The 55640-nt window shown below is 57.2% G+C and carries 62 protein-coding genes and 1 tRNA gene (2 of these 63 only partly in view); 26 read left to right on the top strand and 37 right to left on the bottom strand.

What is annotated here, in order from left to right; all coding sequences use genetic code 11:
* The 3 genes from putA to dcd form a co-directional block, all read left to right on the top strand.
* Positions 1-771, top strand: the 3' portion of a protein-coding gene (gene putA / locus GRI35_RS03425; RefSeq protein WP_160612883.1) for a bifunctional proline dehydrogenase/L-glutamate gamma-semialdehyde dehydrogenase PutA. It extends 2373 nt beyond the left edge of the window; the window shows 771 of its 3144 coding nt (coding positions 2374-3144); its start codon lies beyond the left edge, outside the window; it ends in the stop codon at positions 769-771.
* 144 nt (positions 772-915) lie between these two features.
* Complete coding sequence (locus GRI35_RS03420) at positions 916-1461, top strand: hypothetical protein (RefSeq protein ID WP_235900121.1); 546 nt, start codon at positions 916-918, stop codon at positions 1459-1461.
* A 193-nt stretch (positions 1462-1654) separates the two neighbouring features.
* A complete protein-coding gene (gene dcd / locus GRI35_RS03415) occupies positions 1655-2209 on the top strand; it encodes a dCTP deaminase (protein ID WP_160612882.1) in 555 nt (184 codons plus the stop codon).
* Between the two features lie 40 nt (positions 2210-2249).
* Here the strand turns inward: dcd and GRI35_RS03410 are convergent, their stop codons facing one another.
* On the bottom strand, positions 2250-2582 hold the full coding sequence (locus GRI35_RS03410; RefSeq protein WP_160612881.1) for a hypothetical protein: 333 nt from the start codon (positions 2580-2582) through the stop codon (positions 2250-2252).
* A gap of 521 nt (positions 2583-3103) precedes the next feature.
* On the opposite strand from GRI35_RS03410, the gene GRI35_RS03405 reads away from it, so the two are divergent.
* On the top strand, positions 3104-4282 hold the full coding sequence (locus GRI35_RS03405; protein ID WP_160612880.1) for a saccharopine dehydrogenase family protein: 1179 nt from the start codon (positions 3104-3106) through the stop codon (positions 4280-4282).
* Between the two features lie 74 nt (positions 4283-4356).
* Here GRI35_RS03405 and GRI35_RS03400 read toward each other — a convergent pair whose 3' ends face one another.
* The 5 genes from GRI35_RS03400 to hutI all read right to left on the bottom strand — a co-directional run bounded on the left by GRI35_RS03400 (position 4357) and on the right by hutI (position 11899).
* The gene (locus tag GRI35_RS03400; RefSeq protein ID WP_160612879.1) at positions 4357-6540 is read right to left on the bottom strand and encodes a TonB-dependent receptor; all 2184 of its coding nucleotides are present in this window, start codon (positions 6538-6540) and stop codon (positions 4357-4359) included.
* Between the two features lie 139 nt (positions 6541-6679).
* Entirely contained in the window at positions 6680-8350 is a 1671-nt protein-coding gene (gene hutU / locus GRI35_RS03395; protein ID WP_160612878.1) for a urocanate hydratase, read from the bottom strand.
* Positions 8347-9153 (bottom strand): N-formylglutamate deformylase, encoded by an 807-nt coding sequence (gene hutG / locus GRI35_RS03390; protein ID WP_160612877.1) that lies wholly within the window; start codon positions 9151-9153, stop codon positions 8347-8349. The genes hutU and hutG overlap by 4 nt, the downstream gene beginning before the upstream one ends.
* A 2-nt stretch (positions 9154-9155) precedes the next feature.
* The gene (gene hutH, locus GRI35_RS03385) at positions 9156-10688 is read right to left on the bottom strand and encodes a histidine ammonia-lyase (RefSeq protein WP_160612876.1); all 1533 of its coding nucleotides are present in this window, start codon (positions 10686-10688) and stop codon (positions 9156-9158) included.
* The gene (hutI, locus tag GRI35_RS03380; protein ID WP_160612875.1) at positions 10685-11899 is read right to left on the bottom strand and encodes an imidazolonepropionase; all 1215 of its coding nucleotides are present in this window, start codon (positions 11897-11899) and stop codon (positions 10685-10687) included. Before hutI ends, hutH begins: the two co-directional genes overlap by 4 nt.
* Positions 11900-11964: 65 nt before the next feature.
* On the opposite strand from hutI, the gene GRI35_RS03375 reads away from it, so the two are divergent.
* A complete protein-coding gene (locus GRI35_RS03375) occupies positions 11965-13335 on the top strand; it encodes a formimidoylglutamate deiminase (RefSeq protein WP_160612874.1) in 1371 nt (456 codons plus the stop codon).
* A 10-nt stretch (positions 13336-13345) separates the two neighbouring features.
* Positions 13346-14038, top strand: coding sequence for a UTRA domain-containing protein (locus tag GRI35_RS03370; protein WP_160612873.1), 693 nt, complete (start codon positions 13346-13348; stop codon positions 14036-14038).
* A 41-nt stretch (positions 14039-14079) separates the two neighbouring features.
* Here the strand turns inward: GRI35_RS03370 and GRI35_RS03365 are convergent.
* Positions 14080-14154, bottom strand: a tRNA-Gly gene (locus GRI35_RS03365).
* Between the two features lie 241 nt (positions 14155-14395).
* Here GRI35_RS03365 and GRI35_RS03360 point away from each other — a divergent pair.
* The 4 genes from GRI35_RS03360 to GRI35_RS03345 all read left to right on the top strand — a co-directional run bounded on the left by GRI35_RS03360 (position 14396) and on the right by GRI35_RS03345 (position 17055).
* Positions 14396-15301 carry a tetratricopeptide repeat protein gene (locus tag GRI35_RS03360; RefSeq protein WP_160614729.1) on the top strand — a complete coding sequence of 302 codons (906 nt, stop codon included), beginning with the start codon at positions 14396-14398 and terminating at the stop codon, positions 15299-15301.
* 2 nt (positions 15302-15303) lie between these two features.
* Positions 15304-15915 carry an LON peptidase substrate-binding domain-containing protein gene (locus tag GRI35_RS03355; protein WP_160612872.1) on the top strand — a complete coding sequence of 204 codons (612 nt, stop codon included), beginning with the start codon at positions 15304-15306 and terminating at the stop codon, positions 15913-15915.
* A gap of 70 nt (positions 15916-15985) precedes the next feature.
* Positions 15986-16636, top strand: a complete 651-nt coding sequence (locus tag GRI35_RS03350) for a TetR/AcrR family transcriptional regulator (protein ID WP_160612871.1) — start codon at positions 15986-15988, stop codon at positions 16634-16636.
* Positions 16633-17055, top strand: a complete 423-nt coding sequence (locus GRI35_RS03345) for an MAPEG family protein (RefSeq protein ID WP_160612869.1) — start codon at positions 16633-16635, stop codon at positions 17053-17055. The genes GRI35_RS03350 and GRI35_RS03345 overlap by 4 nt, the downstream gene beginning before the upstream one ends.
* Here GRI35_RS03345 and GRI35_RS03340 read toward each other — a convergent pair.
* The 5 genes from GRI35_RS03340 to argB all read right to left on the bottom strand — a co-directional run bounded on the left by GRI35_RS03340 (position 17048) and on the right by argB (position 20639).
* Positions 17048-17686: a MarC family protein gene (locus GRI35_RS03340; protein ID WP_160612866.1), complete on the bottom strand. Its 639-nt coding sequence runs from the start codon at positions 17684-17686 to the stop codon at positions 17048-17050. The two genes, GRI35_RS03345 and GRI35_RS03340, sit on opposite strands and share 8 nt — an antisense overlap.
* Positions 17687-17702: 16 nt before the next feature.
* The gene (locus tag GRI35_RS03335) at positions 17703-18479 is read right to left on the bottom strand and encodes a hypothetical protein (protein ID WP_160612864.1); all 777 of its coding nucleotides are present in this window, start codon (positions 18477-18479) and stop codon (positions 17703-17705) included.
* Complete coding sequence (folD, locus tag GRI35_RS03330) at positions 18476-19372, bottom strand: bifunctional methylenetetrahydrofolate dehydrogenase/methenyltetrahydrofolate cyclohydrolase FolD (protein ID WP_160612862.1); 897 nt, start codon at positions 19370-19372, stop codon at positions 18476-18478. The genes GRI35_RS03335 and folD overlap by 4 nt, the downstream gene beginning before the upstream one ends.
* Entirely contained in the window at positions 19372-19650 is a 279-nt protein-coding gene (locus tag GRI35_RS03325) for a YggT family protein (RefSeq protein WP_160612860.1), read from the bottom strand. Before GRI35_RS03325 ends, folD begins: the two co-directional genes overlap by 1 nt.
* 89 nt (positions 19651-19739) lie before the next feature.
* A complete protein-coding gene (gene argB / locus GRI35_RS03320; RefSeq protein WP_160612857.1) occupies positions 19740-20639 on the bottom strand; it encodes an acetylglutamate kinase in 900 nt (299 codons plus the stop codon).
* 147 nt (positions 20640-20786) lie between these two features.
* Here argB and GRI35_RS03315 point away from each other — a divergent pair, with 147 nt between their 5' ends.
* Both GRI35_RS03315 and GRI35_RS03310 read left to right on the top strand, forming a co-directional pair.
* Positions 20787-21344 carry a thermonuclease family protein gene (locus GRI35_RS03315; protein ID WP_160612855.1) on the top strand — a complete coding sequence of 186 codons (558 nt, stop codon included), beginning with the start codon at positions 20787-20789 and terminating at the stop codon, positions 21342-21344.
* A gap of 51 nt (positions 21345-21395) precedes the next feature.
* Positions 21396-21908, top strand: coding sequence for a thermonuclease family protein (locus GRI35_RS03310; RefSeq protein WP_160612853.1), 513 nt, complete (start codon positions 21396-21398; stop codon positions 21906-21908).
* On the opposite strand, the gene GRI35_RS03305 is transcribed toward GRI35_RS03310, so the two are convergent.
* A complete protein-coding gene (locus tag GRI35_RS03305) occupies positions 21905-22822 on the bottom strand; it encodes a sulfotransferase domain-containing protein (protein WP_160612851.1) in 918 nt (305 codons plus the stop codon). The genes GRI35_RS03310 and GRI35_RS03305 overlap by 4 nt on opposite strands.
* Before the next feature lie 66 nt (positions 22823-22888).
* On the opposite strand from GRI35_RS03305, the gene GRI35_RS03300 reads away from it, so the two are divergent.
* Together GRI35_RS03300 and GRI35_RS03295 are read left to right on the top strand one after the other, a co-directional pair.
* Complete coding sequence (locus GRI35_RS03300; RefSeq protein WP_235900120.1) at positions 22889-23554, top strand: hypothetical protein; 666 nt, start codon at positions 22889-22891, stop codon at positions 23552-23554.
* Positions 23555-23560: 6 nt separating this feature from the next.
* A complete protein-coding gene (locus GRI35_RS03295; RefSeq protein ID WP_160612849.1) occupies positions 23561-23872 on the top strand; it encodes an REDY-like protein HapK in 312 nt (103 codons plus the stop codon).
* Between the two features lie 16 nt (positions 23873-23888).
* On the opposite strand, the gene GRI35_RS03290 is transcribed toward GRI35_RS03295, so the two are convergent.
* Positions 23889-24560 (bottom strand): hypothetical protein, encoded by a 672-nt coding sequence (locus GRI35_RS03290; RefSeq protein WP_160612848.1) that lies wholly within the window; start codon positions 24558-24560, stop codon positions 23889-23891.
* Between the two features lie 329 nt (positions 24561-24889).
* Between GRI35_RS03290 and GRI35_RS03285 the strand changes: the two genes are divergently transcribed.
* Positions 24890-25372 (top strand): hypothetical protein, encoded by a 483-nt coding sequence (locus GRI35_RS03285; RefSeq protein WP_202390494.1) that lies wholly within the window; start codon positions 24890-24892, stop codon positions 25370-25372.
* A 16-nt stretch (positions 25373-25388) separates the two neighbouring features.
* Here the strand turns inward: GRI35_RS03285 and GRI35_RS03280 are convergent, their stop codons facing one another.
* The 11 genes from GRI35_RS03280 to GRI35_RS03230 all read right to left on the bottom strand — a co-directional run bounded on the left by GRI35_RS03280 (position 25389) and on the right by GRI35_RS03230 (position 36322).
* The gene (locus GRI35_RS03280; RefSeq protein WP_160612846.1) at positions 25389-26021 is read right to left on the bottom strand and encodes a hypothetical protein; all 633 of its coding nucleotides are present in this window, start codon (positions 26019-26021) and stop codon (positions 25389-25391) included.
* 143 nt (positions 26022-26164) lie between these two features.
* Positions 26165-26449 (bottom strand): DUF1294 domain-containing protein, encoded by a 285-nt coding sequence (locus GRI35_RS03275; RefSeq protein ID WP_160612844.1) that lies wholly within the window; start codon positions 26447-26449, stop codon positions 26165-26167.
* A gap of 255 nt (positions 26450-26704) precedes the next feature.
* Positions 26705-28564 carry an NACHT domain-containing protein gene (locus tag GRI35_RS03270; RefSeq protein ID WP_160612843.1) on the bottom strand — a complete coding sequence of 620 codons (1860 nt, stop codon included), beginning with the start codon at positions 28562-28564 and terminating at the stop codon, positions 26705-26707.
* 9 nt (positions 28565-28573) lie between these two features.
* Positions 28574-29644 (bottom strand): ribonucleotide-diphosphate reductase subunit beta, encoded by a 1071-nt coding sequence (locus GRI35_RS03265; protein WP_160612841.1) that lies wholly within the window; start codon positions 29642-29644, stop codon positions 28574-28576.
* A gap of 161 nt (positions 29645-29805) precedes the next feature.
* Positions 29806-29976, bottom strand: coding sequence for a hypothetical protein (locus GRI35_RS03260; protein ID WP_160612839.1), 171 nt, complete (start codon positions 29974-29976; stop codon positions 29806-29808).
* Between the two features lie 6 nt (positions 29977-29982).
* Entirely contained in the window at positions 29983-30273 is a 291-nt protein-coding gene (locus tag GRI35_RS03255) for a hypothetical protein (RefSeq protein WP_160612837.1), read from the bottom strand.
* Between the two features lie 17 nt (positions 30274-30290).
* Complete coding sequence (locus GRI35_RS03250; protein ID WP_160612835.1) at positions 30291-31649, bottom strand: GntP family permease; 1359 nt, start codon at positions 31647-31649, stop codon at positions 30291-30293.
* A gap of 107 nt (positions 31650-31756) precedes the next feature.
* Entirely contained in the window at positions 31757-31936 is a 180-nt protein-coding gene (locus GRI35_RS03245; RefSeq protein ID WP_160612833.1) for a hypothetical protein, read from the bottom strand.
* 40 nt (positions 31937-31976) lie between these two features.
* On the bottom strand, positions 31977-34034 hold the full coding sequence (locus GRI35_RS03240; protein ID WP_160612831.1) for a ribonucleoside-diphosphate reductase subunit alpha: 2058 nt from the start codon (positions 34032-34034) through the stop codon (positions 31977-31979).
* 658 nt (positions 34035-34692) lie between these two features.
* A complete protein-coding gene (locus GRI35_RS03235) occupies positions 34693-35442 on the bottom strand; it encodes a hypothetical protein (protein ID WP_160612829.1) in 750 nt (249 codons plus the stop codon).
* Entirely contained in the window at positions 35435-36322 is an 888-nt protein-coding gene (locus GRI35_RS03230) for an alpha/beta fold hydrolase (protein WP_160612827.1), read from the bottom strand. The genes GRI35_RS03235 and GRI35_RS03230 overlap by 8 nt, the downstream gene beginning before the upstream one ends.
* 171 nt (positions 36323-36493) lie before the next feature.
* Here GRI35_RS03230 and GRI35_RS03225 point away from each other — a divergent pair, with 171 nt between their 5' ends.
* From GRI35_RS03225 to GRI35_RS03215, 3 genes are all read left to right on the top strand, one after another.
* Positions 36494-37048, top strand: coding sequence for an RNA polymerase sigma factor (locus GRI35_RS03225; RefSeq protein WP_160612825.1), 555 nt, complete (start codon positions 36494-36496; stop codon positions 37046-37048).
* Positions 37045-37431 carry a DUF6768 family protein gene (locus tag GRI35_RS13795; RefSeq protein WP_235900119.1) on the top strand — a complete coding sequence of 129 codons (387 nt, stop codon included), beginning with the start codon at positions 37045-37047 and terminating at the stop codon, positions 37429-37431. Before GRI35_RS03225 ends, GRI35_RS13795 begins: the two co-directional genes overlap by 4 nt.
* A 141-nt stretch (positions 37432-37572) precedes the next feature.
* Complete coding sequence (locus tag GRI35_RS03215; protein WP_160612823.1) at positions 37573-38697, top strand: membrane dipeptidase; 1125 nt, start codon at positions 37573-37575, stop codon at positions 38695-38697.
* 193 nt (positions 38698-38890) lie between these two features.
* Here GRI35_RS03215 and GRI35_RS03210 read toward each other — a convergent pair whose 3' ends face one another.
* The 5 genes from GRI35_RS03210 to GRI35_RS03190 all read right to left on the bottom strand — a co-directional run bounded on the left by GRI35_RS03210 (position 38891) and on the right by GRI35_RS03190 (position 44106).
* Positions 38891-40078 carry a serine hydrolase domain-containing protein gene (locus GRI35_RS03210; protein WP_160612821.1) on the bottom strand — a complete coding sequence of 396 codons (1188 nt, stop codon included), beginning with the start codon at positions 40076-40078 and terminating at the stop codon, positions 38891-38893.
* A gap of 79 nt (positions 40079-40157) precedes the next feature.
* Positions 40158-41138 carry a TraB/GumN family protein gene (locus GRI35_RS03205; RefSeq protein WP_290258950.1) on the bottom strand — a complete coding sequence of 327 codons (981 nt, stop codon included), beginning with the start codon at positions 41136-41138 and terminating at the stop codon, positions 40158-40160.
* A gap of 2 nt (positions 41139-41140) precedes the next feature.
* Positions 41141-42727 (bottom strand): L-aspartate oxidase, encoded by a 1587-nt coding sequence (gene nadB, locus GRI35_RS03200; protein ID WP_160612819.1) that lies wholly within the window; start codon positions 42725-42727, stop codon positions 41141-41143.
* 117 nt (positions 42728-42844) lie between these two features.
* Positions 42845-43144, bottom strand: a complete 300-nt coding sequence (locus GRI35_RS03195) for a putative quinol monooxygenase (RefSeq protein WP_160612817.1) — start codon at positions 43142-43144, stop codon at positions 42845-42847.
* On the bottom strand, positions 43144-44106 hold the full coding sequence (locus GRI35_RS03190; RefSeq protein ID WP_160612815.1) for an ABC transporter ATP-binding protein: 963 nt from the start codon (positions 44104-44106) through the stop codon (positions 43144-43146). The genes GRI35_RS03195 and GRI35_RS03190 overlap by 1 nt, the downstream gene beginning before the upstream one ends.
* Positions 44107-44215: 109 nt before the next feature.
* On the opposite strand from GRI35_RS03190, the gene GRI35_RS13915 reads away from it, so the two are divergent.
* Genes GRI35_RS13915 through GRI35_RS03170 form a run of 5 tightly spaced genes read left to right on the top strand, consistent with a single transcriptional unit; the run spans position 44216 to position 46997 of the window.
* On the top strand, positions 44216-44350 hold the full coding sequence (locus tag GRI35_RS13915) for a hypothetical protein (RefSeq protein ID WP_268894019.1): 135 nt from the start codon (positions 44216-44218) through the stop codon (positions 44348-44350).
* Between the two features lie 53 nt (positions 44351-44403).
* Entirely contained in the window at positions 44404-44610 is a 207-nt protein-coding gene (locus GRI35_RS03185) for a zinc-finger domain-containing protein (RefSeq protein WP_202390493.1), read from the top strand.
* Positions 44611-44657: 47 nt separating this feature from the next.
* Positions 44658-46082, top strand: a complete 1425-nt coding sequence (gene tldD / locus GRI35_RS03180) for a metalloprotease TldD (RefSeq protein WP_160612813.1) — start codon at positions 44658-44660, stop codon at positions 46080-46082.
* 46 nt (positions 46083-46128) lie between these two features.
* Positions 46129-46545: a hypothetical protein gene (locus tag GRI35_RS03175; protein ID WP_160612811.1), complete on the top strand. Its 417-nt coding sequence runs from the start codon at positions 46129-46131 to the stop codon at positions 46543-46545.
* 29 nt (positions 46546-46574) lie between these two features.
* Positions 46575-46997, top strand: a complete 423-nt coding sequence (locus GRI35_RS03170; RefSeq protein WP_160612810.1) for a hypothetical protein — start codon at positions 46575-46577, stop codon at positions 46995-46997.
* 15 nt (positions 46998-47012) lie between these two features.
* Here GRI35_RS03170 and GRI35_RS03165 read toward each other — a convergent pair whose 3' ends face one another.
* The 3 genes from GRI35_RS03165 to GRI35_RS03155 form a co-directional block, all read right to left on the bottom strand.
* Complete coding sequence (locus GRI35_RS03165; RefSeq protein WP_160612808.1) at positions 47013-47582, bottom strand: PAS domain-containing protein; 570 nt, start codon at positions 47580-47582, stop codon at positions 47013-47015.
* A gap of 102 nt (positions 47583-47684) precedes the next feature.
* Complete coding sequence (locus tag GRI35_RS03160; protein WP_160612806.1) at positions 47685-48656, bottom strand: NAD(P)H-dependent flavin oxidoreductase; 972 nt, start codon at positions 48654-48656, stop codon at positions 47685-47687.
* 139 nt (positions 48657-48795) lie between these two features.
* Positions 48796-49257 carry an Lrp/AsnC family transcriptional regulator gene (locus GRI35_RS03155; RefSeq protein ID WP_160612804.1) on the bottom strand — a complete coding sequence of 154 codons (462 nt, stop codon included), beginning with the start codon at positions 49255-49257 and terminating at the stop codon, positions 48796-48798.
* A 91-nt stretch (positions 49258-49348) separates the two neighbouring features.
* On the opposite strand from GRI35_RS03155, the gene GRI35_RS03150 reads away from it, so the two are divergent.
* Positions 49349-49966: a LysE family translocator gene (locus GRI35_RS03150; protein ID WP_160612802.1), complete on the top strand. Its 618-nt coding sequence runs from the start codon at positions 49349-49351 to the stop codon at positions 49964-49966.
* A 137-nt stretch (positions 49967-50103) separates the two neighbouring features.
* Positions 50104-51042, top strand: a complete 939-nt coding sequence (locus GRI35_RS03145; RefSeq protein ID WP_235900117.1) for an oxidoreductase — start codon at positions 50104-50106, stop codon at positions 51040-51042.
* On the opposite strand, the gene GRI35_RS03140 is transcribed toward GRI35_RS03145, so the two are convergent.
* Both GRI35_RS03140 and GRI35_RS03135 read right to left on the bottom strand, forming a co-directional pair.
* Positions 51026-51688, bottom strand: coding sequence for an endonuclease III domain-containing protein (locus GRI35_RS03140; RefSeq protein ID WP_160612798.1), 663 nt, complete (start codon positions 51686-51688; stop codon positions 51026-51028). The genes GRI35_RS03145 and GRI35_RS03140 overlap by 17 nt on opposite strands.
* Before the next feature lie 3 nt (positions 51689-51691).
* Entirely contained in the window at positions 51692-52390 is a 699-nt protein-coding gene (locus tag GRI35_RS03135; protein WP_160612797.1) for an endonuclease III domain-containing protein, read from the bottom strand.
* Positions 52391-52564: 174 nt separating this feature from the next.
* Between GRI35_RS03135 and GRI35_RS03130 the strand changes: the two genes are divergently transcribed.
* A complete protein-coding gene (locus GRI35_RS03130) occupies positions 52565-53218 on the top strand; it encodes a hypothetical protein (RefSeq protein WP_160612795.1) in 654 nt (217 codons plus the stop codon).
* A 2-nt stretch (positions 53219-53220) separates the two neighbouring features.
* Here the strand turns inward: GRI35_RS03130 and guaA are convergent, their stop codons facing one another.
* Positions 53221-54795 (bottom strand): glutamine-hydrolyzing GMP synthase, encoded by a 1575-nt coding sequence (gene guaA, locus GRI35_RS03125; protein ID WP_160612793.1) that lies wholly within the window; start codon positions 54793-54795, stop codon positions 53221-53223.
* A 632-nt stretch (positions 54796-55427) separates the two neighbouring features.
* Positions 55428-55640: the final stretch of a tetratricopeptide repeat protein gene (locus GRI35_RS03120; protein WP_160612791.1), read on the bottom strand. The gene runs 1419 nt beyond the window's last position; the window shows 213 of its 1632 coding nt (coding positions 1420-1632); its start codon lies off the right edge, out of view; it ends in the stop codon at positions 55428-55430.

Below are 55640 nucleotides of genomic sequence, written 5' to 3'. Positions count from 1 at the left end.
GCCGCGCGCGACGGGCCTATCGCGACATTCATTGCCGAAACCGGCGGGCAGAATGCGATGATCGTCGATTCCTCGGCATTGCCCGAACAAGTCACACGCGATGTCGTGGCCAGCGCCTTCCAAAGCGCGGGCCAGCGCTGCTCGGCCTTGCGAATGCTCTATTTGCAAGACGACATTTACGACGAGACGCTCGAAATGATCCACGGCGCATTCGAAGCGCTGCATATCGGTGACCCCGTCAATCTAGCGACCGATGTCGGCCCGGTCATCGACCCCGACGCCAAAGCTGCACTCGAACGCCATATTGCCCGCCGCAAGAAAGCAGGGCGCAAAGTCTGGCGGCGCAAACTGCCGAAAGGCACTGGCGCGGGCTGCTTTGTCGCGCCGACAATAATCGAACTGGATTCGATCCTTGATCTCAAGCGCGAGAACTTCGGGCCGGTGCTGCATGTGGCGCGCTTCAAGGGCGAAGATCTCGGCGCGGTTGTCGATGACATCAACACAACCGGTTTTGGCCTGACGCTCGGGCTACACAGCCGTATCGAAGAGACCCGCCGGTTCGTCGAGGCGCGGGCCCGCGTCGGCAATTTCTACGTCAATCGTAACCAGATCGGTGCAGTCGTGGAAAGCCAGCCCTTTGGCGGCGAAGGTCTTTCGGGCACAGGCCCCAAAGCCGGAGGGCCGCATTATGTCGCGCGCTTCGCCACCGAACGCGTGGTCTGCATCGACACGACGGCAGCGGGCGGTAATGCGAGTTTGCTGGCGAGTTAAGATCGTCTCCTCCCCCTTGAGGGGGAGGTTGGGTGGGGGTGTACGGCGCGGGTAACCAATGTCGAACACCCACCCCTTCCCCTCCCTCCAGGGAGGGGTGAAACTTTAGTAGAGGTTCAGTCCACTCTTTGTTAAACGCGTCGCATGCTCCGACTGAACGCTGCGCTCCGCCTACTGTCACTGACACTCGCCATGATCCTGTCAGGCTGGTCGCTGCCCGCCGCCGCCGAAGTCAAAATGGCGTTTCACAGCTTCAACGGATCCTATTTTTTCGGGCGTTATCCGCATACCTTCGTGCGTCTCACCGGAACGATGAAGGACGGGACAAAGGTCGACGAGAATTACGGCTTCACCGCGAAGAAAGTATCGACCGCCATCCTGCGCGGGCCGGTGGAGCATGACATTCTGATCGAAAAAGACAAATATATCAGAAAGACCAATGTGCATTTCACTGTGACGCTGAGCGATGCGCAAGTGGCCAAAGTGCGCGCAACGATGCGCAGTTGGCGCGATGCTCCGGGCAAATTTTACGATCTGGAAAAGCGCAATTGCCTCCATTTCGTCGGCGCGATGGCGCAAATCGCCGGCATCACAGTCGACTATCCCAAGAAAATGCTGCGCAAGCCGAAAAAGTGGCTCAATTATATCGGCGAGAAGAACCCGCATCTGGGCGCGAAGAAGGTAAAGTGACGCGCTCGGCCCCTCCTCTTTAGAGGAGGGGCAGCGAGACTTAGGAGCTTGCTCCTTAGTCGCAGCGGGGTGGTGCGAGGTCCAGAACGACGCTGCCGCGTCGCCACCACCCCTTGACCCCTCCTCTAAAGAGGAGGGGGATAAGATAGCGCGCAACCTTGCCCACATCGCTTAGCTCGGGAATCACAGATCCATGGCGATTCTCAGCGACAAATGGATACGGTCCGCAGCGCAAGAAAAGGGCATGATTGAGCCCTTCGTGGAGGCGCAGCGGCGCGACGGCTGCATTTCCTACGGCCTCAGCTCTTTCGGCTATGACGCGCGGGTCGCGCCCGAGTTTAAAATCTTCACCAATGTCGACAGCACGATTGTCGATCCCAAGGAGTTCGACCCGAAAAACTTCGTCGACCGCGAAACCGATGTCTGCATCATCCCGCCCAACAGCTTCGCACTGGCACGCACGGTCGAATATTTCCGCATTCCCGAAGACGTGCTGGTCATCTGCCTTGGCAAAAGCACCTATGCGCGCTGCGGGATCATCGTGAATGTCACCCCGCTGGAGCCAGGCTGGGAAGGCCATGTGACGCTGGAATTTTCCAACACAACACCATTGCCCGCAAAGATCTACGCCAATGAAGGCGCGTGCCAGTTCCTGTTCCTGAAGGGGAACGAACGGCCGGAGGTGACCTATGCCGACCGCGCGGGAAAATATATGGGCCAGAAGGGCGTGACGCTGCCGAAGCTTTGATTGGGAAGTTCTTCGGCAGAGCTAGTCTGATTGCGCACGCCTAACAAATCTTTTCAATTCTCAGTCGGCCTTTACCTTTATCGACGAAATTGTGGTCGTCAAAGTGACAATGCGCTCCTGAAAAATCTTTGGTCACGCAATCTAGGATTTGCCGACAGAGATGCACGGCAGCTGGTTCGTTCAAACGAACCACGAATTCCTGTCCGTCTGGGATAAACTCAGCGAGTGTCTCCTGACTTTCTTGAGCTTGCCTTTCTTCAAGAGCGAAAAGCTCTTCACGGATGTTCGTCAATGATGGTGTCATTCGTCGAGAATAAGCAAAGCATGCAATGCTCACAATGTCTGCGCCCACCAGCCAGCTACCAATCATCATTTTCCTACACGTCGCCGACCTGCTAAATCGAGCCGCCATTCGTAATTCGGCAAAGTTGGAAGAGGTGTGGATCATGCATCTTTATTGTCACTGGGCGCAAGCGTCCAAACCGCCCCCGAGGCACTACACACCCAAGTCAATGTCGTTCTTGACGAAAAGTAAATATATAACAAAGATATAGGACCCATTCGCGAAAGCGACACACTGTCGCCTTTGTCGCTCATGTGTCGCCTGCGTCCAGCCATATCATCGATCAGTCGCCCCGGCCCCCGAGACAGGGTGACGAAAGTGGATGACGGAATTTCAATTGAGCCAGCGAAGTTACGCTTTTCGTCACAAGGCGGCAGTTTCTTCCACAAAGCGACACTTTTCGGCGCAAGGTGACAGGAAATCGCAGGAACAGTGTCACATGTGTCAACACCTGGGCCGCTCGGTGCACCCTCTGCCAATGTCCCGCCATGCCGTAACGGCTTTGACTCGCGCCGCGTCACGGCGCATCACGGCGCGCAAAGGAGAGTTCAATGAGTAAAGAGAACAGAGAGTTCGATATCGTCGTCTATGGCGCGACCGGCTATACCGGACGCCTTGTCGCCGAATATCTGGTCCAGCATTACGGGGACCGCAAAGATGCGCCGAAATGGGCGATGGCGGGCCGCAACCAGTCGAAGCTTGAAGATGTCCGCGATCTGATCGGCGCGCCCAAGGATACGCCGCTGATCGTGGCCGATGCTTCCGATCCCGACAGCCTGACCGACATGGTTCAAAAGACCAAAGTCGTTCTGACCACCGTCGGTCCGTACCAGCTTTACGGTAACGAGCTGGTCGAAGCCTGCGCCCGCGAAGGCACGGATTACACCGATCTGTGCGGCGAGCCCGGCTGGATGCGCGAGATGATCGACAAGCATGAAGACCTCGCCAAAGCGAGCGGCGCGCGGATCTGTTTCTCGAGCGGTTTCGATTCGATCCCGTTCGATCTCGGCGTGCTGATGCTCCAGAACGAAGCCAAGGCGAAGTTCGGCAAACCTGCGCCGCGCGTCAAAGGCCGCGTTCGCGCCATGGCCGGAACCTTCAGCGGCGGCACCGCAGCCAGCCTGACCGCGACGATGAAAAGCATCGCCAAAAATCCCAAGCTGATCCCGATCCTGCAAAGCTCTTTCGGGCTGACCCCGGGCTTCGAAGGCCCTTCGCAGCCTTCGGGTCTGATCCCCGAATATGACAAGGATCTGGGCAAATGGGCCGCGCCGTTTATTATGGCAGCGATCAACACCAAGAACGTCCACCGGACCAACTTCCTCCTTGGCCACCCCTATGGCGAGGATTTCAAATATGACGAAATGATGCTGACCAGCGCGGGCGAAATGGGCGAGAAGGCCGCCAAAGCTGCTGCGGAAATGCTCAAGAACCCGTTCGGCGCGAAACCGCCCAAACCGGGCGAAGGACCGACCAAGGAAGAACGCGAAAACGGTTTCTACGACGTGTTGTTCATCGGTGAAATGCCCGATGGCGAAACCATCCATTACGGCGTCAAAGGCAAGTATGATCCGGGCTATGGATCGACCAGCCGGATGATTACGGAAACCGCAATTGGCCTGCTCGAGAGCGACGCGGATGGCGGAATTGGAACACCCGGGTCATTCCTCGGCGAAGCACTGGTCAAGCGGCTCGAAGAGAATGCCGAACTGACTTTCGCAGTCGAGTAAGAGCGCCAGCATATAAGCAAAGGGGCGCCGCGGTCATGACCGAAGCGCCCCTTTGTATTGGTATCCGGCCCGCCTTAGAAACTGGAGCGCAAACTCACTTTGAAATTGCGCCCCGTCAGCGGAACGAACTCCTTGGTGAAGCTCGAATGACGACGGCCTTCGACATCAAAGATGTTTTCCGCTTGCAGCATCAAAGTGATGTTGCCGATATTCTTGAGCGGTCGCCATGCGATCGATGCATTGACGAAAGTGAAGCTGTCCGTTGCAGTCTCAAACGGTGCAACACTGTCTTGACCGTCGAACCATTGCACTTCACCGCGGATATCAAAATCGTCCATCTCGGCTTCCAGCGCACCGAGGAAGTTGAGCGCCGGAATGCGCGGCAGCGGTGTGCCATCGGTCAGTTCGGCATCGATATAATCGCCGCGCAGTTCCGCACGCAAAGACAGCGGTTCGGTATCGATCAGATTATAGCGTATCTCGCCTTCGATCCCGAAATAGTTGGCATCGGCCTGAACATACTGGAAAACCGGCAGATCGTCTTCCTCCTGACCGGTGGCAAAAAGCGAGATGTAGTCATCAAACCAGTTCTGGAAGACCGCGAAGCTGATACTGGCCGGACCGACATTGCCGCGAACAAACGCCTCTACGCCCCACGCTTTCTCGGTGGTGAGATTGACGTCGCCAATTTCGAAAGCCTGCGTTGCAATATGCGGACCATTGGAGAACAGCTCTTCAGCGGCTGGAGCACGTTCAGCGCGCGATCCGGTCACACCAAAGCGCAAGCCATCGGCGGTTTCATAGGCCAGCGAAATTGCGCCGGAAAAAGCATCAAAATCGCGGTCGATGCCGAGCGTTTGCGAACCGACATCGGTGGTTTCGTAACGCAAAGCCCCTTCGAGCTGCAGATTTCCGAAGTCGACCTCTTGAAGGCCAAAGATTGCGAATTGATCGGTCCGGTTTGGCGCGACAAACGCCTCCGCACCGATCGCTTCAAAATCGCGCGTGTAATACTGGATACCAAACGAACCGCGCCAATTGTCAGTCGGATTCTGGATCAAGTCGGCCCGCGCTTCGATACCCGATACATTGAAAACAGTACCAACTTCGGCACCTTCAAACTCGGTGTGGGTATAATCACTGAAACCGACACGCGTGTTCAATTCAGAGAAAAAGCCGTTTCCAAGATCGAGCTTACCGCGCAAATCGGCACGGATCTGGCGAAGGTCGATCGTGACGACTTCTTCGCCCTCTTCCTCTTCTTCACCATCCTCTTCGCCTTCTTCGCCGTGGTGATGGCCGCCGTCGGGGTTGCTGGGGATGCCATAGACCGTGTCATATATACCAATGGCCGCGCCAAGACTGCTTTCGCCTTCGAAGAACGCGAAGCCCAGATCAGCGCTCCATGTTTCGGTCGCGCTATTGGGCAGGATACCGCTGATATTTGCAGCTTCGCGCAGCTCCTCGGCCTCTTCCAACTCGCCTTCATCTTCCTCTTCGGCAGCGTCGGCAAACAGATCGGCGCGCAAGTCATCCGAAGCAGCAAAGCCGGGGATTTCGATATCATCCGTATTACGGTAGGAACCGTTCACATGGACGACAAACCGGTCGCTAAGCGGAACATCAAGCGATGCGCCGCCTTCGAGCAGCCCGGTCGCGGTGTCGGCCGACATAATCGTGTCGAGATGGAACGCTTCATCGGGCACTCGCAGCGGAATGCGCTTATCGATCACGTTGACCGCACCGCCGATTGCCTGACTTCCGTACAAAATAACCGCTGGGCCGCGCAGAACTTCAATACGTTCTGCGGTCAGGGGATCAATCGTAACCGCATGATCGTCGGATGTGTTGGACGCATCAATTGCGCCGATACCATCATTCAGAACCTTCACGCGTTCGCCGGAAAAGCCGCGCAGCACGGGGCGCGACGCGCCCGGCGAGAAGCCCGTGGCCGATACGCCGGGAAGCTTGGCAAGAACATTGCCAAGCTGGCCGTCCAGATTGCGCTGCAACTCTGCACCCTCAATCACCGACGTGCCCGCAAGGACATCAAGCTGGGTCAGTCCAATGGCAGTCACGACAATCTCGCCGTCGGGCGAAATACGGCGATCGTGCAAATCGTCATCGACGCGTTCAGCGTCCGTCGCTGCGGTTCCGCTCGCTTGATCCTGCGCATAGGCAGGTACCAGCGGCAAGCCAGCCAGCAGAGCAAAGGAAGAAACGCCAATAATTGCGGGGCGAGTGGAGGTTCGAATCACAGTGCAGCCTTTTTACGTTACAACATTACATTGCGAACTAGACGAAACCTTGCCGGATGCAACCGGGTAATCCGACGAACTGCATTTTTTCTTCGGCGAGCGGGTTCCGGGCGACCGTGCAATTCGCAGCTTGTCCCACTCAGCCGAGAATGCCAGGTAGATTCAAACCCTTCTCGCGGGCGCAATCTATGGCGTCATCATAGCCCGCATCTGCATGGCGCATCACCCCGGTGGCAGGGTCATTCCATAGTACACGGCCAAGCCTGCGGGCGGCATCATCCGTACCATCGGCCACAACAACCATGCCGCTATGCTGCGAGAAGCCCATGCCCACACCGCCGCCGTGGTGCAGGCTCACCCATGTCGCACCTGATGCTGTGTTGAGCAGTGCATTCAGGAGCGGCCAATCAGACACCGCGCTCGATCCGTCTTTCATCGCTTCAGTCTCGCGATTGGGGCTGGCGACCGAGCCGCTGTCCAGATGATCGCGGCCGATCACCACTGGCGCGCTCAATTCACCGCTTGCGACCATTTCATTGAACGCCAGACCAAGCCGGTGCCGGTCCCCCAGCCCGACCCAGCAAATCCGCGCGGGCAGACCCTGAAACGCAATCCGCTCGCGCGCCATATCGAGCCAGCGATGCAAATGCGCATCGTCGGGCATCAGTTCTTTCACCTTCTGGTCGGTCTTGTAGATATCCTCCGGATCGCCCGACAAAGCCGCCCAGCGGAACGGCCCTACGCCTCGGCAAAATAGCGGGCGGATATAGGCCGGCACAAAGCCGGGAAAGTCGAACGCATTCTCCAATCCTTCATCAAGCGCAACCTGCCGGATGTTGTTGCCGTAATCGAGCGTCGGCACGCCCGCATTCCAGAAATCGAGCATCGCCTGGACTTGTATTTTCATCGCCGCGCAGGCAGCTTTCTCGACAGCCTTGGGGTCGCTTTCGCGCTTCTCCAGCCACTCGCCCATCGTCCAACCCAGCGGCAGATAGCCGTTGACGGGATCATGCGCGGACGTCTGGTCGGTCACGATATCAGGGCGTACGCCTCGCTTCACCAGTTCAGGGAAAATCTCCGCTGCATTGCCGCAAAGACCGACCGATTTGGCCTCGCCCGCAGAAGTCCATTTCTCGATCAGCGCGAGCGCTTCGTCGAGCGTGTCGGCCTTCTCGTCGAGATACCGCGTCCGCAACCTGAAATCGATGCTTTCGGGATTGCACTCGACCGCGAGACAACAAGCACCCGCCATAACAGCCGCGAGTGGTTGCGCTCCGCCCATACCGCCAAGACCGCCGGTCAGAATCCATTTGCCAGTGAGGTTTCCGTCATAATGCTGGCGCCCGGCCTCGACAAACGTCTCATAGGTTCCCTGCACGATGCCCTGTGTGCCGATGTAAATCCAGGAACCGGCGGTCATCTGACCGTACATCATCAGACCCTTTTTATCGAGCTCGTTGAAGTGGTCCCAATTCGCCCAATGGGGGACGATATTGGAGTTGGCGATCAACACGCGCGGCGCGTCTTTATGCGTTTGAAATACGCCCACCGGCTTGCCCGATTGCACCAGCAATGTCTGATCCTCGGTCAGCGTCTTCAGCGTTTCGGCGATCCGGTCGAAATCACCCCAGGTGCGCGCGGCGCGGCCGATCCCGCCATACACGACCAGCTCGTCAGGGTTTTCCGCCACGTCACGGTCGAGGTTATTATGCAGCATCCGGAACGGCGCTTCGGTCGTCCAGCTGAGGCAGTTGAGGTCGCTGCCCGTGGGGCTTTTGATATCGCGGCGATTGGGCAGGGTCCGGGTCACAATTTCTCTCCAAGGGAACGTGTTTTTGCTATATCGGAAATGGCGTTCAGGGCAGCGCGTAGAACATCGCGCAGGGCCTCTGCCTTTTCGGGCGCGTAAGCAAAAGGCGGGGTTTCGCTGGCCAGATAGTTGCGCTGGGCCAATTCCATCTGGATCGCATGCAAGCCGTCCTGTGGCCGTCCATAGTGCCGCGTCGTCCAACCGCCTTTAAAGCGGCCATTGATGATGGTGGTGTAGGTGCTCGCAGTCTCACAGCATTCCGCAACCACTCGAGTGATCGCGGCATTACAGCTCTGACCGCCATTATCGCCGATATTGAAATCGGGCAGCCGGTCGTCGAACAAATGCGGGATTTGCGAGCGGATCGAATGGCAATCATACAAGACCGCAAAGCCGTGAACGGCTTTCACGCGCTCAATCTCCGCCTGCATCGCTGCGTGATAGGGCCCGTGAAAACTATCCAGCCGACGTCCAATCTCGGCCGCATCGGGCTCAACCTCCCAGATCGGATCGCCATCGAAACTTGTGGTCGGGATAAGACCGGTTGTGTTCTGGCCCGGATACAGGCTGGCCCCCGATGGATCACGATTGGCATCGATCACATAGCGGCTGAAATTCGCGCGGACGATGGTCGCGCCTTCTAGTAGACCGTCATAAAGCTGCGGCACATGCCAATCGGTGTCGCGCAGCTCCTTGCCTAGCGGATTGAGCTTGCGCTCGATCTTGGGCGGTACAAAAGTGCCGGAATGCGGTTGCCCCAAGATGATCGGTGACGCGCCGCGAATGGTGGTTACGGGTTCCATGATCAAAGATTCATGGGCGCAACATCGCACGCCGCCTCGGCCAAACAGGTTTGGTTGCTGACAAGATTGGCGAGCTTCTCCAGATCGTCGCTCACAATCCGGTCTTCGGTTAGTGCGGGGCTATGCTGACGGATCGTCGCGATCACATCTTGCAGGCAATCACTGGTCTTGAGCGGGGCGCGCAGCTCGATACCCTGCGCTGCGGCCATCGCCTCGACACCCAAAATACCCGCCAGATTGCGATTCATTTCGAGAAGTCGCCGCGCAGCGTGACAGGCCATCGAAACATGGTCTTCCTGATTGGCCGAAGTCGGTGTCGAATCGACCGAGCGCGGATTGGCGAGAGCTTTGTTCTCGCTCATCAGCGCTGCCGATGTCACTTCGGCAATCATCAATCCCGATTTGAGCCCCGGATCCGGCGCAAGGAAAGCTGGCAGACCAAAGCTGAGCGAAGGATCGACCAGCAGCGCCACGCGGCGCTGCGCGATTGCGCCGATCTCCGATATGGCTATGGCGATCAGATCGGCAACCAGCGCGACCGGTTCGGCATGGAAATTACCGCCCGACACGATGGCCCCATCGGATAGAACAAGCGGATTATCAGTCGCGGCATTGGCTTCGATTTCAAGCGTTTTGGCCGCATGGCGCAGCTGGTCGAGACACGCACCGATCACTTGCGGGGCGCAGCGCAGGCAATAGGGGTCCTGCACGCGCTCATCGCCTTCTTTGTGGCTCTCGCGAATTTCCGAACCGCCGAGCAGACTACGCAGCCGCGCCGCGCTTTCGATCTGGCCGCGATGGCCGCGCAAATCATGAATATCAGGGTGGAAAGGCGCAGATGATCCCATTGCCGCGTCGATTGATAGAGCGGCGGTGCACAGCGACGCCTTGGCCAGATGCCACGCCTCGAACAGCCCGACCAGCGCCAGCGCAGTCGAGGCTTGTGTGCCGTTGAGCAGCGCAAGACCTTCTTTGGCCTGCAACTCGATTGGCGTCAGGCCAGCTGCTTGCAGCGCTTCGCCAGCCGCCATGCGTTCGCTTTGGTAGAACGCGTCGCCCTCGCCCATCATCGCCGCTGCCATATGCGCGAGCGGCGCGAGATCGCCCGATGCCCCGACCGAGCCTTTTTCGGGGATCACAGGAATGACACCGGCGGCGGCCATGGCTTGTAACTGGTCGATCACTTCGGGCCGCACACCCGATGCGCCGCGCCCTAGCGATATGCATTTGAGCGCCATAATCAGGCGGACGATTGTCTCGGGCAGCGGAGGCCCGAAACCAGCGGCATGCGAGCGCACCAGATTGCGCTGCAAATCAGCCAGCCGGTCATCCTCGATCCGCACCGAAGCGAGTTTACCGAAGCCGGTATTGACCCCGTAGATCGGCTCACCTTCACCAATCCGTGCGGCCAAAATCGAAGCAGATGCGCGGACAGCAGTGTAAGCCGTATCATCCAAAACGAAGGTCGGTTGGTCACGGTAGAGCTGCTCTAGAGCGGCCAACGAAACCGCACCGGGTGTGAGGGTGATCGTCATCGGTTCGGCTCCGCAGATATACGTTTGAACAGGGGCGAACCGCCAATCCAATAAGACAGCTCGGAAGGATGATCGGCGTCCCACACTGCCAGTTCGGCGCGCACACCGGCGCTGAGTGTGCCGTAATCGCCAGCCAGTCCGAGCGCCTGCGCGGCATTGCGTGTGACCCCGGCCAGCACTTCCTCCGGCGTCATCGCGAATTGCGTACTTGCCATATTCATGGCTGTCAGGATCGATGACAGCGGCGAACTGCCCGGATTGCAATCCGTGGCAATCGCCATCGGTACATTATTCTCCCGCAAGGCTTCGATGGGCGGCAGCTTGGTCTCGCGGAGTGTATAGAACGCACCCGGCAGGATAACCGCAATCACCCCCGATTGGGCAAAGGCGGGGACATCACTTTCGGCGAGATATTCGAGATGATCTGCCGATAATCCGCCATATTCACCGACCAGTAACGCGCCTTTCAGATCAGACAATTGTTCGGCATGCAGCTTAACCGGCAACCCAAGTTCTTTCGCCGCATCGAAAACGCGCGCAATCTGTTCAGGAGAGAAACCAATGGACTCGCAGAACCCGTCCACGGCATCGACTAAACCTTCAGCGGCGGCATGCCGCATTCCGGCGATTGCGATTTCATCGATATAAGAATCGGCCCGGTCTTCATATTCAGCGGGCAGCGCATGCGCGGCGAGCCATGTCGTGACAATCTTGACCGGACGCAGTGTTTCCAATTGCCGCGCCAATCGCAGCATCCGCATTTCTTGTTTAATAGTCAGCCCGTAACCCGACTTGATCTCGACCACTGCGACGCCCTCGGCAATCAAGTGGTCGAGCCGTTTCAATGCGCCCGCAATCAGAACCGCGTCACTGGCTGCACGCGTTGCGTTGACCGTCGACACGATTCCGCCGCCGCTACGGGCGATCTCTTCATAGCTCGCGCCATTAAGCCGCATCTCGAACTCGCGCGCACGATTCCCACCGAATAGCAAATGCGTATGGCAATCAATCAGAGCAGGTGTGACAAGTCGGCCCTCAAGGTCCTCGACCTCATATGCTGAGTATTCTTCGGGAAGATCATCGCGCGGCCCAACCCAGGTGATACGCCCTGCCTCTATCGCAACCGCGCCATCCTTGATCAGACCATAGGGTTCGCCACCCTCGGCCATCGTCGCCAATCGGCATCCGGTGAGTAGGATTTTGTGCTGCATAGCGCTTGCCAAGGTGCTCCGGTTTCGTATTATGTATGCACATAATAATTTGAGGCGCAAGCATTATGGCCACCACGATTTCCGCCCGGCAGGCTTTGACCGCACAAGGCTGGCGCGAGAATGTGACTGTCAGCATTGGGGACGATGGCCGGATCGCGGATGTGGCTGGTGAAGACACAAGAGTAGATCACACGGTCGGCGTGCTGCTACCCGGGCTCAGCAATGTTCATAGCCACAGCTTCCAGCGCGCCATGGCCGGGCTGGCCGAGCAGCGCGGACCGTCCACTAAGGACGATTTCTGGACCTGGCGCGAGGTCATGTACCGTTTTCTCGAACTGCTGACGCCCGACGATGTCGAAGCGATTGCAGCGCAGGTGCAAATGGAAATGCTGGAGGCAGGCTATTCCGCACAGGCCGAGTTTCACTACCTGCATCACGCCCCGGGTGGCGGCACCTACGATCAACTTGACGAAATGTCGCAGCGCCATTTTTCTGCTGCCGACCTGACAGGGATCGGTTACACCCATCTACCCGTGCTATACATGCGCGGCGGGCTCGACGGACGCGCTTTAGCGGGCGGGCAGCTGCGTTTCGGCTGCGATATTGATCGCTTTGAAACGCTCTATAGCGAACTCGCTGCTCGCTTAACTGATCTGCCCCCCGACTTCACTTTGGGCGTGGCGCCACACAGCCTTCGCGCTGTTTCCCGAGACGGGCTCGATGCGGCACTTGCGCTAGCGCCCGATGGCCCAATCCACATACACGCTGCGGAGCAAGTCGGTGAAGTACGCGAAGTGAAGGGTGCGCTCGGCGCTATGCCAGTCGAATGGCTGCTCGCCAACATGCCCGTCGATCAGCGCTGGTGCTTTATCCATGCGACGCAAATGGAGCCGTCGGAGACCATCGGCCTTGCCCGATCGGGTGCGGTCGCTGGTCTATGCCCGCTCACTGAGGCTAATCTAGGCGACGGTATTTTCGATGGTTCGCGCTTTCTAAAGCACGGTGGCAGGATCGGCATCGGATCGGATTCAAATATCCGCATCGCGGTCGCCGAGGAGTTGCGCACACTCGAAACCACCCAACGGCTGCGCGACAAGCAGCGTGTGGTTTTGACCAGTGACGCTGCACCGTCAAATGGCCGGGCATTGTATGAACGCGTGGCGGTCGGCGGCGCGCAAGCCATCGGGCGCAATTCTGGCCGGATCGAAGCGGGTGCATGGGCCGATCTTACCGCGCTTGATGATAGCAGCCATATGCTCGCGGCCCTCGAAGGCGACACTATGCTCGACACATGGATTTTTGCGGGCGATGACAGCCTCGTCTGTGATGTCTGGTCCGCAGGACGGCATGTGGTCACAAACGGGCAGCATGTCCGCCGCGATGCGATCGTCGCGCGCTTTACCGAAACCATGATCCGGCTGCGGCACGCATTATGAGCATGATTGCATGAGCAACATATCCCATCAGGCGATCCGCCAAGCTGTCCTCAATCGAATCCAGTCCGGAGAATGGCCTCTGGGCGCGCGCATTCCGGGTGAGGCGGATCTGGCCGAAGAATATAGCTGCGCCCGCGCTACGGTAAACCGCGCCCTGCGTGCGCTGGCTGAGGAAGGTCTGATCGTCCGCAAGCGCAAAGGCGGCACACGTGTGTGCGCAATGCCCGTGCGCAAAGCGAAGTTCGAAATTCCCATCATTCGCGAACAGGTCGAGGCAAACGGCGCAGCTTATGACCACAAGCTGTTGGAGCAACAGGTCTCAGTACCTCCAGAACCCGTCGCAGCGCGGTTACGTTTGCCAGCACGCACCAATGCCCTTCATCTCACAACGCTGCACCAGGCAGACGGCAAGCCCTTTGCCCTCGAAGACCGTTGGGTGAACTTGCGCGCGGCACCAACAATTCGCGACGCCCCGTTGGACAAAATTAGCGCGAATGAATGGCTGGTGCAAACCATGCCTTTCTCAAGCGGTGATGTGACATTCTGCGCTGTGAATGCGCCCGATGATGTCGCGGAAGCGCTGCAAACAACACGTGATGCCGCATTATTCACGACCGAGCGCACAACATGGCTGAAGGATCAGGTCATCACCACGATGACTTTGTACCATCACCAAGGCTACCGGCTGACGTCGCGCCTATAATGCGCACCAGCGCACGATCAGATTACAAAGCTGACAAATAATGGAGCGGGCGAGGCGATTCGAACGCCCGACCCCAACCTTGGCAAGGTTGTGCTCTACCCCTGAGCTACGCCCGCTCACTAGACGCCTACCGGAAACCCGGCTCCAAGATTTTGATCCAGCTTGGTGAATCACCCAATCTCGGTGGGGAGGCGGGCAATTAGCAGCGGTTTCATTACCCCGCAAGGCCAAAATGCGTCATTGTTAGGTAGTTTGAAAGGTCGGGGCATCGCGGCCTGTTTCGCTCTTCACATATCGGCTAGAAGACCCACATAGAGCACACAGATTCCGACCAAGAAGGACAGTACATTGGCAAGCATGGGCCTCAATATCGACGAGCAGAAAGCGGTAGAGCGCTTCAAGACCGACGTTGTCGAACCGTCGATGACACAGCTGGTGATTCTCGATTTCTGGGCCGAGTGGTGCGGACCATGCAAGGCGCTGGCCCCGATGCTGGAGAAAGTCGCCGCCGAATATGCCGACAAAGGCGTGGTCCTGAAGAAAGTTGATGTCGATGAGGAGAAGTTTATCGCCAGCCAGTTTCAGGTCCAATCGATCCCGACCGTCTATGCAATGTTTCAAGGCCAGCCCGTCGCTGACCTGACGCAAGCGCGCAGCGAATCGCAGATGAAAGAAGTGCTGGATCAATTGATCGAGAAACTGCCGCTGCAAGCTGGGGGCGCAGCGCAGCAGCAACCGGATGTCGAGCAATTTATCACAATGGCTGAACAAGTGCTGGCCGAAGGCGATGCCGAGCGCGCCGCTGGGGTCTTTATGCAAGTGATCGATATGGTGCCGGACAATGCAGCCGCGCATGCTGGCCTGATCCGCGCATTTGTCGCAGGCGGCAAAATCGACGAGGCGCAGCAGATCGCGGACGCTATCGATCCGGCGATCAAGGACGATGCAGCGGTACAGCAGGCGCTGTCGGCATTGGAGCTGGCAGGCACACAGGTCGATGAGGGCGAACTAGCCGCTCTGCGTAAGGCAGCTAACGACGCCCCCGAAGATATGGATGCGCAGCTCGCTTTTGCCGAGGCGGCTTTCGCCGCACACCAGCGTGATGAAGCGGCCGATACGCTGCTCGCCATGGTCAAGGCGGACCGGGAATGGAACGACGCGGCTGCACGAACGAAGTTGCTGCAAATTTTCGAAGCAGTCGGACTGGAAGACGAATGGGTCTCCGCGACGCGCCGACGTCTGTCCAAAATCCTGTTCGACTGAACATGACCGAACGGCTCTCGATCTTTCCGCTGACCGGTGCGCTTTTGTTCCCCGGATTGCAGATACCCCTGCATATTTTCGAGCCGCGCTATCGGGCGCTGGTGAGCGATGCCTTGGCGCGAGATCGCCGCATTGCGATGATCCAGCCGCAAAACCCGGCAGAAGGTGCTCCGCTGTTTCAAGTCGGCTGCGTCGGCAAAATTGGCGATGTCGAAGCGATGGATGACGGGCGCTACAATGTGGTGCTCGAGGGCCTAAGCCGCTTCCGCGTTCTCCGCGAATTGGATGTCACCACACAATTTCGCCAAGTCGAAGCTGAACTCATCGCCGAGCCCCAAGACGAGTTCCTGAGCAGTATCGAGCGCGCCAGCTTCGAGCGCGAGGCAAAGCGCTTTGCCGATGCGCAGGGCTACAGCGTCGACTGGGACTCGGTAACGAGACTGGATGACGTTTCACTGATCGACGGCGTATCGCAGATTGCGCCGTTCGATCCGGCCTCCAAGCAGGCGCTGCTAGAGGCGAACACGCTCAATGACCGCTGCGAGCTATTGGTTCAACTGATGCAATTCTACGGCCGCCGAGATGGCGACGATGACCGCGTGACTTTGCAATAACCTTTCGGAAAAAATGCGCCTTGCAAGATAGGGCTTTTCTTTGCGATCAGAAATAACTAACCAGTTAGTTATGATTCGATCAGAAGAACTATCGCCCAAAGCTGAGGCGACCCGAACGCGCGTTCTCGACACTGCGGCGGGCCTGTTTTGGCGTCGCAATTATCATGGCGTGTCGCTGGATGAAGTCGCCGCTCAGGCTGGTGTGAACAAGGCGACAATCTATCGCTATTACCTCGACAAAGCCGAACTCGTGACTGCCGTGATGGCGGCTAATGGCGAGAAAGTCATCGCAAAGGTATTCGAGCCAGCCTTTGCTGCGTCAGCTAGTCCCGAAGGGCGCCTATGCGCGATTTACCAATGCCTATATCGCGCCCAGTCCAGCCTCGCCGATAAGGAGGATGACGTGTTCGGCTGCCCAATCGCGGGGTTGGCGCTGGAACTCGGCCAAGAGCTTCCCTCATTGCGCGAAAGTGCACGCGAGATATTCGATCGTGTCGAATCCTATCTTCTAATTATTGCAAGTGATGCCGTCGCAGAGGGCAAAGCCTCAGGCTGGACCGACACGGCGCTAGCGCGCACTCTCGTGCAATTGCTACACGGCGGCTTCGCCTCTTCACGCCTATCAGTCGAACCCATCCGAATGCTCGAAGCCGGAAATGCCTCGTTGGCATTGATCGGCAGCAAGCGGCGCCTATCCTATCAAACTGGAGAGATACAATGAACCTACCACTCTATACTGCACAACTTGGCGCTTTCTTGATTGTCCTGCAGGTAGTGCTCATGATCGCCGTCGGAGTTCATCGGGCAAAGGGTGCCTTTATCGGTCACGACGGCGATCCCGATCTCGAACGGAAGGTCCGCCGCCATGGGAATCTCGCAGAGAATTCCGGACTATTTCTCGCAGCGTTTGCTTTGCTTGAGCTGATTGTGGGCCAGACCACATGGGTTCTTACGCTCTGCCTACTTTTCGCAGCCGCGCGCGCACTTCATGCGGTCGGGTTCTCGTCGCGCGCCGGTTCACACGGCGAAGACCTCACGGGCGGACGCAAATTGTTTGCTGCGGCCCGTGCGATGGGCGCAATGGGCACGTTGCTATCCGCCTTCGGCGTTGCCGTCGGCATAGTCCTAGCGACTATGTAGCAACTTGACCGATCTGAAAGCTCCCCTTTAATCCGTCGATCACATATTGCGCAGCAAGCGCGGCCAACAACACACCAAGCAAACGCGTCACAACCGCTTCAACACGGTCGCCGAATATCCGCATCAATGGTCCTGCTGCAATCAGCGCGAACATGGTCAGCAACAAGACTGATCCCAGCGCACCAAGCACAACGAGTGTCTGATCGGTGCCCTCCGCCTCGTTCATCAGCAGCATGATCGCGGCGATGGCACCCGGTCCGGCCAGCATGGGCATCGCCATCGGGAATACCGATACGTCCTCAATTTCAGGGTTGGCGCTCACCTTGTCGGCCCGCTCGGTGCGGCGCTGGGTGCGTTTTTCGAACACCATCTCAAACGCGATCCAGAACAGCATGAAGCCGCCTGCGATGCGGAAACTGTCGAGCTCAATATGCAGCGCCGAGAGCAACTGCTCTCCGAACAGAGCAAAACCAACAAGGATGATTGTCGCAATCAAGCATGCGCGGATCGCCATACTGCGCTGTTGCCCACTGGTCGCGCCTTTGGTCAGGCCGGCATAGATCGGCGCGCAGCCAGGCGGATCGATCACCACAAACAGCGTGATAAAGGCAGAGATAAAGAGTTCGGTCATGGGCGTTCCGCACCGCTTAGTCGGTAGATACGGCTCCCAATGGTTGATTAAGGGCCACTTGCCAACGGCCAGAGGTCAAATATTCGGCAACAAATCTGCGCTGACCCGTTTCGGGGTGCTCCCACCGCCACCGTAGCGTACTATCGCGGGAAATGGTCACGGCGTTGCGTGTTCCTTCCGGAATAGTCAGCGCTGGTGGAGCTGGCTTTGCGTCTGTCCGCTCGAAGCCCGGACGCTGGCAATCCGCGACAAGGCCGCGGATCGATTCCATCGCAGTAACAAGAATCTCGTCCTCACCAATGGGTTCTTCCTGCGCCTTTGGTGCAGGCTGCGGGTCATCGCGCACAGCAACATCATAGATCCAGAGATATGCACGATCAGGTTGGCGCTGCCACACGGTCACAAAAGAACCGACAACACTATCGGGTTCGCGGAAACGCCCTTCGCTGACGGCAATTGTGCTATCGCAGCTCATCCATACCGTATCGGGCGACCGGCGAACAGCTTCTACAGGATCTTTCAAGCCGGCCAGCCAGGTCGACGCAAGAACCGGCCCCTTGCGGCTATGGATGATCGCGCCCGGAGCTGCGAAGGCCCGAAACGCGGTCCATTGGCCGTCTTCTTGTACGGCGCGAGCAAGGGCCAGTTCAGCCGCAACGACTTTACTCGGCTGCGCGACACCCGGTGCGCCAACCAGCGCGCGCTTAATCCGATCTTGGGACATCCTTGGTGCCCCGCCTGTACAACCCGCCAGCATCGCAGCCACAGAAACGAGCGCAATTGCCCGGATCATATCGTATCATCTACGAGTTCGATTCCTGCATTGCGATGCGCTGCAACCAGCGTGTTACGCAGCAACACCGCAATCGTCATCGGCCCGACCCCGCCGGGAACGGGTGTAATCGCAGCGGCAACTTCACTTGCCTCACCAAAGGCAACATCGCCGACCAGCTTGCCCTTCTCAGCGCCCGGTTCTGGCGGAAGGCGGTTGATCCCGACATCGATCACGGTCGCGCCGTCCTTCAGCCAATCCTTCTTGACCATTTCGGGACGCCCGACCGCCGCAACCACAATATCCGCGCGGCGCACAACAGCGGGCAAATCCTTGGTTCGGCTATGGGCGATCGTAACGGTCGCATTCGCATCGAGCAGCAATTGCGCCATTGGCTTTCCGACAATGTTGGAGCGCCCAATGACAACCGCCTCAAGGCCGGACAGATCACCCAATCTGTCCGTCAGCAGCATGATGCAGCCCAACGGCGTGCAAGGCACAAAGCCCGTCTGTCCGACAGATAGCCGGCCAGCGTTGATAACATGGAAACCGTCGACGTCTTTATCAGGCGCGATCGCGGCGATAATCGCTTGCTCGTCCAGATGACCGGGGAGCGGTAATTGCACCAAGATGCCATCGACGCGCGGATCGGCATTGAGTTTCTCAACCAGAGCAAGCAGATCGGCTTCGCTCGTATCGCTCGGCAGCAAATGACCGAAGCTTTCCATATTCGCCGCGACGGTAGCTTTGCCCTTGCTGCGAACATAGACTTGGCTGGCAGCGTCATCGCCGACCAAGACCACTGCCAATCCAGCCTTGCGGCCAGCTTTGCTCTCAAAATCTGCGGCCAGTGCTCCTACACGCTCACGCAAATTTGCGGCGAAGGCTTTGCCGTCAATCCGTGTCGCGCTCATTAAGAGGCAACGTTGCTAAGCACGATCAGGATCGCATTTAGAGCCAGAATCAGCACCAATGGCGAAAAATCAAGTGCGCCCGTTTGCGGCAATATCCGCCGGATCGGCGCGAGGACCGGATCAAGCAGCGAATTGATCGACTGATAAACCTGCGCCAGAAACTGGTTCGATGTGTTGACCACATTAAACGCAAACAGCAGCCCGATCACAAACTGGATGATGATCAGCATCACAAATGCGTTGATCAGCATCCCGAGTATCTGGATAAAAGCAGTCATGGCGGGTCTTTCGAGAATTGAAGTGCAAAGTGCTCTTACGCGAAGCATTGGGGGTGTATCAACACGCTAACACAGATTCAACTTGGGTATTATTTGGCGCTAATCAATGTTCCGGCACCGCTCGAGGTGAAGAATTCCAGCAGCATTGCGTGCGGCACCCGTCCGTCGAGCACTACCGCCGCATCGCATCCCGCCTCTACCGCTTGTACGCAGGTTTCCAATTTCGGGATCATACCACCACTAATCGTACCATCCTCGCGAAGCCCCGTAACGTCCTTGGGGCTTAGATCGGTTAGCAATGTCCCTTCCTTACTAAGCACACCTGCGACATCAGTGAGCAGAAACAGCCGCGCCGCACCCAATGCCGCAGCTATTGCGCCCGCCATTGTGTCCGCATTGATGTTGTAGGTTTCGCCATCTTCGCCTGCACCAATTGGCGCAATGATAGGAATCATACCCGCCGCGACCGCGGTATCGATCACCGCCGTATCGACATGCGAAGGCTCGCCAACAAAGCCCAGATCGATCGCGCGTTCGATATTGCTTTCCGGATCGCGCGCTGTCCGCTCGACCTTGGTCGCAGTGACCAGCCCGCCATCCTTGCCCGAAATGCCGATTGCCTTGCCGCCCGCCTGCGCAATCCAGCCAACCAGCTCTTTATTGATTGCGCCCGACAGGACCATCTCGGCGATCTCTGCGGTGGCTTTGTCGGTTACACGCAATCCGTCGACAAATTTGCTTTCGACGCCCAGCTTTTTGAGCATCGCCCCGATTTGCGGACCCCCTCCATGGACCACCACCGGATTGATTCCGACAGCTTTGAGAAGCACGATATCTTCGGCAAATTCACGCGCTGCCTTGGGATCTCCCATCGCATGGCCGCCATATTTTACCACGAATGTGCGCCCCGCATAACGCTGGAAATACGGCAGCGCCTCGATCAGCGTTTCGGCTTTGGACAATGTGGTTTTTTCGTCTGTGGCACTCATTATGCTGGTCCTCGGAGCGTTACGCGAAGCCAGTTAGCGGTTCACAGCGCTTAGGGCCAGTTAGCCGTTCACGGCGATTAGGGAAAGTCGCGTCGCTAGATGCTCTCCCTTAATTCTTTGGCGAGTTTCGCGATCTATTGTCGCCAAATGAGCCGCGATACAACCTCCCGTTCCAACGTGGTCGCATTCCGCGCGCCGCCAAGCAAACAATCCGGTCTCTCGGCCAGCTTCATCTTTGCGCTAGCAGGCTGCTTTCTCGGGGTGTTCAGCGTGATCTTCTTCTGGGGCGGCCCCCCGCCAAGCGAAGCCAGCGCTACGGCTAAATCCGATGCGGTGGCAGAGGCAGAATCCGATAAAATTTCCGCTAAGTTCGGAATTTGCGGCGAAGGGCCGCGTTCCACCTGTGTAGTCGATGGAGACACCATTTGGCTTCACGGCACCAAGATCCGGATCGCCGACATCAATACTCCCGAAGTTTCCAATCCGGGATGTGCCGCCGAAGCGAACTTGGGGCATGATGCAACCCGCCGCCTCGCAAATTTGCTCAACGAAGCGCCATTCAGCGTTCTCACGATTGATCGCGATGAGGATCAATACGGCCGGAAACTGCGGATCATATCGCGTTCGGGACGGTCGCTCGGCGCTGTTCTGGTGGCTGAGGGCTTGGCCGAAGAATGGAATGGCGTGCGCCGTAACTGGTGTTGATGACGGCGCCGTAGCGCTTCCGGTTCAAGCGCTTTTCTGGAACAAGGACGCATGGTCCGCACCCCTCAATTTCATACGAAGCCGATTCGTAGAGGCCGTTCGAAAAGAGATCGCTGGGTAGAGATCATCACGCTGCTTGTGATCGCTGTTGCATCTTTCCTTATCTGGGGCTGGCAATCGAGCGATCCGGCCGCAGAATGGCAACACGTAGATACCCGCTTCACTGTGTGCGGGGAGCGCAGTTCGGCGGGCTGTGTTATTGATGGTGACACATTTATGATAGGCCGCCGCAAAATCCGGATTTCGGGTTTCAACGCCCCTGAACTCCCTGGCGAATGTCCCGCAGAGACCGCGCTTGCCAAGCAATCCCGCGACGGCCTTCGCGATTGGCTGAACGCGGGCACGTTTCAAATGGACGGCGGCGACGATCCACCATACGACCAATATGGCCGCGAATTGCGCGAACTGAAGCGCGGCGAACAATTGCTCTCGGACGTCATGCTCCAGAAAGAACTGGCGCAAGAAACCGGGTGGGGCTTCACGCGCGGCGGGTGGTGCGGCTAAGCGCTGGCCAGCTCGGCCGCCAAACTGGCGTAACTCGCATGACCGGTAACTGGCGCGATGCGCTCGGCCCAGATCGTATCGATCTGATCGCGGACGGACGGCGAAATCGTAGCGCGCTCGGCATCCTTTGCGCGGATTTTGGCGGAATCGCTATCCATCGGCAGACCTGCTTTGTCGAACGCCATCCGCCGCATCATCAGATCGGCAAAGGGTTCCTTGTGCTCCATCATAAAACTGCGGCTGGTCCGCTCTTCAACCAGATCGATGGCCGCGTCATCTACCGGAACATCGCAGAAATCCGCGAGGCGGCGGATGGCACCACGCTTGTCTGCAAGCACCGCGCGGTAGTCCATCAGTAGCGTATCCGGCGCATCCCGCCGCCCCCACCAACTGAGCAAATGCGTGTAATAGTTGGGTCGGTCGGGCCGGTCCCACAGCCAGATCGACACAAACTCCTCAACCGAAACAGTACCAGGTTCAAAGAACCAACCGCTGAAGAAGTGATAGAGCGAAACCAGCGCCTCATCAGGCGGGCGCAAAGTCACCACATAGCGAAGGCCCGATGGCAGGCCTTCATAGTGCAAATGGCTTTTGAACCCGCGCGGATCGGCGCGCTGTTCGGCATTAATATCAAGCTCCAATTCAGGGGCTGTTTCGATCCACGGGACCACTCGGCTGATGTCATCAAAATCCACATCCCCGCCTCCGGGCGCCATCCGCAGTTGATGGAACATTTGCTGCATCATAGTGGTGCCGCACTTGCCAAACGGGGTGATAATCACATCGCTCGAGCGCGGCTGGTAAGGTTTGGAGGCAGCGAGCTGCTCCTCCGACGGGCCGGTTTTGGGGAGCACTTGCAGCAATTCCGCAAACGACTGCGCGCGGCCTGGTTTGTCATCAGCGTAGTCTGTCATCCGGTTTCTCTATCATGTGCCCAATCAGAATTGCCGCGCACATACTCCTCTGCCATGAAGAGTGCTATGATCAAATATATAGCTACGCTCGCACCGCTTTCGCTCATCGCCTGTTCGCAGGGCAACGAGCCACCGCCAGAAGCTGCACCGCAAGACCAGTTCTGGGCTGCACTCTCCAGCCATTGCGACAAAGCCTATAACGGCGCGCTGGTTTCGAGCGACGAAGCCGATGCTGATATGCAGGGCGCCGAGATGGTGATGCATGTCCGCACATGCGATGACGATACGATCACCGTTCCATTCCATATCAAGCAGACCGGTGAGGAGTGGAACCGCTCGCGGACTTGGGTCTTCACCCGTACCGAAAACGGCATACGCCTGAAGCATGACCACCGCCACGAAGATGGCAAAAGCGACGACGTCACGATGTATGGCGGCGATACCGCCGATGCCGGAACCGCGACCAAGCAGGATTTCCCAGTGGACCCATTCAGCATCGACATGTTCAAGCGTGAAGGGCTGGATGTCTCGGTCACCAATATCTGGTCGGTCTCGGTCGATCCGGCGGGCACCGACAATGCCCAATATGTCTATCATCTCCAGCGCAGCACCGAGCGCGGCGCGCCCGAAGATCGCAATTTCCGCGTCGTGTTTGACCTGACCAATCCGGTCGGCGCACCGCCTGCGCCATGGGGATTTGGAACCGACACCAACCCGCCAGCAGAGGAGTAAACATCAATGGCTGCACTCATCATCAAATATCAGCTCGCCGATGGCGTCACCCGCGACCAGTTCGAGGACTGGGTCAAGACCAAGGACCAGCCGGCAATGCGCTCGCTCAGCCGGGTCGAGAGCTTTGAAACCTACCGCGTGTCGGGCCTGCTGATCGGCGAAGGCCAACCATCGGTCGCCTATGTCGAGATGTTCGACATTCCCGATCTGGACGGCTTTACCGGCGAAGATATGCCCGGCGAACTGGTCCAGGGCGTGATGGGCGAATTTATGGGCCTCGTAAAAGACCCCGAATTCCTGATCGCGGAGAAGGTTTGATCCGCCGCGCACAACGCTAGGGTTCGAGCCAGTCATACAGCTGGTTCGTCACCTGATTATTGTGCGCCTGATCATGGAATTTCGCGCAGAAATACAGCAAGCGCCGGCCGTGGCTGAAATCCGCCGGAGGCAACGTCTTGACCGAGGAATACCACGAGGCGATGCGGTTACTATAGGGCCGGTAGGCATTGGTAATGGTCGATTCTTTCCAGGCATTGTCAAGCACCACGGCGCAGCGCCGGTCCACTTCCCGGGCAAATAATGGCGGGACCGCCGCACGGTACCGGCCGGCATTGGCGATCATCTCGCCGCTGCCTTCCATGGCCGCAGCGACATCGGGCACTTCGGTCATATAGCGGAAATGAGCGACGGCTTCTGCGTCGCTCGCGCCGTAGGTTACGCTGCGGCCATCCTTGTCCGCATAGTCGAATGATTCGCCCTTTGCCGCGCGGTCAATCAGGATTGCGACCAACCGCTTGTCCGCTTGGCCGAATTCGGAATCCGCCGCGAGCAAATGGATCAGCCTGCTCGCCTCGTCCTTGCCCGTGATCCGGCCATCATCCCCTGCCGCCATGTGGAGCGCACAGATCGGGCTGTTGGCTTGCCCGATACACTCCGCCGCTTGTGCAGGGCCAGCGGCCGCCATCACCATGGCCGCACAGCCTACCGCAATCCCAACCCGCATCATATTGTCCCTCCAATACCCGGCGACCCGCATCGAAAAGGCGCGCGCTGCACCATACGCTGCGCCGCCCGCGAGCCCAACATACCGTATAGCGAACCCCGCACAAGGGTGACAAAGGTGACACCGTGTCACTTTCGATGCGCGCCGATAAATGCCTGTTTTATAGAGGCTTGGATCAGAATTAGTGAGGCGGACGGACAGGGTAAGGGGGCTTGTTCTGCGCCCCGCACTGATCCCCCGCGAAAAGAGGAAGGGAATGCGGCGCCGGGCATAGCACCGCATAGCCCGCACACGGCGTTGTAGGACAGACCCGATGCGCCTATGCCGCGCGCATGGCCGCGATCACCACCTGCGCCGTTCCACCGGATAGCCTGCTGGCGGCGGGATGCGCTCCGGCGGATTACATGGATTGCTTCACTGCCGAGCTTCCACGCGCCGTTTCTCTGCAAGACTATATCACCGCCTTTTACAACAGCGCCGCCTTCCGGCCCGAGCGCTGGGCGCTGCATCTGATCGGCCCCAAACTGCCTGGGGGCACAGGCGGCGAAGATGTCCGCAAGCTGGCGGCAGGCGAAGTCGACACCTTCGCCGCATGGACCGTCGAAGCCCGCACGGACACTGCAATCCTGATGCGCGATTTCCAGCAGCGCACCTGTAGCTGGCTCGCAGTCAAAGCGCATGCGGGCAAAACCCGCCTTTATTTCGGCAGCGGCGTGCAGAGACCTGATGGCGCATTGGTGAAAGCGCTGATGCCGTTCCACCGGTTCTACGCGAAGGCACTCTTGAAATCGGCGGTCGGCGCGTTGGAACGCTAGGCACTGTGCTCCCGCGTCACAGTATCACTTCCTCGTCCCGATTTTCACGGCATAGGCCGCGAATATCTGTCTTCATCGCTCGCAGCCCCACAATATGGCGATTATACAGGTCACGCATTCCCGCCAGATCGACAGCGAACCGGTGCGGCACGGTATCGATCAGCCGTCCGCGCCGCGTTCTGAACTCTACCGTCCAGTCCTTATGCGCCAGCAAAGCGGCAATCTGTGTTTCGCTTTTGACCGAGAAATGAACCCGCGGAGGTTTTTCCGCCCGCGAGAAATATGCGCTGCTCACACGCAGCCTGACCGGCTTGCTACCAGCCCGTTTGAACAGCGCGATGCCTTGCTTGATCGGCACGCCGGGATAGACGGAAAATCCGATAGTGCGGGGTTGGACAAACTGTGAATCCAGTGTCTCATAGACATTGGGCCAGCCGGTATAGAACCCCTTCCACCCGACTTGATGATACGGCCCGATGATCTGCTGGGGGTCAGGCCCCGCATCATGATAGGAAATCGTCGAATGCGAATTGATCCCGTTTTCTTTGATGTTGTGAACGCAATCCCATCCATCTGCGAGTGCCGGCGCAGGCAGAGCGCATAGAGGGGCAAGAACCAGCAAGCCGCGCAAGACAATGCGTATCATCATGCCGTCAGGCTAAGCCAAATCTTTCGGGCGGGCAATCGTGCGCGTGTCAGATAGAGGCCGCGGAGAAGGGAGCAGGCCAGCAGCGATCGGCATCCGCCCATCATGCCACTATACTTTTGGTGTAGGACAGCGGCGAAGGCATATCACAGCCACAGCACCGCGCAGAAGACGGCCAGCACCAATTGCGCCGATGCGACGAAATAGAGCTGGCTGGAAAATGGCTGCTTGCGGGTCTTATGCCGGAACAGGGCACGGCCCGCAAAGGCGCCCGGCACACCGCCAATGACCGCAAAGAACAGCAGGTCCCTTTCGGATATCCGGCGCGCGCCATCCTCCGCCCGCGCTTTGTCGATCCCGAATGCGGCGAAGGCGACGAGATTGATCACGATCAAATATGTGACGATATTGGCCGGGGTGAAATATTGCATCGCTTGGGTGTACCGCCAACGATCTTAATACTCCGTCATTGCCAGCGAAGCGCGGCAAGGAGGCAGATGCGTCCCGCGCGGCGCCTGAGAGTCTCAACGAATAGATACGCTGGACCAGCGATAATCTGGAGTTCGGCCAGCTCTATTTCTATCCGAAATTATGGGCGGTGAATGCGGGTTGGCACGAAAAGCCGGAGCGGCGGGTGGATAGCTATGCGGTGCCTAAAGGGCGGTGGATGGGCAAACATAACTAAACTAGATATCTAACGGGCCGAATACTTCTCCGAGAAACGCGTTTGAACGAGACTGTCGTGCACGTTGCTTCTCCTGAACATCATTCAGGAATGGGATCCAATTTCCGAAACCTGTTTCAAAAACCGTCTTATAAAAAGACTTGGAAGTTTGATCTGCATTGAATACCAACCTGAGACGTTCGCCCGCTTTTGTAGCCCGAGCGCGCTCAAGAAGATCGGGAAACTCTGTAAGATCGGGGTGGCCCGATTCCGCTAACTCCAACAGTTCAGATGTAATCCGTTTTTCCCAATCGTTTGGATCAAACGCGCGCGCCTCGCCATCCCCGAAGTGCTGTTCTTCGCAGTCAGGATACAAACTTCTTAAAATTCGAATATCACGGGCCAACTTTGTCCTATGCACTTCGATGAGGATCGCACCACGTTCGGTCAAAATGAACTCAAAACGCGGATACCCCGCAAGATGTAAGTTTAGCTCTGATTCATTCACATCAACGGGAAACTGATCGCAAAGCTCTGAGACACGATCAACCGACCATTCACTCTCAACCCTTTGTTGAGCGATACCCATAAGCATCGGTAAAACACTGTCATATGAGCGAGAATCCGTATCATCCAAGTAGCGTTTGACGAAGCCAGACCCCGAATTCGCAACAAAAACTGCGCAAAAGTACTCCTGAAATGAACGATGAACGAACGAAACTTCGAAACCTTCTTGTTGTAACAGACAAATCGACTCAATCAGATCGGTCAATAAGTCTTCCGCTTTGACATCAGCTCCCTGTTGCTTAATTGCAGCTCCCAAATATGAAATTGCCCGATCACGATCAAAAGAAAACGCCGATTTAGAGTATGTCAAAACACAAAAACTGGCAAATATCTGCTTAAATTGTTCAGTACTACATCCAGAATGGCTTTCGCGTAAGAATTGCCCCTTCATCGCGTCGTGCCGGCGAAGGAGAGTGTCGAAAGCTATTCTGTAGAATTCGTGTAGGCTATCGGGAATTTCCGCATAACCCTCAAAAGTCAGCATCATCATAATTGCAAGTAGGGGATTCTCTAGAAAACTTTGATACTTCTGAAAAAAATCTTCAGTTAACCTCTCAAGGAAAACCTCTTTCACTTCATTTTCATAGTTCGATTTTCTGATTAACTCTCTGGCTTGAGAGAGTGTCATAGATTTCAACTGAAAATGAGTGAAATCCTCCCACGAATTAAAGCGCTCATCGTGCCGTCCAGAAATGACAATGGGCAGATTGTCAAAATCTCTCGCAAGTCGAATTATCTCGCGTTCATACTCATTCCTCTTTTCAGGAGAGATTTCGTCAAACCCATCTAGAATGATGACAAAATAGCCGCTACGCAAAGCGGCCTCAAAATCAGAAAATTCGATAGATGAGTTTCCACGATAATATTCGTGAATTGCAGTCAAAATTGATGGTGAACCATCGACGTTCAGGCTTCTAAGCTCGAAGAAGAGAGGAATCCTCCCCCTTGGCGCATGAAAAAAGCTCAGTGCAATGTAGCGCATCAAGACACTCTTGCCGCTTCCCGCTAAGGCAGAAACTACAAAACGCCCACCTTGCGCAAGGCTATCAATGAGCTCGTCAACTTCGACATCTTGTGCCCCGCTTCTTAAGTCCACTGGCACATAATGAGCCAACAGATCTACGGATTCTGTCGGTCTTAGGAATGTTCGAATCGATTCAACTCGAGCGTGAGTCTTGAATAAGAATGGCCTGTAAGCGTCGGTTAAATGCTGCAGCGTTCTACGAAGACCTTTTTGAACCGGGCTAGCCGCAGCTTTTATTGCGCGTTCGGTTGCTTGACCTAGAACTTCGGCAGCAAATTTCTCGACATTCATATCCTAATCTCACTCCGCCGCAACAGGCTCCCCGCTTTCGCCGTCGCCGAACAAGCCCGGGCCGTCATCGACTGCTTCGTCATTCGCCTCGTCGCCGGCTTTCGCTTTTTTGCGGTTGTCGAAGCTGCTCCACACGTCTTGCCAATTGCCCTTGGTTGCGCCTTTGGAATATTCGGTCGCGCGGGTTTCGAAGAAGTTGGCGTGCTCCACGCCGTTGAGCAGCGGAGCGAGCCATGGGAGGGGGTGATCCTCGACCATGTAGATCTCCGGCAGGCCCAGCTGGCTGAGGCGCCAGTCAGCGATGTAGCGGATGTATTTCTTGATTTCCTTGGCGGTCATGCCGGGAACGGGGCCGTCCTCGAACGCCAGATCGATGAACGCATCTTCCAGCCGCACGACTTTCTGGCAGCAATCGATAATGTCTTCCTTGACCGCTTTGGTCAGGCAGCCGCGCTCTTCATTGAACGCGTGGAACATGCGGATGATGCCTTCGCAGTGGAGGCTTTCATCGCGGACCGACCAGCTAACGATTTGGCCCATGCCTTTCATCTTGTTGAAGCGCGGGAAGTTCATCAGCATCGCGAAGCTGGCGAACAATTGCAGCCCTTCGGTAAAGCCGCCGAACATGGCGAGGGTGCGGGCGATATCTTCGTCATTATCGACGCCGAAATCCTGCATGTAATCATGCTTCGCCTTCATCTCCTCATATTCGAGGAACATGCCATATTCGCTTTCGGGCATGCCGATCGTGTCGAGCAGGTGCGAGTATGCCGCGATGTGGACCGTTTCCATATTGGAAAACGCGGCGAGCATCATTTTAATCTCGGTCGGTTTGAACACGCGGCCATATTTGTCGTGGTAGCAATCCTGCACCTCGACATCGGCCTGCGTGAAGAAGCGGAATATCTGGGTAAGCAGATTGCGCTCGTGATCGGTCAGGTTCTGCGCCCAGTCGCGGCAGTCCTCCCCCAATGGCACTTCTTCCGGCATCCAGTGGATTTGCTGCTGGCGTTTCCAGAAATCATAGGCCCATGGATATTCAAAGGGCTTGTAGGTCTTCCGGGCTTCGAGCAACGACATCTTGTGGTCCTTCACATTTTGATCAGCATGCAACCATACAGAATCAGACTCGCAATGCGAGTGCAAGAGTGAAGTTTATTTCGCAAAATTGGGGAGAGATTTTGCTTGCGTTGCAAAGCGCGCAAGAGTGCCGGTGGATGCTTGGGGGGATTCGCGGGCGGTCAGGTCAATTTCTCGAACAGCAACCACGCGACATAGGCCGCGCCGGCATAGGCGAGCAGGCCGAACTCACGTCCGATTTTCTTGCGCTTGCGCCCGACGCCGCCCCAGAAGACATAGCCGAGGATCGCCAGCGCCAGCAGCGCGCAGGTCAGGAAGATAAGTTCGATCATGGCGGCCTAGCTGCGCCTTTTCTTCGATCCGAAGAATGACCCACCGCCCAGCACAGTGACACCGAGGAAAAACCCGAAATCGTACCAGCCGCCGCGATTGGGGACGGCATAGACCGCGATATCGGGGCTGAAGAGCGAGCCGATAAAGGACCACGGGAAGATAAAGCCGTGCCACAGACCCCACCAGAAACCGGGCGATCCTGCTTCTTTCGCAACGCCGGCGTCGATTTGTGACGCGCAGGCTGCCAATGTGAGCGAAAGTCCGGTGAGAACCGAAAGTTTAAGTGCTCTACCCATCGCTGCTTCCTCCACCATCACAATATCATCGCCAGACCCAGCGTTAGCAAGGTCGCAACCACCGGCACAATCACCGTCACGATACCAATATCTTTATAAGCCTGCTTATGCGTTTGCTGGGTGATTTGCAGCAGCACGATCACCGCACCGCAATGCGGTAGCGAGTCGAACCCGCCGCTGGCCATCGCCACCAACCGGTGCAGCTCCTCCGCCGAAACGCCCAGCGCCAGATAGGCATCGGCGAAGGTTGCCATAAATATCTGGAGTCCACCCGAAGACGATCCGGTGATGCCCGAAATCGTGCTGGCTGCGGCGAACATCGACACCAGCGGGGGCAGGTCAGCGCCGACAATCGCCTGTGTGAAGGCTCCGAACCCGGCAGTCTGCGCAACCACTCCGCCAAAACCAATCACCGCCGATGTGGCGAGCAACGGGATAATCGCATCCTGCGTGCCGATCCCCATCATGCGGATCGCATTGCGGCGCGCAGTGGCGAAGATCAGCACCGCCACCACACTTGCCAAAGCCAGTGCAATCGAAGGCCACAGGACCGGCTGACTGCTGGCAAAGGCAATCCACGGCGTATCCGGGCTCGCGCCCATGATTGTCGCCAGTCGCGGCGAGAGGATTGTTCCGATCACGAGCACGAGCGGAACCAGCGCAAGTCCCCAATGCGGCACATCCTTGGCAATGCTTTCCATGCTCGGGATCGAGTCATTGGGTCCCGCGACAAAGCCTTCGCCATTGGCCTTGGCGATCCGGCGTTCGCGCTCGAGATAGGCCATGCCGAGGATAAACATCATCGCCCCGCCAAAGATGCCGAGCACCGGTGCCGCAAACAGATCGGTGCCCAGCTTCAACGTCGGAATAACATTATGGATCGATGGCGTTCCGGGCAGCGCGGTCAGAGTGAATGTCCCGGCCCCCAGCGCAATCGCGCCGCAGAACAGGCGCTTGGGCAAATCGGCCGCCTGGAAGAGCCGCAGGCCCAGCGGATACATCGCGAAGATCACCACGAACACGACCACCCCGCCATAGGTAAGGAGCGCTCCGGACAGTACCGTGATCCACAGCGCCCGCTGCGCGCCCAGCGCATTGACCAGCGCCATCGCGATGCTGGTCGCGGCGTGGCTCTCGCTCATGATCTTCCCGAACATCGCCCCCGCTGCAAACAGCAAGAAGAAGCGCCCGGCAAAGGTGAAGGCACCCAGATCGCCGAACAGAAATGTCTGGTTGATGCTGTCGGCAAAAGGCAGCCCGTTCGTCGCAATGACGATCAGCGCACAGATGACCGACGCGAAGATGATGTTCACATCGCGCAGAGCCAGCCAGATCAGCAGGCCCATACCCAGAAATAGTCCAAGAATTCCGATCACGCGTAAGCTCCCCCGCCTAGCGCTGAATGACTAGCGATGGCTCTTAGACATGAAGAATGCTGTGCTGCCAAGCGGTGTGTGCCCCTCTTGGCAATTGTTCTCGCAGATCAGCCGCCGCCAAACCCGATGAAGCCGATCAGCACAAACAAAGCCGCTGCAACGATGAACAGGATTGCCGTCGCACGTCCCAGCTTTGGATCAACCAATTGCGGCATCCGGAAGAATGCCACGGCGATCGACGCGAAAGTGATTGCCAGCAATACAAACAAGCCGCTTAGGATAGTCATAGGATGCCTCTGTTACTGATGTTGGCTCACTGGCAGCACATTACTGGCAGCTCAGGCATTCCTCGTAATCGGTCTGCTGTTCGCCAAGTTCGGCTTTGAGCGCGATCTCTGGTGCGACAGCGGTGTTATCCGCTTCTACACCGCCGGCAAAACCGGCGCGCTGGATCGATTTGGAGCGGAGATAATAGAGCGACTTGATGCCTTTTTCCCATGCCTGGAAGTGCAGCATCATCAAGTCCCACTTATCGACGTCAGCCGGGATAAACAGGTTGAGGCTCTGCGCCTGATCGATGAACGGCGCACGGTCGGCGGCATATTCGAGCAGGTAACGCTGATCGACTTCGAAGCTGGTCTTGAAGATCGCTTTTTCTTCGTCGCTGAGGAAGTCGAGATGTTGAACGCTGCCGCCATTTTCGAGGATCGAGTTCCACACATTGGTGGAGTCCTTGCTCTTCTCGCGCAGCACTTTTTCCAGATACGGGTTCTTCACAATGAAGCTGCCCGAAAGCGTTTTGTGCGTGTAAATATTGGCAGGGATCGGTTCGATGCAGGCGCTGGTGCCGCCGCAAATGATCGAGATCGATGCGGTTGGCGCAATCGCCATTTTGCAGCTGAAACGCTCCATCGCGCCCATCTCTTCCGCATCGGGACAAGGGCCTCGTTCCTTGGCGAGCATCATGCTGGCCTCTTCCGCCTTGCCGCTGATGTGCTTGAACATTTTGAGATTCCAGACTTTCGCCATGGAGCCTTCCAGCGGCAGTTGCTTCTGTTGGAGGAAAGAGTGGAAGCCCATTACGCCCAGACCGACCGAGCGCTCACGCATGGCCGAATATTTGGCGCGGGCCATTTCTTCGGGCGCGCGGTCGATATAATCCTGCAGGACATTATCGAGCATCCGCATCACGTCTTCGATGAAGTCCTTCTCACCATTCCACTCATCCCATCTTTCAAGGTTGAGCGAGGACAGGCAGCAGACCGCAGTGCGATCATTGCCAAGGTGATCAATACCCGTTGGCAGCGTAATTTCGCTGCACAGGTTTGATGTAGACACTTTGAGGCCGAGATCGCGGTGGTGCTTGGGCATCATCCGGTTCACCGTGTCGTTGAACACGATGTAGGGCTCACCCGTTGCGAGGCGAGTTTCGACCAGCTTCTGGAACAGCGAACGCGCATCAACTTCACCGCGCACTTCGCCGGTTTTTGGAGAGAGCAGTTCAAACTTCTCGCCCGCACGGACGGCTTCCATGAATTTGTCGGTCAGCAGCACGCCGTGGTGCAAATTGAGCGCTTTGCGGTTGAAATCGCCCGAAGGCTTACGGATTTCGAGGAATTCCTCAATCTCGGGGTGCGAGACATCAAGGTAGCACGCCGCCGAGCCGCGCCGCAGCGAGCCTTGCGAAATTGCCAGCGTCAGAGAGTCCATCACGCGGACGAACGGGATGATACCGCTGGTTTTACCGTTCAGGCCAACCGGCTCGCCAATACCGCGGACATTGCCCCAATACGTACCGATGCCGCCACCTTTGGAGGCGAGCCAGACATTCTCATTCCATGTGCCGACAATGCCGTCGAGGCTGTCGGATACCGAGTTCAAGTAGCAAGAGATCGGCAGGCCGCGCGATGTGCCGCCATTCGACAGGACAGGCGTAGCGGGCATAAACCACAGACGGCTGATATAATCATAAAGGCGCTGGGCGTGCTCCTGATCATCGGCGTAGGCATCGGCCACACGCGCGAACAGATCCTGGAAACTTTCGCCGGGAAGCAAATAGCGGTCGATCAGCGTTTCTTTACCGAATTCGGTCAGCAGCGCGTCGCGGCTTTCATCTTGCACGATGGTAAAGCGGCGGTCATTGACCTTCTTGGAATCGTCGACCGGAGCCGCAGCGGCTTTCATCGCTTCGGTGAGCGCTTCGCCCGCTTTCTCGGCGACAAGCTCTTCCGAACCTGCATCTGTCTTGTCCATTGTCACTGCTGCTTTCGATTCCGCCTGTTCAGGCGTTTTTGTTTTTGCGGGCGCGCTGTTTTCACGGGTGAGAGTTGCTTCTGCGTTATCTTCCAAGCCCATGGCCGCGTCGTCCCCAGTTCTAAATTCCATTATTTTTTCCGCCCGTCTTCACTGTTTGAACAACGCAGCGCTCGCTCCGATGTTCCACTTCCGTTCGATTCGGCGGGAAGCGTCCCACCTAGCATTTTTTGCAGGACTAAAGGTGAATTACTTATCCCCCTTCTACCCACAGCCCGGTTTTGGGAGGTCACTGTTTTCAACCGAATCGTCCCCCACCTGCATGATCCCCGCACACAGCCAAAACAACACGATCTAGTAGGTGTTACCTGCAACCGAACCACTAGATACTGAATCAAGCGGGACTCAGACGCAAGAGGGTAAATGGTATTTAACCAAGCTGGCTGCCACAAAATGTGGGGTGTATTAGTCTGTTGCATCGCAGCGACGCGGCGGAACTCCTAGGGTTGCCAAACACGCAAGCCCTAAAATGAATCCGTGAAAAAATATTTCGCGGGAAAAGTTGGTTTCAGGCCTTTGATTCAATCGAATCGGAATGCGCAATTTTCGTTCGCGGGCGGGCCGCAATCTGCATCATATGGGCAAGCGGTTTGGGGGCTGGTGAATGCTGAACGGCGAGTGGAATCGAATTGCCCATTGATCGGTCCGGCATGATCGCACAGTTGCGGGCGAGCGTGCGGGAGCGTCCCGAAGGCTTAGCGCCGGGCGATACGCAGATACCCTCAGAGTATTACTTTGCCTCAGCTGATTGCCGCGCCTCAACCCTCACCACCTGAATCAACGAGGTGACTTCCATCTCCTCCCCGTCATGGCAGGCGATGCGCACCAGTTGTACAGGCTCGGCGGTGTAGAAACGATGCGAGCCGGGCAGAGCGGAATAGCGGCAGGTGTCGGCAATAATCGAGCGGGCATCGTAAAACTGGCGCGTGGTCCGCGATCCCAGTCTTGGTGTGTTTGCGACACGCTCCGCCAGCGCCGAAGTGGACGCTTGCAGCCGCCCGAAAGCGTTCGCCTTGTCGCGTATAAATTTCGAACCATCGGAACGGGTGATTGTGATGGACCGGCCATTGTCGATAAGGTCGGCAAAGCTTTCTCCAGCCCTCTCGCTCAAGGGCATACCGCCGCGCTCTTCCAGTACCGCATAAGGATCAATCATCCCGGCGCGCGGATCCACTTCGATCACCGGCGTGTCGTCGGCACCACTGTCACCGAAATCGGTGGAGCGCGTGGCGCGATAGACGGGCCATAGTTCTTCTTCCTCAGTCGTCAGGTTAATCGCAACCAGGAAGGTCTCTCGCCGATCCGAATAGTGCGACCCCAAATTGTCCGACGCCTCCCGCAAGAGGAACGCATGGGTAGCGCTGATCCCGAACAGACGGTCTTCAATGGTGATGACATCGGGCGGCGTAGCGGCAGCAGGAACGCCCATACCAAAACACGCCGCCGCCATGACGACCAACCGCTTCATCGGCCTAGCCATTGGTTTTCGCATGCGCTGCGATCGCGTCGGCAATGGTTTCGACCAGTTCCATGGGCAGATCATGACCCCAGCCGGGGAATGTCTTGAGTTTGGCGCCCGGAATGCTTGCGGCAGTGTCGCGGCCGCCTTCGACAGGCACCAGTGGGTCATCTTCGCCATGCAATACCAAGGTCGGCACTGTCACGCCCTGCAGCATCTCGCGCCGGTCACCATCGGCCACAATGGCCGACAGATGCCGTGTCGGGCCTTCGGGATAGATATTGCGCCGCACGCTGGTGGTCACCCGGTCGCGCAGGCGCTCTTCATCAGCAGGATAGCCGGGGCTGCCAATCGTCCGCGCCAGTTTCACGCCGTGATCGACCATCACATCCTCTTCCATGCTGGCGGGCCGCGTGATCAGCACTTTCATCGCCTCTTTCTTGGCGGCCGGCAGTTTGGGATTGCCTGTGGTCGAAAAGATCGACGTGAGCGTTAGCGCCTTGTCGGCATGTTTGGCCGCGACATGCTGCGCGATCATGCCGCCCATGCTGGCACCGACAATATGTGCTTTCTCCAGCCCGAGCGCCTCGAGCAGACCAACGCCGTCATTGGCCATATCTTCGAGCGTGTAGGGAACCTTGGGCGTGATCCCGAACTTGTTCAGGATCGTCATCTTGATGATCCCGGGCGCTTTCACCCCGTCGAATTTATGGCTCAAGCCGACATCGCGATTGTCATAACGGATCACTCTAAAACCGCGCTCGACTAAAGCTTCGACCAGTTCGATCGGCCACAACGTCAATTGCGCGCCAAATCCCATGATCAGCAGCATTGGCGGATGAGCCGGGTTGCCAAAATCTTCATATTCGATCTGGATTCCATTGGCGGTGATCTGCGGCATAGTGTCGTCCTGTTCGGTCGGTTGCGAAAGCGAACGGACCCTATGCTACAGATTGACGACGCGCACAATCACGCGCGACCAGAGCGGCGCGCAGCCGGGAAAATAAATTGCTACCGGAATGAACCAAACCGGCATTGCGCCGCACTTACTTCCTGAAGGAGATACAAACGGATGAGTGCAGGTGCCGCCAGGATACTCGATGAATATCTGGTGGCGGAGGCCCGTGCGGGAAGCCGGTCGGCGCTGACGCAATTGGTGCGCCGTTGGCATCCCAAGCTGGTCGCCCATGCGTGGCGGCTGACCGGTGACCGCGAACTGGCGCATGACGCAGTGCAAAGCGCATGGAGCGAAATCATTCGCGGACTGTCGAAACTGCGCGAAGAACGAGCCTTTCCGGTCTGGGCCTTCCGGATTGTGTCGCGGACCTGCAACCGCGAAATCGGATCGCTGGTCAAGACCCGCCAACTGATGACCGCCATTGAAAGCGAGCCGCGCGAAACCAGTTGCGCGCCAGAAGAACCATCGGATCTTGGCCCGCTGCGCGAAGCGATCCGCCAATTGCCGGCAGGAGAGCGCGCCGCCATCGCGCTTTACCATTTCGAAGAACTGCGAGTCGCCGAAGTCGCCGTCGCGCTTGCCGTTCCAGTGGGAACGGTGAAAACCAGATTGATGAATGCGCGGAAGAAACTGCGCGCGATTTTGGATCCAGAAGGAGAAACACCATGAGCACCAACATTACAGATGATCTCGACCGGATGATCGATGAAGCTCTCGATGCAGAGGAACGCGAGTTGCTCGGCGCGATTGGCGAAGAGCCCGGCTATTTCAAACAGGTCTGGGGCGTATTTGGCGGCCCGATTGGCTGGATCAGCTGGCTGTTGATGGCCGCGCAATTGATCATGTTCGGCGCATCAATCTGGATGGCGATGCGCTTTTTCGCCGCGAGCGATACACTGGAAGCGCTCCACTGGGGCATCCCTTCCGCGACCCTGCTGATCCTCGCCACCATGACCAAGCTGACCCTATGGCCCACATTGCAAGCCAACCGCGTCATCCGCGAAGTGAAGCGACTGGAACTGCAAGTGGCGCGCGGCCCAAAAGACAAGTAAGCAAAATGCACCCTCGTCGGCCCAGGCACCTCCAATCGTCGCGGCCTAAAGCAATGGCCACGACTCACCATCTATGTCAAACGAAGTGTGCCGCTAAATTTCGATATGGCGACCCACATTCGACGCAAGGATGAAGTAACCATGAAGCTCGACAGACGATCAATGATAGGTGCCAGTGCCTCTTGGGCGGTGGCAGCATGTAGCCCGCTCAAAACCAGTGGGCCGATCAAACCACCATCCAGCGGCCGTCTCTATATAGACGGGTTGAGCTTCTTACGCGGCGACAGCGAAGATGTGAATCGGTCCGGCTTGCATGCAGCTATCATCGACGCTTCAAAAGTAACCGAGATTACGCGCGAAGATGGTTCGCGAGGGTGGATCCGAACCTTCGAAGCATGCGACGAGAATATCGATGCTGTCATCGGCTCCACCAAAGGCACCTATCCGCAGGCCTTCATTGCGAAGAAGGGTTCGGAGATTAACCAGCAGGGCAAGCTGGCGGTCTTCCTCCAGTTCCAGTCTTGCGAACCGATTGAAGATAATCTCGACAGGATCGGATATTTCCACGACAAGGGTCTTCGCGTGCTGCAGTTCACGCATCACCACGACAATCTGTTTGCAGGCGGCGCGCTAGAGGCCAAGCAAAGTGGTTTGACCGCGCTTGGCAAAGACGGTCTGCGCGAAATGAACCGTCTAAAAATCATCCCGGACGTCTCACACAGTTCGGAACCAACAGCACTGGACGTTGGGCAACTCACTCAATCGCCGTTTATTCTCTCGCACGGCGCCTGTCGGGCCATCGTCGACAATCCCCGATGTGCGTCAGACAAGATGATCCGGGCGGTAGCAGATTCAGGAGGAGCCATGGGGATATTCATGATGACTTTTTGGTTGACCAACGACCCTGAGCCGAACGTAAGTCACTATCTCGATAATCTCCGGCATCTGGTCAATGTTGGAGGGATCGATGCCGCAGCGATTGCCAATGATTACCCGATGAGCGGGCAGCAAGAACTGCGGGCATTGAACAACAACAATGCAGAAGGCGTAAAGCAGTACCATGAGTGGTGGCAATCCATTCACAATAGCGGTGTACCGGGCTTCTCGCAGCTTCCAGCACATGTGATCATCCCCGAGCTCAATAACATCGACCGGATGCGTCTGATTGAGCAAGCGCTTGAAGCGGATCCCTTCTTTACCAGAAGCGATATCGACAAGATCATGGGGGACAATTGGCGCCGTGTACTTACTGAGGTTCTGGGCTGACGCGGCGTGCGGCTAAAAACAGTGCGACGATCAGGCAGCTAGAGGACAAGTACGGTGTCCTGTGCGATAACGTTCGTCTCGGCGTCATCCGCGAAGTGAAGCGGTTGGAACTGCAAGTGGCGCGGAACGGGTTGCAGAGGTGATCGAAAACAGCCGCACAACCTTTTTGAGGGGGTTGGGACCGCGTTCGCGTTCAGTCTCGAACCCCTTCAGAAAGATAGGTGCGATCTATCATTTCCACCATCGTCTCGATTGCTGCATCGTTAAGCCATTTTCCGCCGCTGGTGGTCAGGATAGTCAATCCCAGATCATGCTCCGGTGAAAATACATAGACTGACGCAAACCCATCGGCATCACCATCGTGCAGATAGAAAATACCTTTCGGATGGCTCAACTGGATCAGGCCGTAGCCAAATTTTACCGGCTCTCCCGGCACGTCCGCCATCCGCCGGGTCAAAACCAGCGGTGACGGTTTGCCACCTGATGCCGCCGCGCGATATGCCCGCATCTGGGCAAGCTGGAAGATCATCAAATCATCGATGGTTGAATAAATCGCGCTGCCCGGCGTAGCCATGCCCATATCGGAAACAGCGGTAGCAATGGCACGATCATCTTTTCGGTAAGGAGTGGTCAGGCGTTTTAACTGGCTTGCGCTTAGCGAAATTGCTGTGTCTTTCATACCGTATGCGTCAGTGATATATTCGTCGATCAGTGCTGCAAAACCCTTATTCGCGGCGACTTCCGCCACCAGGCCCAAGACGGCATAACCGCAGCTGGAATACGCAAATTTCCCGATTCTTTCCGGATTGATTTCAAGCGCATCAAGATCAGTCACCAGCTGCCCACGCGTATATCCTTGTGACCACGCCTCGCCTTCCTGTCTTTCGCGATAAACCGAGCAGTCTGTTTCGGAAATTCCGGCGGTATGCTGAAGCAGGTTCTCGACAGTAATCATATCGAGCTGCACTTTGGCTTCGGCATCGACTAGGGGCGAAAGATAGCTACCGACAGATGCCTGCGGATCAATTCGGCCTCGCGCAATCAGACTGTTCACCATGGCCCCGGTCAACGTCTTTGAAAGCGAGGCTATCTGGTAAATCGAATTCGATCCGGTCGGCTGTTGTGCAGAACGATTATGATACCCCAAATTTACGACGGCGGAATTCGCCCCATTCCGCACCACACCGATCGACATTCCGGGAATATTCTCGTCTTCCGCAAGCTGTTCGAACCGTGCTCCAAGCCAGCTTGCCAGCCGGGCATTTTCTCTTGTCACAGGCATGGCGTTTTCACTTGGCCCGACGTTCTGGCCGACCGAAACGCAAGCACCTAAAAAGCCGATGACGACAGCCCCGAAAAAAAACCGGAAAATCTGGCCCATATACTAATTTCCAAAAACTCAATGATGGTGTATTATACATACAATACACTTATATAGAGTCAATCGAAAGCAGCAGGGATTAGGGTGATTGAGTTGCCTTGCGAAACACCTGTGCCGCGTCACCCTCCTTGCGCCACTCCGGCCCTTTCACCTCAAACCCGCTCATTTGCAGCACATCCAGCACCCCGCCGTTCTCAGCGAGCGTCCGTAGCGGAACGACCGCCAGCGTCGTGCCTTCACCAGCCGCCGCGCCGCTGATCGCATCCACCCACTGCCCGCGCAGTTCGCTGGCAACGTCCGCATCGGTCCATGGCCAGCAGCGGCTGAGTGCGACCTCCAACGGGTTGTTCATCACTGCCGGGATGTCGAAGGCGCTCCAGTCCTGTCCTCTTTGTTCGATCAGCTCAGGGCCGATTTCAGTCGCAGTCATTGCCGCATCAAGGCACGGCAGGTGCGATTCGGGCGGGGCATCGGCGAGACTGTCGAGCAAGTCTTCGCCGCGCACCGTGCCGACCGGTTCGCTCGGCACATCAGCTTTGCGCGCGGCTTTCTTGACCACTTCGGTCGCATCCTTGCCCGTGTTCTTGGTTAGGCCGAGCTGCCGCGAAAGCAGGTCGAACGATGTCATCAGGAAGCTCCGCCGCGAATAGTCCTTGTTATAGCGCGTCTCCAGCGCCGCCAGCCGCGCGCGGCGATCTGCATCCAGATAATCATTCGCCGCCGTCCCCTTGGGCAATTTGGTGATTTTCCCTCCGGCAAAGATAAGCCGGAGCATATCGCCGGGGGAGATTTTGGGTTTAATCCCGAGAATCACCCGGTCGGCATTTTGCGTCGCTCTTTCCAGCCGTCCCGGAAACCATGGCGTAGATTTGGGGACCTCGCGGATTTCGCCTACCAGAATGACCGCGCCGCGCGCGGTAGTGATCGTCCACATTGGCGCGCCAGAAAGCTGGGCGGTGACGACGATCTCGTTAGCAGCGGCATCGTTCCGCGTTGCATCCTGAGCAACAACGGCGCCACCGGCAAGCCCAGCCGCCGCCAACAGGACGAGCAGATGCACCTTCAAGGCACCAACACCGTGTCGCGCGCAATATCCGCTGTTTCGAGATAATCGAGAGTGTAATGCAGTCCGCGACTTTCATGCCGCTCTAGCGCTGATCGCACGATGAGTTCTGCGGCCTGCAGCAGATTGCGCAGTTCGATCAGATCGGTCGTGACCCGGAAGCTGCCATAATAATCATCCACCTCTTTGTTCATCATCTCGATGCGATTGCGGGCGCGTTCGAGGCGTTTGGTGGTGCGCACAATCCCGACATAATTCCACATAAAGCGGCGGATTTCGGTCCAGTTCTGTTTGACCACGACTTCCTCGTCGGAATCGGTCACGCGGCTTTCGTCCCATTCCTTAATCGCGGGCGGGTTCAGCAATTCGTCCCACCGGCCCAGAATGTCCCGCGCTGCCGCTTCGCCGAATACAAAGCATTCGAGCAGACTATTGGACGCCAAGCGGTTTGCACCATGCAGCCCGCTCTCGGTCACTTCACCAGCCGCCCATAGGCCCGGCAGATCGGTCCGCGCATCCAGCCCGACAAGGACCCCGCCGCAGGTATAATGCTGCGCCGGAACAACCGGAATGGGCCCCTTGGTCATATCGATCCCGAGGCCCATCAGCTTCTCATGGATCGTCGGGAAATGGCCGGTCACAAATTCGGGCGTTGCGTGGCTGATATCAAGATGAACATAGTCGAGGCCATAGCGTTTGATCTGGTCGTCGATCGCGCGCGCCACGACATCGCGCGGCGCCAGTTCCATCCGCTCGGGATCGTAATCTGCCATGAAACGGTGACCGGTTTCGGGATGGAGCAGATGTCCGCCCTCGCCGCGCACAGCCTCGGTAATCAGGAAGTTTTTGACGTCGAGATTATACAGGCAGGTAGGGTGGAACTGCATCATCTCCATATTGGAAACGCGCGCGCCCGCACGCCACGCCATCGCGATCCCGTCTCCGGTTGCGCCGCGCGGAGCGGTGCTGAATTGATAGACGCGGCCAGCGCCGCCTGCCGCCAGAATGGTCGCTGTCGCTGTATAGGTCTCGACCTCACCCGTTTCCTGATTGAGCGCATAGGCGCCCCAAACGCGGCCCGATCCCGAATATTCCTCCGCATTACGGCCGGTGATCAGATCGACGCAGGCGCGGCCCGCCAGCATGGTGATATTGGGATTGGCATTAGCCGCCTTGAGCAAAGCCTCCTGCACAGCCCAGCCGGTCGCGTCGTTTACATGCACGATCCGGCGATGCGAATGCCCACCTTCGCGCGTGAGATGCAAGTCACCCGAATCCTGATTAAAGGGCACGCCCAGTTCAACCAACCGCTCGATACTGCGCGGCGCACGTTCGATGACGAATTCAACAGTTTCTTGGCGGTTCAGACCGGCGCCCGCGCGCATTGTATCGTGGATGTGATGATCAAACGTATCACCCGCATCAAGCACCGCGGCAATCCCGCCCTGCGCCCATGCGGTCGAGCCGGTGTTGAGCCCACCTTTGGCGAGCACGAGCACTTTCTTATGCTCGGCCAGCGCTAAGGCAGCGGTAAGACCCGCCGCACCGGAACCGATGATAAGAATGTCATATTGCTGCTTTAACACTTAATACTCCGTTCGCCCTGAGCCTGCCAAAGGGCCGCACTTAACTTGATGCCCGTGCTTGAAGAAAAAGTGACCCTTCGACAAGCTCAGGGTGAGCGGGCGATTTGGTAGTGGCTGCTAAAGCCGCTCCATCTCGCCCGCCTCGATCATATGCAGATCGCGGTCATGGATGCCAAAGCGGTCCCAATTGGCACGCCATTCCAGCAGGTGATCGGTTTCGAAATGCGCATCCAATGCCTCGCGGTCGCGCCAGATTTCGGTAACGTGGACAAGGCCGGGTTCGAGCACATCTTCGGAGTAAGAATAGGCCTGGCAGCCATCCTCTTCCAAACTTGCCTCGATCATTTCCTGCATCGCATAGCGCGCTTCATTCAGGTTTTCAGGCGGCATCCGGACCGTGCCGATAACAAGCAACATCAGGCGGGGTGCTGCGTGGCTGCGCTGGTCAGCGAGACAAACACATCTTCCAGATCGGCTTCGCGTGTTGTCACATCCTCGATGACCAGTCCTTGCTCCTGCAGGATCGCGAGCACTTGCCCCGCCGTGAGCTTATCCTTGTCATACGTCACTTCGACACCGCGGCTCCCCGCCAGTTCGGATTTGACGAAAGCAGCGTGTGTTGGCGCAGCGCTCAGATCGGCGCCGACAGTCACCGCGACAATCTTCTCGCGCGCCATATCGACCATTTCGCGGGTGGGCTTGTTGGCGATCAGTTCCCCGTGATTGATAATCGCAATCCGGTCACATAATTGCTCTGCCTCTTCGAGATAATGCGTGGTCAGAACCACTGTCACCCCATCTGCATTGAGTTCCTGTACCAGCTCCCACAGCAGGCGGCGCAGTTCAACATCGACGCCAGCGGTCGGCTCATCCAGCACCAGAATCGGCGGCGAGTGGACCATGGCCTTGGCGATCAGAAGTCGCCGCTTCATCCCGCCCGATAGCGTGCGCGCATAGGCATCGCGTTTATCCGCCAAATGGACAGCTTCGAGCAGTTTTTCCGAGCGGCGCAGGCTTTTGGCGATACCATAAAAACCGGCCTGGTTTTCCAGCACTTCATATGGCGTGAAGAACGGATCGAAGACGATTTCCTGCGGGACAATCCCGATTGCGCGCTTCGCATTGCGGCGCTGCTCGTCAATATCAAAGCCCCAGATTTCGGCAGTTCCGCTGGTCTTGGTGACCAATCCGGCAAGCACATTGATTAGCGTACTCTTGCCAGCGCCATTGGGCCCAAGCAATCCGAATATTCCGCCTTGGGGTACGTCAAAGCTGACGCCTTTAAGCGCGAGCTTACCTTCCTCGCCCTTCACGCCCCCACCCACACCGGCATAGCGTTTCACGACGTCACGTATCTGGATTGCGGGGGGAGTGCTCATAGCGCACGCCCTAGATGGGAGAGAGGCGCGACGTAAAGGGCGAACCGCGTGCTTTATGGTTATCGAACCGTTAACTATGCTTTAGCGCTTCACGCGTAGATGTGCGGCCATGACCACCCTCATGCGCCACATCGCCGCGAGCCTGAGCACTGCCCGCAAGAAACGTAACGCCTTGCCCAAAGAGGTGTTGCCACATCACGTCTCCATGGCAGCCATTGGCGTGACAGCGCCGGAATTTATCTGAAATCACTGCCGCCGCGCTTGCCTAGCGTCGCAATGGCATTTAATCGGGCACACATGATCATCTCAGCGCCCGAAACCGTAAAGACACAGACCCGCCGCGTCAGCTGCGATGGAGCGACTGCCATTCGTGGCAGCGACCGGTTTAAGCCATCTGCGCTCGGTCATCCTAAAGTCTATCTCGAGATCGACGAAACCGGCTATGTCGATTGCGGCTATTGCGACCGGCGCTTTGTTCTCGAAGGCGGCCCAGCGGACGCTTGATTGGCGTTTGATTTGGTGTTGCCCAATTTCGGGCCTATCTGTTCTGAATGACAACCATAGACCCCGTTTCACTTCTTTATATCGACGGCAAGCTCGACCCTGACCAGGCACAGGCGCTAACCGCTGAAACGCTCAAAAATTGCGATGATGGGGAGCTTTACCTCCAGCACGGCGTAAGCGAGGCTTTCACTTTCGATGATGGGCGGCTCAAAACCGCCGATTATTCGCGAGACGCCGGATTCGGCCTACGCGGTGTGTCGGGCGAGATGACCGGATTTGCCCATGCCAACGAAATCAGTGCCTCTGCGATCAAGCGCGCGGGCGAGACATTGCAATTGCTCGATCCGGCAACCGGCATCACATCGCCTCAGCCCCGCAAAACCAACCAGCGGCTTTACTCCGATGCCAGTCCTCTGGACGCAGTACCTTTTGCCAAGAAGGTTGCGCTGCTGGAGAGTATCGACGCGGCTGCGCGTGCACGCGACCCGCACGTTTCCCAAGTCACCGCATCACTGTCTGCCACCTGGAGCGTGATCGAGATCATTCGCGCAGATGGTTTCCGCGCCACAGATATCCGGCCGCTGGTCCGGCTCAATGTCGGGGTACTTGCTGAGGCAAAAGGCCGGCGGGAACGCGGGAGTTACGGCTTTGGCGGTCGCTACCTCTACGACCAGCTATTCGAAGAAGGCGAATGGAACCACGCCATCGACGAGGCTGTGCGCCAAGCGATGGTCAATCTGGAAAGCGTCGATGCACCAGCGGGCGAAATGCCCGTCCTGCTTGCACCCGGCTGGCCCGGGATCATCCTTCACGAAGCGGTGGGTCACGGTCTGGAAGGCGATTTCAACCGCAAGGGAACAAGCGCTTTTTCCGGACTGGTTGGAGAGCGTGTCGCAGCACCTGGCGTGACCGTGGTCGACGATGGCAGCATCGCCAACCGGCGCGGCTCGCTGAGCATCGATGATGAAGGCACGCCGACCGAAGAAACTGTGTTGATCGAAGACGGTATCCTGAAAGGATATATGCAAGACAGGCTGAATGCGCGGCTTATGGGTGTGGAGCCGACCGGCAATGGCCGCCGTCAATCCTATCAATATGCGCCTATGCCGCGGATGACCAACACATTCATGCGTGGCGGCACAGATGATCCGGCAGAACTGCTCGCGAGTATGAAGAAGGGCATTTTCTGCAAGAGTTTTGGCGGCGGGCAAGTCGATATCGTATCAGGCCGTTTCACCTTCTCCTGCACCGAGGCCTATATGGTCGAGGACGGCAAGCTCGGTGCCCCGATCAAAGGCGCTACACTGATCGGCGATGGTCCCAGCGTGCTCAAAGAAGTGACCGGGATCGGTAATGATATGGCGCTCGATAATGGGATTGGCGTGTGCGGCAAAGGCGGACAGAGCGTGCCTGCCGGCGTGGGCCAGCCGACGCTATTGGTCGGCGGTTTGACAGTGGGCGGGACGGCTTAAACCGCGAGTCAGGCGACATTCAGGTGCATTCGTGTAATTTGCCGACATGACCAAACGCACGCTCACCCTGTCCGCTCTGGTAGCCAGCGCTGCCGCCCTCTCCCTGCCGACAACAGCGTTGGCCGACAAGAAAGTCGATAAGGGCGAGGAAGAACTCGCCGAATTGCTCGAGGGCTATGAGGCGGCGGAGCCGGTCAATTGTCTGCGCCATTCGCAAAGACATCGGCTGCGGCTGATCGATGACACGGCTTTGGTATTCCGTGATCGCCAGACGATTTATGTGAACCGGACGAATGCACCGCGCTACATCGATGATTTCGATATCCCGGTGTTCAAACCATTCGGCAGCAACCTGTGTCGCTCGGATCAGGTTACCTTTACCCCGAGAGGTGGCGGTATTCCCGGCCCCACCATCACCATGGCCGAGTTCATTCCCTATACCAAAGTCGACACCGAGAGCTGAATTTTCCCGTCCTCCCGAAGGAGAACAGTATGACCAATATCAAACTCATCGCCGCTTCACTGGCCGCGACAGCCATGGTCGCGATTCCTTCCGTCGGCGCTGAAACGGCTGATCATGCAGAGCCGACCAAAGGCGAAGCAAAGCTCGCCAGGATGCTTGAAGGCCGCGTCGCGGGTGAACCGCAGAAATGCATCCGCTATCTGCCGCAGACTGATCTGACAGTGATTGACGGGACCGCGCTAGTCTATCGCGTCGGCCGGACGCTCTATGTTAACGTTCCGAGCAATGCCCGATCAATCGACGATAACGACATTCTTGTGCGCCGGACCAGCTTCTCGAGCCGCCTTTGCAATACCGATATCATTACCACTGTCGATCAAGGTCACGGCCAGTACACCGGCAACATCAACCTCGGTGAATTCGTGCCATATCGCGAGGCAGAGGCCAGCTAAGCAGGCTGAACCTAGTCAATCAGCATTCCGGTGCAATGTATCGTCCGACCCGGCTGAGCCATAAATATCGGAAATCGCTGTATCAATGGCGTTTGCGCGTGAAGCCTCGATGATTACGCCGAAAACCCAACCGATATTGCCGTCTTTGTCGCGCTGGCAAACACCGCGGGAAATCACCGTTTTCACGGCCCCATCTTCGGAAGTCAGTTTGGCGAGAAAGTCAAAGCCTTTGCCCGACTGGATGGCCTCATCAACCAGTGCCCCCACCCGATTGCGATCCTGTGGGTGGTAGTATGCCAGCGCTTCTTCCAGCGTCGGAGAGCCTAAACCCTTATCCCTGTCATGCAGGGCAAACACCTGATCTGACCAATCCAGTTCTTCCAATTCGAGATCAAGCGTCCACGTGCCAATACCGCCAACCTCGCCGGCAAGGCGCAAACCATCTTCCGCGCGGCGCAGATCAGCTTTCAGATAACGGTTACTCAGCGTAACGAATATTGCATAGGCGAGAGAAGCCAACGCAAATATCACACTGATAATCGCGCCAAACTCAATCAGGGCAACAGAATTGCTCTGTTCGTTCACAGCAATACGCCTTTCCATTAGGTCGCAAAACTTACTGAATATAGGTTAACGTATTACGTATTCTCTTACAGGACTATCTTACGAGATGCCAAATAGACAGGCTTATCCTGAGATTGCGTTCATTCGCTGGCGGATTTCTTCCGCTTCGCCCATGATCCGGTCGATGAGTTCCTGACAGGTCGGGATATCATTGATCAGGCCGGCGACCATGCCGCAGCTCCACGCGCCGGCATCCATATCGCCTTCCATCATGATCCGCGGATAAACGCCTGCGACTTGTTCGATAATGTCTTCGAATTTGAGATCGTCTCCGAGTTCCTTTTCCTTTTGAAGCAGCAGTTCGACAGCCTCGTTGGTCATCACGCGTTCGGTATTGCGCAGCGGGCGCATCACCAACCGTGTATCGAGTTCGGTCGCCGCGACAATCGCAGCTTTCACATTTTCGTGCACCGGCGCTTCTTTGGTGGCGATAAAGCGTGTGCCCATATTCATGCCGTCCGCGCCCATTGCGATCGACGCCATCAGGCTGCGACCGTCCGCCATTCCGCCCGATGACACAAACGGGATCTCCAATTCGTCAGCAGCGCGCGGGAGCAAGATAAAGTTCGGCACATCGTCCTCGCCCGGGTGCCCGCCGCATTCGAAACCATCAACCGACACCGCATCGCAGCCAATGCTTTGCGCTTTCAAAGCATGGCGCACGCTGGTGCATTTGTGGATGACCTTTACACCCGCCTCTTTGAAGAACGGCAGGACTTGCGCGGGATTGTTACCCGCAGTCTCGACCGCTTTCACGCCGCCATCGATAATCGCTTTGACATAGCCGGGATAATCGGGCGCATTGACCGTGGGCAGGAAAGTCAGGTTAACACCGAACGGTTTGTCGGTCATGTCCTTACACCGCGCGATCTCCTTGGCGAGATCATCGGGCGTTTTCTGAGTCAGCCCGGTAATGATCCCGAGACCGCCTGCGTTGGACACCGCCGCCGCCATTTCGGCAAAGCCGACATAATGCATACCGCCCTGAATAATCGGGTGCTGGATGCCGAACATTTCGGTAATGGCGGTTTTCATTGGCTAGCCTCTCTATTCTCTCATTATTCCCTGTCAGATTGCCGAACTTTATCGATCATGCAAGCGGACTCTCAGCAGACCAGTGCGCCGTAACGTCAACAGCTTCACCAGAACGCAAACAAGTCAGCTTTCTCGATAGTCACGCCGTTGATGTCGACAATATCGGGCGTGTGACAATCGTGCTCACACCCGCAAGGTTGGCGAGTTCGTTACGCAGCGCGCCTAGCTCGTCATTGGTTTCACACTCGCAATAGACCAGCATATCGATGTCACCCGACAGGCAATGGGCCGCGCGTACACCCTTCATTTCGCTAATCTTAGGTGCAAGTTCGGTTTGCGCCGGCCCACTCACAAAGCCAAGCGAAAAGAACGCTCTGGCTGCTCGTTTCGCTTCTCGTCCCAGCCTGATTGTGTAGCCTTCAATCGCACCGATTTCTTCGAGTCTTGCGATCCGGTCATGCGTGGCGCTGCGCGATAAATCGATATCTCGCGCCAGCGACACCAGACTGGCTCTCGCATTACGTTCCAGCGATCGCAGCAAAGCCACATCTTTGGCATCCAGTTCTGCCCGGCCCATTCGCTGCTCCTTTTTGTCGGTCAAACCGGATTCTTTCCTGTTTGACCGGCGCCTTGCTCGTAGTTTCGTACCCTGAACTGGGCGTAGCTTGCCTTCACCCTATCAGGAGGAAGAAATGGACGTAAGCACATTCGCGCTGTTCGCGCTAACGACATTGGTTGTTGTCGCAACACCGGGCCCGGCCGCCATCACGATAACCGCGCAAGGCGCATCGGACGGTTTTCTTAGAGCACAATACGGAATTATCGGGATCGCATCCGCCAATGCGATTTACTTTGTCCTGTCGGCGACGGGTATAGCCGCGCTGATCATCGCCTCGAACCTGCTATTCTCGGTAATCAAATGGGTGGGGGTCGCTTACTTGGCCTATATCGGCATAACGGCGATCCTCAGCAAAACCGGCGGTTTGACAGTAGAGCCGGGGCCGCCAGCGCAAAGCAAAGCGCTGTACACCAAGGGCTTTATCGTTGAGTTCGCAAACCCTAAAGCCTTGCTCTATTTCGCGGCCATATTGCCGCAGTTTCTCAATGTTAGTGCGCCCATCGGACCCCAAATACTGACAATGGGTGTGACCACGCTGATCCTCGATATCACCATTTACTCGGTCTATGCCGGATTGGGTCAGACGATAGCGCGCAGCGGCGTAAAGCCTTGGGTTCTGCGCGGATTCAACGGTATCGCGGGTGGCGCGCTATTGTTCGCGGCCTTCAAGATGGCGCGGGTCACGAATTGATAGCTGCGATAATCGAGTCAGAACGGGACAAAGAGACCGCTTGCATTGGTGCAGGCAGCAGCCGATCATGCGAAAAATTTTCAGCAAAGGAATTGCCAATGGTCTCGCCCCAAGCCCCCATCGATTCGCCTTTCGGCATGCGATCGACCGCTAAAGAGGTCGTCGCTGGCATCGATCTGTCGGGCAAGACCATCATCGTGACAGGCGGCTATTCGGGGCTTGGCACGGAAACCGTGCGCGCATTGGCAGGGGCCGGAGCACATGTGATCGTAGGAGCGCGCAGACCCGATGCTGCTGAAGAGGTGCTGGCCGAAATGGACGGCACAATCACGATTCTGCCGCTTGATCTATCGGACCCAGCCTCGATTGATGCGTTCGGGGAAAGCGTCGCAGCAATGGTCGATACGCTCGACATGTTGATTAACAACGCTGCGATTATGGCCAGTCCGCTAATGCGCGATGCGCGTGGTTACGAGATGCAATTCGCGACCAACCATCTGGGGCATTTCCAGCTGACCGCACGGCTGTGGCCGTTACTGGTGGCTGCTGCGAAGGCAATAGGGCGCGCGCGCGTCGTAACGCTATCTTCGGTTGGACACCGTCTAAACGGCCTTGATGTCGATGACCCGAATTTCGAGAACCGTGAATATGAAAAATGGCCTGCCTATGGTCAGGCGAAATCGGCCAATGCCCTGTTCGCGCTAGAACTCGACAAGATCGGCAAACCGCATGGGGTGCGCGCTTTTGCAGTGCATCCGGGCGGGATCGTCACCCCGCTCCAGCGACATTTGACGATGGAAGAGCAGAAAGCGATGGGCTGGTTCGACGAAGACGGCAACACGCATGAATCCTTCAAAAGCGTTGAGGAAGGCGCAGCAACAAGTGTCTGGTGCGCGGTCTCTCCGCTGCTTGAGGGAATGGGCGGCGTGTATTGTGAAGATTGCAATGTCGGCGCGATGGCCGACGAGAACACACCGCGCGGCTCGGGCGTTTCGCCGCATATTCGCGACGAGGATCTGGCCCAGCGCTTGTGGGTGAAATCGGAAGAACTGACCGGTGTCAGCTTTCCTGCTTAGCAGACCAATACAGACACAAATCACTAATCGGGCAGCTTTCGCATTTGGGCGCGCGCGATGTGCAGACGCGCTTACCGAACTGGATGAGCCAGAAATGACCATCGCGAAGCGCCCATTCGGGTGCCCGCTCCTCCAACTGGCGCGCAGTTGCATCCGCCAGTTTCGCAGCGGTAAGTCCGATCCGGTTACACACACGGTGCACATGGGTGTCGACCGCGATAACATCCTTCCCGAAGGTGAAGCTCAGCACGATATCGGCGCATTTCCGTCCGATACCGGGAAGCGAGAGTAAGCCCTCGCGGGTGTCGGGAACCACCCCGCCATGCTCGGCAATCAGCGCTTCGCAGAATTTGCGGATATTGCGGGTCTTGTTGTTGTAGAGGCCCGCCGGCTTGATCGCGGCAGCGATATCGCGGTCATCCAGTTCAAGCATATCCTCGGGCGTGTTGGCGAGCGCAAACAGCGCCCGCGATGCCTTAGCCGTATTGCGATCGAGCGACTGCGCGGAAAGCATGCAGGAGATACACGACCGAAATGCATCGGGCTGGCCTTTGGGACCTTTGGCAGTGCTGGTGCGCCCGGGCATTGCCTTTGCCAACCGGCGGAAGACCTGCTCGACCTGCTCTGCGTTCAATAATTTGTTCATGGGCTACGCGCTAACATAGGCGCATTCATTCCGCAGCGGACATCCGCCGCATTTGGGATTGGTCGGACGGCATGATGTCTGGCCGAGCCGCTTCACCAGCAAGTGGTGTTCATCGATATCTTTGGCGGTCCACTCTTCCGGCATAACCGGCATGAGCGCATCATAGGCACGGGTTGTATCGGCCTTGGGCGCAACCAATCCCATCCGCTGCATGACCCGGCGATGGTGCGTGTCGAGCACTACCGCGCGGCGATCAAACACGCTGGTATTGGCGATCCCCGCGCTGATCTTGCGCGCAATACCGGGCAGCGTTTCGAGCCATTCCATCATGTCGGCAGTTTCGAGGTTGGAAAGATGCCGCAAATCGACCTGACCGCGTTCTTCGATGATCCGGTTGAGGCTTTCCTTCAGCCGCCGCGCCGATTGCTCGGGGAAAGTCTGGTTTGAGAGGATCGAAGTCAGTTCCTCCAGCGGAGCCTCTGCCACAGCCTCCCATGACCCGTACCGTTCCAACATCGCATCGGTCGCTGCGTTAGAGACCGCAGTCTTGGTCCGCGCACCAATCACGCCCTGCACCAAAGTCCACACCGGATCGCGGCGCTTGGTGTCGGGCCGCTCGATCCGTCCGAACTCTGCAATCAGCGCGGCGTGAATGCGCTCGAGCTGATCGGTACGCGGGTCAGAGCCGAGAGGGAGTTGCATGGGATAACTTCTCAACCATTGTTGACCTGTGGGCGCTCTGTAAGGCACTCACCCGTTGGCTTAACCTCCAAGCCTGTCGCCAAGCTAAACAGGTTCTCAACGAAATTGTCGACTCACATATCCAATAGTCGAACTGATTAAATGGCGTCCAGATTGACTTTTTAGGAGACCGTGATGTCTACGATTCTTGCAACACCCGAAAACCTTCGCCGCTTGAAGAACGTGCTAATGGCTGACTTTGAAATGAAGTCAGCCCATGCTTCTGAAGCAATTGCAGCGCTTGCAGGCTTCAGATCCCACGCTGCCTTTCGGCAATCGCGGAGTGGCTCTCAGCACCCGGCTATTCTGGATGCTGATTTTGTCCATTTTGAGCAGAAATGTTTCAAACTGGGCTATGAAGCGGATAGCTCAGCCTATTTGCGTTTTTCTTTCAACCGCATCGACTGGGCGCACCGGTTGTGGTGCCTGATTCGTAAGTCTGATCATGCCGCTAGTGACCGTTGGTTTTATGAATGCCAACGCCGGAAAATTCCGTTTATTGTCATCAAGAAAGCTCGAAAGCACTACTCGGTCTCGTGGGATCATATCAGCATGGAGTCCGACTACGATAACGGAATCCGAAACACCTACGACAATGAACTCCACAGGATTATGTTTCGAACATACCAGATGATCTGCAGTGGCCTGGAACCAAAGAGTTTCTTTGATGGGACGGGACTTGTTGGAGATGTTACCGGACTGTCGGAAACAAGTGCACGGCAAATCGCTGACGCGTTCGCGAAGTTGCTTTATCCGGGTAACCTTAGGTTAGAGAAATCTGCGGCCTAGCATCACTCCCACTCAATCGTCCCGGGCGGCTTGCTGGTATAGTCATAGACCACGCGGTTGATCCCCTGCACTTCATTCACGATCCGCGTTGCACATTGCGTCAGGAAGCTTGCGTCGAACGGGTAGACATCCGCGGTCATGCCATCGGTGCTAGTCACGGCGCGGAGGCCGCACACGCTGTCATAAGTGCGGGCATCGCCCATCACGCCGACGGTTTTGACGGGCAGTAGCACGGCGAACGCCTGCCAGATTGCGTCATATAGTCCGGCATTGCGGATCTCTTCGAGATAGATCGCGTCCGCTTTGCGCAGGATATCGCAGCGTTCCTTGTTGACCTCGCCCGGAATGCGAATTGCAAGGCCGGGGCCGGGGAACGGATGGCGGCCGACAAACATGTCGGGCAGGCCAAGCTCGCGGCCCAGATCGCGGACTTCGTCTTTGAACAATTCGCGCAGTGGCTCGACCAGTTTCATATTCATGCGTTCGGGCAGGCCGCCGACATTGTGGTGGCTCTTGATCGTCACGCTGGGTCCGCCGGTGAAGGACACGCTTTCGATAACGTCGGGATAAAGCGTCCCCTGCGCCAGGAAATCTGCACCACCGATTTTTGCGGCTTCTTCCTCGAACACATTGATGAATTCGCCGCCGATGAATTTGCGTTTCTTTTCCGGGTCGGACACGCCATCGAGACCCACCATGAAGCGCTCCTCCGCATCGACCACGACCAACGGGATATTATAGTGATCGCGGAACATGGTTTCGACCTGTGCGCGCTCATCAAGACGCAGAAGACCATGATCGACGAACACGCAGGTCAGCTGGTCACCGATTGCTTCGTGAATCAGGATAGCAGCGACCGAGCTGTCGACCCCGCCGGACAACCCGCAAATCACTTTCTTGTCGCCCACTTGCTCGCGGATCTCAGCGACTTTGGTGTCGCGATAAGTAGCCATGGTCCAATCGCCTTTGAGGCCGCAAACATGACGCACGAAATTGGCAATCAGCTTGCCGCCATCGGGGGTGTGGACGACTTCCGGGTGGAACTGCGTGCCGTAGAATTTGCGTTTCTCGTCGGCGATCACCGCAAAGGGCGCGCCGTCGCTGGTCGCGACAATCTCGAATCCGTCGGCAAATTCGGTGACTTTGTCGCCATGGCTCATCCACACTTGGTGGCGCTCACCGACTTTCCATAATCCGTCAAACAAAGCACATTCTTCGGTCACGGTCAGGAACGCGCGGCCGAACTCGCCGCCATCACCAACCTCATGACCGCGGCGGACTTCACCGCCAAGCTGATGCGTCATCACCTGCTGGCCGTAACAAATGCCCAGAATCGGCAGACCGGCATCAAATAGCATTTGCGGTGCGCGCGGGCTGCCTTTGTCGGGAACGCCAGCAGGCGAACCGGACAGGATAATGCCTTTCGGCTTCATCCGTTCAAACGCTTCTTCGGCCATCGAGAAGGGCGCTATTTCTGAATAGACCCCCGCTTCGCGCACCCGGCGTGCGATGAGCTGCGTAACTTGGCTGCCGAAGTCGACAATCAGGATCGATTCTTGAAGTTTTGCTGGGTCCATGGACGCGGCGATAAGACTGCGCGCCGTTGCTGGCAAGCGCCCTGAAGCAGTCCCCCACTACGGCGTTGAATCAGCCCGATTGCCAGAGAGAGGAGCGTTGTAATCAAATGCACTCGTGAAACAAAATTTCGGGCGGTGTAACCAAAATTGCTGCGTGTGCGAAAAGCGTTCCAGATGCACTATTGCACCAAACACAATATCTAGGACTATACCGATGCAGGTTTTCACACAGCGCGCTTTCGCATTCATATTCGCCGTTTCGCTCAGTGGATTGATCCTCAGCCCGACGATCGCCTAACGGCGCAACACATCCCGACCGATGTTGCAAAAAACTGAACATTAGTCGCAGTTTTGTCATTTGTATAATATGACACGCAATATTATTTCACCTCTCGAACCGGCGGATAGGTCTCCTCTCCCGAACACTATCGCCGGCGACAACGGGAACACGATAGCGCCCCCCGCAAACGTGTCCCGGCTGACATCTCAGCTGCCTGCGAGTGCAGCAGAAAGTACCCGGCCCCATTAACGGCCCGCTACTTTAGAGATGAAAGCGACCAGAGACGCGGCTGACCTTCAGTCCCCCCTCCCTTAACTCAAGGCAGCCGCGTCTCTAACTTTTTCCGGTCAAGTCAGATTTTAGACAATAGCTCGTCGATATGTCGGCGCTGCGCGGCGTCGGCGAATTCGCGCACACCGGACGCTATCTCGCGCGCTTCGGCGCGGCGGCCATTCGCGGCCAATGCAGCTGCATAATGCCAACGGAATTCCAGATTACCCGGTGCTGCCTCTTTAGCCTTGCCTAACCAGACGAGCGCTTCCTTCTTGTCACCACCCGATTGCAG

The sequence above is a fragment of the Pontixanthobacter aestiaquae genome (assembly GCF_009827455.1).
GTDB classification, from domain to species: domain Bacteria; phylum Pseudomonadota; class Alphaproteobacteria; order Sphingomonadales; family Sphingomonadaceae; genus Pontixanthobacter; species Pontixanthobacter aestiaquae.
This window is presented reverse-complemented; position numbering and strand designations above follow the sequence as displayed.

What these genes read in the sequence shown, in the direction of transcription:
- GRI35_RS03420 (WP_235900121.1), top strand. Translation starts at nt 916, where the DNA reads ATGCTCCGACTGAACGCTGCGCTCCGCCTACTGTCACTGACACTCGCC.
- dcd (WP_160612882.1), top strand. Translation starts at nt 1,655, where the DNA reads ATGGCGATTCTCAGCGACAAATGGATACGGTCCGCAGCGCAAGAAAAG.
- GRI35_RS03410 (WP_160612881.1), bottom strand. Translation starts at nt 2,582, where the DNA reads ATGATGATTGGTAGCTGGCTGGTGGGCGCAGACATTGTGAGCATTGCA.
- GRI35_RS03405 (WP_160612880.1), top strand. Translation starts at nt 3,104, where the DNA reads ATGAGTAAAGAGAACAGAGAGTTCGATATCGTCGTCTATGGCGCGACC.
- hutG (WP_160612877.1), bottom strand. Translation starts at nt 9,153, where the DNA reads ATGGAACCCGTAACCACCATTCGCGGCGCGTCACCGATCATCTTGGGG.
- hutH (WP_160612876.1), bottom strand. Translation starts at nt 10,688, where the DNA reads ATGACGATCACCCTCACACCCGGTGCGGTTTCGTTGGCCGCTCTAGAG.
- hutI (WP_160612875.1), bottom strand. Translation starts at nt 11,899, where the DNA reads ATGCAGCACAAAATCCTACTCACCGGATGCCGATTGGCGACGATGGCC.
- GRI35_RS03375 (WP_160612874.1), top strand. Translation starts at nt 11,965, where the DNA reads ATGGCCACCACGATTTCCGCCCGGCAGGCTTTGACCGCACAAGGCTGG.
- GRI35_RS03370 (WP_160612873.1), top strand. Translation starts at nt 13,346, where the DNA reads ATGAGCAACATATCCCATCAGGCGATCCGCCAAGCTGTCCTCAATCGA.
- GRI35_RS03360 (WP_160614729.1), top strand. Translation starts at nt 14,396, where the DNA reads ATGGGCCTCAATATCGACGAGCAGAAAGCGGTAGAGCGCTTCAAGACC.
- GRI35_RS03355 (WP_160612872.1), top strand. Translation starts at nt 15,304, where the DNA reads ATGACCGAACGGCTCTCGATCTTTCCGCTGACCGGTGCGCTTTTGTTC.
- GRI35_RS03350 (WP_160612871.1), top strand. Translation starts at nt 15,986, where the DNA reads ATGATTCGATCAGAAGAACTATCGCCCAAAGCTGAGGCGACCCGAACG.
- GRI35_RS03345 (WP_160612869.1), top strand. Translation starts at nt 16,633, where the DNA reads ATGAACCTACCACTCTATACTGCACAACTTGGCGCTTTCTTGATTGTC.
- GRI35_RS03340 (WP_160612866.1), bottom strand. Translation starts at nt 17,686, where the DNA reads ATGACCGAACTCTTTATCTCTGCCTTTATCACGCTGTTTGTGGTGATC.
- GRI35_RS03335 (WP_160612864.1), bottom strand. Translation starts at nt 18,479, where the DNA reads ATGATCCGGGCAATTGCGCTCGTTTCTGTGGCTGCGATGCTGGCGGGT.
- folD (WP_160612862.1), bottom strand. Translation starts at nt 19,372, where the DNA reads ATGAGCGCGACACGGATTGACGGCAAAGCCTTCGCCGCAAATTTGCGT.
- GRI35_RS03325 (WP_160612860.1), bottom strand. Translation starts at nt 19,650, where the DNA reads ATGACTGCTTTTATCCAGATACTCGGGATGCTGATCAACGCATTTGTG.
- argB (WP_160612857.1), bottom strand. Translation starts at nt 20,639, where the DNA reads ATGAGTGCCACAGACGAAAAAACCACATTGTCCAAAGCCGAAACGCTG.
- GRI35_RS03315 (WP_160612855.1), top strand. Translation starts at nt 20,787, where the DNA reads ATGAGCCGCGATACAACCTCCCGTTCCAACGTGGTCGCATTCCGCGCG.
- GRI35_RS03310 (WP_160612853.1), top strand. Translation starts at nt 21,396, where the DNA reads ATGGTCCGCACCCCTCAATTTCATACGAAGCCGATTCGTAGAGGCCGT.
- GRI35_RS03305 (WP_160612851.1), bottom strand. Translation starts at nt 22,822, where the DNA reads ATGACAGACTACGCTGATGACAAACCAGGCCGCGCGCAGTCGTTTGCG.
- GRI35_RS03300 (WP_235900120.1), top strand. Translation starts at nt 22,889, where the DNA reads ATGATCAAATATATAGCTACGCTCGCACCGCTTTCGCTCATCGCCTGT.
- GRI35_RS03295 (WP_160612849.1), top strand. Translation starts at nt 23,561, where the DNA reads ATGGCTGCACTCATCATCAAATATCAGCTCGCCGATGGCGTCACCCGC.
- GRI35_RS03290 (WP_160612848.1), bottom strand. Translation starts at nt 24,560, where the DNA reads ATGATGCGGGTTGGGATTGCGGTAGGCTGTGCGGCCATGGTGATGGCG.
- GRI35_RS03285 (WP_202390494.1), top strand. Translation starts at nt 24,890, where the DNA reads ATGGCCGCGATCACCACCTGCGCCGTTCCACCGGATAGCCTGCTGGCG.
- GRI35_RS03280 (WP_160612846.1), bottom strand. Translation starts at nt 26,021, where the DNA reads ATGATGATACGCATTGTCTTGCGCGGCTTGCTGGTTCTTGCCCCTCTA.
- GRI35_RS03275 (WP_160612844.1), bottom strand. Translation starts at nt 26,449, where the DNA reads ATGCAATATTTCACCCCGGCCAATATCGTCACATATTTGATCGTGATC.
- GRI35_RS03270 (WP_160612843.1), bottom strand. Translation starts at nt 28,564, where the DNA reads ATGAATGTCGAGAAATTTGCTGCCGAAGTTCTAGGTCAAGCAACCGAA.
- GRI35_RS03265 (WP_160612841.1), bottom strand. Translation starts at nt 29,644, where the DNA reads ATGTCGTTGCTCGAAGCCCGGAAGACCTACAAGCCCTTTGAATATCCA.
- GRI35_RS03260 (WP_160612839.1), bottom strand. Translation starts at nt 29,976, where the DNA reads ATGATCGAACTTATCTTCCTGACCTGCGCGCTGCTGGCGCTGGCGATC.
- GRI35_RS03255 (WP_160612837.1), bottom strand. Translation starts at nt 30,273, where the DNA reads ATGGGTAGAGCACTTAAACTTTCGGTTCTCACCGGACTTTCGCTCACA.
- GRI35_RS03245 (WP_160612833.1), bottom strand. Translation starts at nt 31,936, where the DNA reads ATGACTATCCTAAGCGGCTTGTTTGTATTGCTGGCAATCACTTTCGCG.
- GRI35_RS03240 (WP_160612831.1), bottom strand. Translation starts at nt 34,034, where the DNA reads ATGGAATTTAGAACTGGGGACGACGCGGCCATGGGCTTGGAAGATAAC.
- GRI35_RS03235 (WP_160612829.1), bottom strand. Translation starts at nt 35,442, where the DNA reads ATGGCTAGGCCGATGAAGCGGTTGGTCGTCATGGCGGCGGCGTGTTTT.
- GRI35_RS03230 (WP_160612827.1), bottom strand. Translation starts at nt 36,322, where the DNA reads ATGCCGCAGATCACCGCCAATGGAATCCAGATCGAATATGAAGATTTT.
- GRI35_RS03225 (WP_160612825.1), top strand. Translation starts at nt 36,494, where the DNA reads ATGAGTGCAGGTGCCGCCAGGATACTCGATGAATATCTGGTGGCGGAG.
- GRI35_RS13795 (WP_235900119.1), top strand. Translation starts at nt 37,045, where the DNA reads ATGAGCACCAACATTACAGATGATCTCGACCGGATGATCGATGAAGCT.
- GRI35_RS03215 (WP_160612823.1), top strand. Translation starts at nt 37,573, where the DNA reads ATGAAGCTCGACAGACGATCAATGATAGGTGCCAGTGCCTCTTGGGCG.
- GRI35_RS03210 (WP_160612821.1), bottom strand. Translation starts at nt 40,078, where the DNA reads ATGGGCCAGATTTTCCGGTTTTTTTTCGGGGCTGTCGTCATCGGCTTT.
- GRI35_RS03195 (WP_160612817.1), bottom strand. Translation starts at nt 43,144, where the DNA reads ATGTTGCTTGTTATCGGCACGGTCCGGATGCCGCCTGAAAACCTGAAT.
- GRI35_RS03190 (WP_160612815.1), bottom strand. Translation starts at nt 44,106, where the DNA reads ATGAGCACTCCCCCCGCAATCCAGATACGTGACGTCGTGAAACGCTAT.
- GRI35_RS13915 (WP_268894019.1), top strand. Translation starts at nt 44,216, where the DNA reads ATGACCACCCTCATGCGCCACATCGCCGCGAGCCTGAGCACTGCCCGC.
- GRI35_RS03185 (WP_202390493.1), top strand. Translation starts at nt 44,404, where the DNA reads ATGATCATCTCAGCGCCCGAAACCGTAAAGACACAGACCCGCCGCGTC.
- tldD (WP_160612813.1), top strand. Translation starts at nt 44,658, where the DNA reads ATGACAACCATAGACCCCGTTTCACTTCTTTATATCGACGGCAAGCTC.
- GRI35_RS03175 (WP_160612811.1), top strand. Translation starts at nt 46,129, where the DNA reads ATGACCAAACGCACGCTCACCCTGTCCGCTCTGGTAGCCAGCGCTGCC.
- GRI35_RS03170 (WP_160612810.1), top strand. Translation starts at nt 46,575, where the DNA reads ATGACCAATATCAAACTCATCGCCGCTTCACTGGCCGCGACAGCCATG.
- GRI35_RS03160 (WP_160612806.1), bottom strand. Translation starts at nt 48,656, where the DNA reads ATGAAAACCGCCATTACCGAAATGTTCGGCATCCAGCACCCGATTATT.
- GRI35_RS03150 (WP_160612802.1), top strand. Translation starts at nt 49,349, where the DNA reads ATGGACGTAAGCACATTCGCGCTGTTCGCGCTAACGACATTGGTTGTT.
- GRI35_RS03145 (WP_235900117.1), top strand. Translation starts at nt 50,104, where the DNA reads ATGCGATCGACCGCTAAAGAGGTCGTCGCTGGCATCGATCTGTCGGGC.
- GRI35_RS03140 (WP_160612798.1), bottom strand. Translation starts at nt 51,688, where the DNA reads ATGAACAAATTATTGAACGCAGAGCAGGTCGAGCAGGTCTTCCGCCGG.
- GRI35_RS03135 (WP_160612797.1), bottom strand. Translation starts at nt 52,390, where the DNA reads ATGCAACTCCCTCTCGGCTCTGACCCGCGTACCGATCAGCTCGAGCGC.
- GRI35_RS03130 (WP_160612795.1), top strand. Translation starts at nt 52,565, where the DNA reads ATGTCTACGATTCTTGCAACACCCGAAAACCTTCGCCGCTTGAAGAAC.
- guaA (WP_160612793.1), bottom strand. Translation starts at nt 54,795, where the DNA reads ATGGACCCAGCAAAACTTCAAGAATCGATCCTGATTGTCGACTTCGGC.